This window comes from Caproiciproducens puteiluti (genome assembly GCF_052442865.1).
In the GTDB taxonomy this organism is placed as follows: Bacteria; Bacillota; Clostridia; order Oscillospirales; family Acutalibacteraceae; genus Caproiciproducens.
Genome location: NZ_CP194790.1, coordinates 1,148,995 through 1,206,665, shown reverse-complemented (window position 1 = coordinate 1,206,665; position 57,671 = coordinate 1,148,995). Strand labels below are relative to the sequence as shown.

The 57,671-nt window shown below is 52.3% G+C and carries 51 protein-coding genes and 1 tRNA gene (2 of these 52 only partly in view); 25 read left to right on the top strand and 27 right to left on the bottom strand.

The genetic code is table 11. The annotated features are described in order from the left end of the window. The 7 genes from ACRQU7_RS05695 to ACRQU7_RS05665 all read right to left on the bottom strand — a co-directional run. Positions 1-308, bottom strand: partial view of a hypothetical protein gene (locus ACRQU7_RS05695; protein WP_444644419.1) — the start only. The gene continues 2,473 nt to the left of window position 1, outside the view; the window shows 308 of its 2,781 coding nt (coding positions 1-308); the start codon lies at positions 306-308; its stop codon lies off the left edge, out of view. A gap of 353 nt (positions 309-661) precedes the next feature. Beyond that, entirely contained in the window at positions 662-1,915 is a 1,254-nt protein-coding gene (locus ACRQU7_RS05690) for a hypothetical protein (RefSeq protein ID WP_444644417.1), read from the bottom strand. Positions 1,916-1,953: 38 nt separating this feature from the next. Continuing rightward, the gene (locus ACRQU7_RS05685; protein ID WP_444644415.1) at positions 1,954-3,339 is read right to left on the bottom strand and encodes an MORN repeat-containing protein; all 1,386 of its coding nucleotides are present in this window, start codon (positions 3,337-3,339) and stop codon (positions 1,954-1,956) included. Positions 3,340-3,431: 92 nt separating this feature from the next. Then, entirely contained in the window at positions 3,432-4,787 is a 1,356-nt protein-coding gene (locus ACRQU7_RS05680; RefSeq protein ID WP_444644413.1) for a hypothetical protein, read from the bottom strand. Positions 4,788-4,932: 145 nt separating this feature from the next. After that, positions 4,933-5,448 carry a hypothetical protein gene (locus ACRQU7_RS05675; RefSeq protein ID WP_444644411.1) on the bottom strand — a complete coding sequence of 172 codons (516 nt, stop codon included), beginning with the start codon at positions 5,446-5,448 and terminating at the stop codon, positions 4,933-4,935. Continuing rightward, positions 5,445-5,894: a type IV pilus modification PilV family protein gene (locus ACRQU7_RS05670; protein WP_444644409.1), complete on the bottom strand. Its 450-nt coding sequence runs from the start codon at positions 5,892-5,894 to the stop codon at positions 5,445-5,447. The genes ACRQU7_RS05675 and ACRQU7_RS05670 overlap by 4 nt, the downstream gene beginning before the upstream one ends. Continuing rightward, the gene (locus ACRQU7_RS05665; protein WP_444644407.1) at positions 5,884-7,479 is read right to left on the bottom strand and encodes a hypothetical protein; all 1,596 of its coding nucleotides are present in this window, start codon (positions 7,477-7,479) and stop codon (positions 5,884-5,886) included. Before ACRQU7_RS05665 ends, ACRQU7_RS05670 begins: the two co-directional genes overlap by 11 nt. Positions 7,480-7,730: 251 nt before the next feature. On the opposite strand from ACRQU7_RS05665, the gene ACRQU7_RS05660 reads away from it, so the two are divergent. The 7 genes from ACRQU7_RS05660 to ACRQU7_RS05630 all read left to right on the top strand — a co-directional run bounded on the left by ACRQU7_RS05660 (position 7,731) and on the right by ACRQU7_RS05630 (position 15,241). Then, a complete protein-coding gene (locus tag ACRQU7_RS05660; protein ID WP_444644405.1) occupies positions 7,731-8,159 on the top strand; it encodes a prepilin-type N-terminal cleavage/methylation domain-containing protein in 429 nt (142 codons plus the stop codon). Positions 8,160-8,307: 148 nt separating this feature from the next. Further along, positions 8,308-9,900: a hypothetical protein gene (locus ACRQU7_RS05655; protein WP_444644403.1), complete on the top strand. Its 1,593-nt coding sequence runs from the start codon at positions 8,308-8,310 to the stop codon at positions 9,898-9,900. After that, positions 9,897-10,463 carry a hypothetical protein gene (locus tag ACRQU7_RS05650; protein WP_141827560.1) on the top strand — a complete coding sequence of 189 codons (567 nt, stop codon included), beginning with the start codon at positions 9,897-9,899 and terminating at the stop codon, positions 10,461-10,463. Before ACRQU7_RS05655 ends, ACRQU7_RS05650 begins: the two co-directional genes overlap by 4 nt. After that, entirely contained in the window at positions 10,460-11,236 is a 777-nt protein-coding gene (locus ACRQU7_RS05645; RefSeq protein WP_444644401.1) for a prepilin peptidase, read from the top strand. Before ACRQU7_RS05650 ends, ACRQU7_RS05645 begins: the two co-directional genes overlap by 4 nt. A gap of 11 nt (positions 11,237-11,247) precedes the next feature. Then, complete coding sequence (locus ACRQU7_RS05640; RefSeq protein WP_444644399.1) at positions 11,248-12,924, top strand: GspE/PulE family protein; 1,677 nt, start codon at positions 11,248-11,250, stop codon at positions 12,922-12,924. 11 nt (positions 12,925-12,935) lie between these two features. Further along, positions 12,936-13,979 (top strand): type IV pilus twitching motility protein PilT, encoded by a 1,044-nt coding sequence (locus ACRQU7_RS05635; protein ID WP_444644397.1) that lies wholly within the window; start codon positions 12,936-12,938, stop codon positions 13,977-13,979. A gap of 17 nt (positions 13,980-13,996) precedes the next feature. After that, entirely contained in the window at positions 13,997-15,241 is a 1,245-nt protein-coding gene (locus tag ACRQU7_RS05630; RefSeq protein WP_444644395.1) for a type II secretion system F family protein, read from the top strand. Positions 15,242-15,319: 78 nt separating this feature from the next. Here ACRQU7_RS05630 and ACRQU7_RS05625 read toward each other — a convergent pair whose 3' ends face one another. Then, a complete protein-coding gene (locus ACRQU7_RS05625; protein ID WP_038323089.1) occupies positions 15,320-15,502 on the bottom strand; it encodes a hypothetical protein in 183 nt (60 codons plus the stop codon). A gap of 115 nt (positions 15,503-15,617) precedes the next feature. Between ACRQU7_RS05625 and ACRQU7_RS05620 the strand changes: the two genes are divergently transcribed. The 5 genes from ACRQU7_RS05620 to ACRQU7_RS05600 all read left to right on the top strand — a co-directional run bounded on the left by ACRQU7_RS05620 (position 15,618) and on the right by ACRQU7_RS05600 (position 21,640). Further along, positions 15,618-16,118 (top strand): tRNA (cytidine(34)-2'-O)-methyltransferase, encoded by a 501-nt coding sequence (locus ACRQU7_RS05620; protein ID WP_444644393.1) that lies wholly within the window; start codon positions 15,618-15,620, stop codon positions 16,116-16,118. Positions 16,119-16,248: 130 nt separating this feature from the next. Then, positions 16,249-17,442, top strand: coding sequence for a phosphoglycerate kinase (locus ACRQU7_RS05615; protein WP_038323086.1), 1,194 nt, complete (start codon positions 16,249-16,251; stop codon positions 17,440-17,442). 95 nt (positions 17,443-17,537) lie between these two features. Next, the gene (gene tpiA / locus ACRQU7_RS05610; RefSeq protein WP_444644391.1) at positions 17,538-18,305 is read left to right on the top strand and encodes a triose-phosphate isomerase; all 768 of its coding nucleotides are present in this window, start codon (positions 17,538-17,540) and stop codon (positions 18,303-18,305) included. A 31-nt stretch (positions 18,306-18,336) separates the two neighbouring features. Next, positions 18,337-19,848 (top strand): 2,3-bisphosphoglycerate-independent phosphoglycerate mutase, encoded by a 1,512-nt coding sequence (gpmI, locus tag ACRQU7_RS05605; protein WP_444644389.1) that lies wholly within the window; start codon positions 18,337-18,339, stop codon positions 19,846-19,848. A gap of 172 nt (positions 19,849-20,020) precedes the next feature. Further along, positions 20,021-21,640 carry a peptide ABC transporter substrate-binding protein gene (locus ACRQU7_RS05600; RefSeq protein ID WP_444644387.1) on the top strand — a complete coding sequence of 540 codons (1,620 nt, stop codon included), beginning with the start codon at positions 20,021-20,023 and terminating at the stop codon, positions 21,638-21,640. Between the two features lie 298 nt (positions 21,641-21,938). Here the strand turns inward: ACRQU7_RS05600 and ACRQU7_RS05595 are convergent, their stop codons facing one another. Then, entirely contained in the window at positions 21,939-22,292 is a 354-nt protein-coding gene (locus tag ACRQU7_RS05595; protein WP_444644385.1) for a helix-turn-helix domain-containing protein, read from the bottom strand. A gap of 192 nt (positions 22,293-22,484) precedes the next feature. Here ACRQU7_RS05595 and ACRQU7_RS05590 point away from each other — a divergent pair, with 192 nt between their 5' ends. The 5 genes from ACRQU7_RS05590 (at position 22,485) to ACRQU7_RS05570 (ending at position 27,942) form a co-directional block, all read left to right on the top strand. Continuing rightward, positions 22,485-22,739, top strand: a complete 255-nt coding sequence (locus ACRQU7_RS05590; protein WP_038323082.1) for a hypothetical protein — start codon at positions 22,485-22,487, stop codon at positions 22,737-22,739. A gap of 156 nt (positions 22,740-22,895) precedes the next feature. Further along, complete coding sequence (locus ACRQU7_RS05585) at positions 22,896-24,038, top strand: LCP family protein (protein WP_444644382.1); 1,143 nt, start codon at positions 22,896-22,898, stop codon at positions 24,036-24,038. A gap of 201 nt (positions 24,039-24,239) precedes the next feature. Beyond that, a complete protein-coding gene (gene metG, locus ACRQU7_RS05580) occupies positions 24,240-26,183 on the top strand; it encodes a methionine--tRNA ligase (RefSeq protein ID WP_444644380.1) in 1,944 nt (647 codons plus the stop codon). A 5-nt stretch (positions 26,184-26,188) separates the two neighbouring features. Next, positions 26,189-26,962 carry a TatD family hydrolase gene (locus tag ACRQU7_RS05575; protein WP_444645509.1) on the top strand — a complete coding sequence of 258 codons (774 nt, stop codon included), beginning with the start codon at positions 26,189-26,191 and terminating at the stop codon, positions 26,960-26,962. 212 nt (positions 26,963-27,174) lie between these two features. Next, positions 27,175-27,942: a helix-turn-helix domain-containing protein gene (locus ACRQU7_RS05570; RefSeq protein ID WP_444644378.1), complete on the top strand. Its 768-nt coding sequence runs from the start codon at positions 27,175-27,177 to the stop codon at positions 27,940-27,942. 182 nt (positions 27,943-28,124) lie between these two features. On the opposite strand, the gene ACRQU7_RS05565 is transcribed toward ACRQU7_RS05570, so the two are convergent. Further along, positions 28,125-28,793 carry a YjgB family protein gene (locus ACRQU7_RS05565; RefSeq protein WP_444644377.1) on the bottom strand — a complete coding sequence of 223 codons (669 nt, stop codon included), beginning with the start codon at positions 28,791-28,793 and terminating at the stop codon, positions 28,125-28,127. 305 nt (positions 28,794-29,098) lie between these two features. On the opposite strand from ACRQU7_RS05565, the gene ACRQU7_RS05560 reads away from it, so the two are divergent. After that, positions 29,099-29,302, top strand: coding sequence for a ribbon-helix-helix domain-containing protein (locus ACRQU7_RS05560; RefSeq protein ID WP_038323073.1), 204 nt, complete (start codon positions 29,099-29,101; stop codon positions 29,300-29,302). 47 nt (positions 29,303-29,349) lie between these two features. On the opposite strand, the gene ACRQU7_RS05555 is transcribed toward ACRQU7_RS05560, so the two are convergent. Further along, positions 29,350-31,674 (bottom strand): SpoIIE family protein phosphatase, encoded by a 2,325-nt coding sequence (locus ACRQU7_RS05555; RefSeq protein WP_444644375.1) that lies wholly within the window; start codon positions 31,672-31,674, stop codon positions 29,350-29,352. A 288-nt stretch (positions 31,675-31,962) separates the two neighbouring features. On the opposite strand from ACRQU7_RS05555, the gene ACRQU7_RS05550 reads away from it, so the two are divergent. The 3 genes from ACRQU7_RS05550 (at position 31,963) to ACRQU7_RS05540 (ending at position 35,944) form a co-directional block, all read left to right on the top strand. Beyond that, positions 31,963-33,156, top strand: coding sequence for an aminotransferase-like domain-containing protein (locus ACRQU7_RS05550; protein ID WP_444644373.1), 1,194 nt, complete (start codon positions 31,963-31,965; stop codon positions 33,154-33,156). Positions 33,157-33,174: 18 nt separating this feature from the next. Further along, the gene (gene trpS, locus ACRQU7_RS05545; protein ID WP_141827543.1) at positions 33,175-34,191 is read left to right on the top strand and encodes a tryptophan--tRNA ligase; all 1,017 of its coding nucleotides are present in this window, start codon (positions 33,175-33,177) and stop codon (positions 34,189-34,191) included. A 220-nt stretch (positions 34,192-34,411) separates the two neighbouring features. Beyond that, the gene (locus ACRQU7_RS05540; protein ID WP_444644371.1) at positions 34,412-35,944 is read left to right on the top strand and encodes a lipopolysaccharide biosynthesis protein; all 1,533 of its coding nucleotides are present in this window, start codon (positions 34,412-34,414) and stop codon (positions 35,942-35,944) included. 80 nt (positions 35,945-36,024) lie between these two features. Here the strand turns inward: ACRQU7_RS05540 and alr are convergent, their stop codons facing one another. The 7 genes from alr to ACRQU7_RS05505 all read right to left on the bottom strand — a co-directional run bounded on the left by alr (position 36,025) and on the right by ACRQU7_RS05505 (position 45,926). Next, on the bottom strand, positions 36,025-37,212 hold the full coding sequence (gene alr / locus ACRQU7_RS05535) for an alanine racemase (RefSeq protein WP_444644369.1): 1,188 nt from the start codon (positions 37,210-37,212) through the stop codon (positions 36,025-36,027). Positions 37,213-37,230: 18 nt separating this feature from the next. Further along, positions 37,231-40,995, bottom strand: coding sequence for a phosphoribosylformylglycinamidine synthase (locus ACRQU7_RS05530; RefSeq protein ID WP_444644367.1), 3,765 nt, complete (start codon positions 40,993-40,995; stop codon positions 37,231-37,233). Between the two features lie 173 nt (positions 40,996-41,168). Next, positions 41,169-42,395 carry a DUF1015 domain-containing protein gene (locus ACRQU7_RS05525; protein ID WP_444644365.1) on the bottom strand — a complete coding sequence of 409 codons (1,227 nt, stop codon included), beginning with the start codon at positions 42,393-42,395 and terminating at the stop codon, positions 41,169-41,171. Positions 42,396-42,486: 91 nt separating this feature from the next. Continuing rightward, entirely contained in the window at positions 42,487-43,332 is an 846-nt protein-coding gene (locus ACRQU7_RS05520) for a metal ABC transporter permease (RefSeq protein ID WP_444644363.1), read from the bottom strand. Next, positions 43,329-44,072: a metal ABC transporter ATP-binding protein gene (locus ACRQU7_RS05515; RefSeq protein ID WP_444644361.1), complete on the bottom strand. Its 744-nt coding sequence runs from the start codon at positions 44,070-44,072 to the stop codon at positions 43,329-43,331. Before ACRQU7_RS05515 ends, ACRQU7_RS05520 begins: the two co-directional genes overlap by 4 nt. 11 nt (positions 44,073-44,083) lie before the next feature. Continuing rightward, positions 44,084-44,965 carry a metal ABC transporter substrate-binding protein gene (locus ACRQU7_RS05510; RefSeq protein ID WP_444644359.1) on the bottom strand — a complete coding sequence of 294 codons (882 nt, stop codon included), beginning with the start codon at positions 44,963-44,965 and terminating at the stop codon, positions 44,084-44,086. Between the two features lie 106 nt (positions 44,966-45,071). Then, a complete protein-coding gene (locus tag ACRQU7_RS05505; RefSeq protein WP_141827538.1) occupies positions 45,072-45,926 on the bottom strand; it encodes a patatin-like phospholipase family protein in 855 nt (284 codons plus the stop codon). Positions 45,927-46,075: 149 nt separating this feature from the next. Here ACRQU7_RS05505 and ACRQU7_RS05500 point away from each other — a divergent pair. From ACRQU7_RS05500 to ACRQU7_RS05490, 3 genes are all read left to right on the top strand, one after another. Continuing rightward, positions 46,076-46,151, top strand: a tRNA-Val gene (locus ACRQU7_RS05500). A gap of 217 nt (positions 46,152-46,368) precedes the next feature. Further along, positions 46,369-46,647: a hypothetical protein gene (locus tag ACRQU7_RS05495; RefSeq protein ID WP_444644357.1), complete on the top strand. Its 279-nt coding sequence runs from the start codon at positions 46,369-46,371 to the stop codon at positions 46,645-46,647. Between the two features lie 280 nt (positions 46,648-46,927). Beyond that, positions 46,928-47,794, top strand: coding sequence for a DUF2935 domain-containing protein (locus ACRQU7_RS05490; RefSeq protein ID WP_444644355.1), 867 nt, complete (start codon positions 46,928-46,930; stop codon positions 47,792-47,794). Between the two features lie 174 nt (positions 47,795-47,968). Here ACRQU7_RS05490 and ACRQU7_RS05485 read toward each other — a convergent pair whose 3' ends face one another. From ACRQU7_RS05485 to ACRQU7_RS05465, 5 genes are read right to left on the bottom strand one after another with little or no spacing between them, the layout of a single operon-like run. Next, positions 47,969-48,163, bottom strand: a complete 195-nt coding sequence (locus ACRQU7_RS05485) for a capping complex subunit for YIEGIA (RefSeq protein ID WP_444644353.1) — start codon at positions 48,161-48,163, stop codon at positions 47,969-47,971. After that, complete coding sequence (locus ACRQU7_RS05480; protein WP_444644351.1) at positions 48,156-49,073, bottom strand: YIEGIA domain-containing protein; 918 nt, start codon at positions 49,071-49,073, stop codon at positions 48,156-48,158. Before ACRQU7_RS05480 ends, ACRQU7_RS05485 begins: the two co-directional genes overlap by 8 nt. Next, positions 49,061-49,555, bottom strand: a complete 495-nt coding sequence (locus ACRQU7_RS05475; RefSeq protein ID WP_444644349.1) for a (2Fe-2S)-binding protein — start codon at positions 49,553-49,555, stop codon at positions 49,061-49,063. Before ACRQU7_RS05475 ends, ACRQU7_RS05480 begins: the two co-directional genes overlap by 13 nt. Next, positions 49,542-50,381, bottom strand: coding sequence for an FAD binding domain-containing protein (locus tag ACRQU7_RS05470; protein WP_444644347.1), 840 nt, complete (start codon positions 50,379-50,381; stop codon positions 49,542-49,544). Before ACRQU7_RS05470 ends, ACRQU7_RS05475 begins: the two co-directional genes overlap by 14 nt. Beyond that, positions 50,378-52,708, bottom strand: coding sequence for a xanthine dehydrogenase family protein molybdopterin-binding subunit (locus tag ACRQU7_RS05465; RefSeq protein WP_444644345.1), 2,331 nt, complete (start codon positions 52,706-52,708; stop codon positions 50,378-50,380). The genes ACRQU7_RS05470 and ACRQU7_RS05465 overlap by 4 nt, the downstream gene beginning before the upstream one ends. 136 nt (positions 52,709-52,844) lie before the next feature. Between ACRQU7_RS05465 and ACRQU7_RS05460 the strand changes: the two genes are divergently transcribed. Further along, positions 52,845-54,083, top strand: coding sequence for a hypothetical protein (locus ACRQU7_RS05460; protein ID WP_444644343.1), 1,239 nt, complete (start codon positions 52,845-52,847; stop codon positions 54,081-54,083). A gap of 48 nt (positions 54,084-54,131) precedes the next feature. On the opposite strand, the gene ACRQU7_RS05455 is transcribed toward ACRQU7_RS05460, so the two are convergent. The 4 genes from ACRQU7_RS05455 to ACRQU7_RS05440 all read right to left on the bottom strand — a co-directional run. Beyond that, the gene (locus ACRQU7_RS05455) at positions 54,132-54,839 is read right to left on the bottom strand and encodes a hypothetical protein (protein WP_444644341.1); all 708 of its coding nucleotides are present in this window, start codon (positions 54,837-54,839) and stop codon (positions 54,132-54,134) included. Between the two features lie 400 nt (positions 54,840-55,239). Then, positions 55,240-55,452 (bottom strand): hypothetical protein, encoded by a 213-nt coding sequence (locus ACRQU7_RS05450; protein ID WP_444644339.1) that lies wholly within the window; start codon positions 55,450-55,452, stop codon positions 55,240-55,242. Positions 55,453-55,914: 462 nt separating this feature from the next. Next, the gene (locus ACRQU7_RS05445) at positions 55,915-57,342 is read right to left on the bottom strand and encodes a spore germination protein (RefSeq protein ID WP_444644337.1); all 1,428 of its coding nucleotides are present in this window, start codon (positions 57,340-57,342) and stop codon (positions 55,915-55,917) included. A gap of 16 nt (positions 57,343-57,358) precedes the next feature. Then, on the bottom strand, positions 57,359-57,671 hold the final stretch of the coding sequence (locus ACRQU7_RS05440) for a Ger(x)C family spore germination protein (RefSeq protein ID WP_444644335.1). It continues 788 nt past the right edge of the window; the window shows 313 of its 1,101 coding nt (coding positions 789-1,101); its start codon lies off the right edge, out of view; the stop codon is at positions 57,359-57,361.

The following is a 57,671-nucleotide window of genomic DNA, read 5'->3' as shown; positions in this document are numbered from 1 at the left end:
TCGTCGCCGCTAAGTTTCAGCGAAACGAGCCTGTCTCCCGAAACATGCGAAATAGCGGTAACTTTAGGATCGCTGACTTCTTCATGGTTTTTGGTCTCAAGTTTAAAATCGCCCGTTGCCAAAAAAGCATTCAGGTCAACTTCCTTGCTATCTCCACCATTTGCAAGATAAATATCATCCTGCTGTGTCTTGTGGACTGTTCCGCTTGTCGACTTGTTAGCCGCGAAAGCGAAGTTTGCCGAAAAGCTGGTAACTACAAGTGCTAAAGCAAGCACAAGAGAAACAACTTTTCCTGTGATTTTTTTCATCCTTTTTGTCCTCCTTAAAATAGTTCGTTTTGCGTATTTGCGTGTGCTATGAGAATTTAACATACATGTTCGCCATGGGTGTTAAGATTTTCTCCCCTGACTCGCAGCAATTTTGCGGTACACTCTGCCAATGATGCGTTTGACATAGCCGCAGCCGCAACTACCGCTCATATGTTTAATTGGATTATAAGATATTTGGTAATCAATGTCAAGTAGATAATGGACATATTTTTCAATAAAATTTGCACATTCCCTTAAGATTTTCCAGTATTCAAGCCATCTTTCCCCAAAACGATGGAAAACATTGGAACAACAGGAAAATGATGCACCGGAATTTTCCGGATTGTTCACAATCAGTTAATATTTGCCGGTTTTCCGTCGCATAGACACGAAGGCGCGCGGGTGGGAGAAATCACCAGAATTCCGCAGGGCGCGACAGCTTGCGGGTCCCGGCAGCAGGGGCATTTGATCGTCAGTCCGGGGGGAGACAGCTCGTAGCAGCAGCTCAACCGGTTACAGGAGCACCCGCTGCCCTGCATCCACGGGCAGCCGGTACAGTCCGTACAGTGACGGATGGCGGGCAGATCGATATATTCACTTGCAATGGATTCATTTTCCATAGGATTCCCATGGGTCATTAAAATATGCGAAGCGCTGATTTCCCCGAAAATATGGCTCCACGCGCGGGAAACACCATGCTGGGGCGCTTTTAAGATATAATAACCGTCGTAAAGACGGCCGGACACCGCGTCCATGCTCTCGGGCTCCGCCGCGCCGGTCATCAGAATGTCGTCGGTGCTGGCCTCGCTGCTGCGCCGGTTATGGAAGATCACGCCCGACGCGCGGCATTCAAACCCGTATGCGGTCCGTGTGGTCGGGCGCCCGAGAATTTCCGCGATATCCTGCGCGGCGGGCAGCTCCCGCAGCTGCTCAGCGAGCTTTTCTATCCTGTCGTACAGTTCCGCCATGCGGTCGATGTTTGCCTGTTCCACCGGCGAAGTGCGGCAGCAGGCCGCGTACGCGGCGCAAAACTGCTCCTTCAGGCGCAGAAATTCCTGCGCCGCCGCGGGCAGAAACGGCGAGGACAGACAGACGTTCATACTTTCAACCGCCGATGAAAAAAGGTCTGTAAACGGGAATGCCTGTACAGCAGGCCACAGCACGTCATAGTCCACTTTGTCGAAGCGAAAACTCCGGTCCGCCTGTAAAGGGAAAATACGGTCCGCCCCTGTTTTCGCCGCGAGAACCGGAAAAAGCCTCAGCACGGCGGTGCTCAGGTCAAAAATTTCTTCCTCCTGTTTTTGGAACACATGCGCAAACAGCGCAAATTCCAGCATCAGAGGTTTCCCCTTTTTATCGCAGGGAGAGACCGGCAGATAAATCCTGTGAAAATAGTTCGGATTGACCCGGAGAATCCGGTCCAGCGCCCGCAGCCCGTCGTTATGATAGTGGGTCAGCAGGAAGCTGCGGGACGTCATGCCCGCGTACCGCTTCATAAGGCCGGAAACACCGCCAAAAGCCGTTTCCCCACAGTCCGCCATCAGAATGTTTTTGTCCGCCCCGCGCAGCACTATGCATTCGCCGCGGTTCATTTGATGCAATTCCACACTCCGCATTTCCACACCCTCAGTCCAAGCAATCAATCCTAAATATGCTTATATCCCGAATAATACCGGTCTTCACGGAATTCACCCGTAAAGACGATTTCCCCATCCTGATTGTATTCCGTACCGTGCCCGTGGCGCAGGCCGTCTTTCCATTCCCCGGTGTAGATCAGCCGTCCCTGTGCGTCGAAAGCCGCTCCGCTGCCGGTGGGGGTGTTGTCTTTCCACCGGCCTACGAAAATAGAACCGTCCCTGGAGCTGTAGGATACCCCTACCCCGTCGCGCTTATTGGCTTTCCAGCCGCCCACATAACAGATTTTGCCGGACTTATAATAATACGCGCCGAAGCCGTCGCGCTTATCATTCAGGTAATTCCCCTCATAGGCGGTATAGCCGTCGTGCATCTGGGTACGCCCCCGCCCCTGCCGAAGCCCGTCGATCACCTTGCCGAAATAGGTATAGCTTTCTTCCGCGCTGATGACGATGCGTTTCGTACCGCGCTCCACGCGCAGGGGAAGATCATCGCTGACCTGCGGTCCCCCGTTCAGCCCTTTTCCGGCGACCGTATAGCGGGTCGGCGGCACAGGCGGCTCTGGCGGCGCGGGCAGCGCGGGCAGCTCCTCCGTGCTGTAGAGTTCATGGTCCGCGGCATAATCCGGTTCGACCGGAACCGACTCAGCCGGGACCGACTCAGCCGCAGCAAGCGGTTTTTCCGATAACCGCCCGGGTTGAGGAGCAGCAGGTTGGTCGTTTTCAATATAGACAAAAGGAACCGCTTCTTCTTTCTTATCCTGATCGGGATCGGGCCATTGGGGGGTCGCGCTTTCTTTTCCCGCGCTCAGGTCCTTCATCACCGCCATGCGGCGCTCCGTTTCCTTTAACGGGCAGTAGAAAAAGCCTCCCCTGTCGGTTTCCGCGTAAATCTCCGGTTCTCCGGCTATGGCATTCACCAGGCTTTGCCGGGCGGTTACGCCGCAGCTTTCGCTTGGAAAAAGCTCTACGCGCGCGTATCTTCCCGTCTCCGGAATCAGGCGAAGCAAAACGAGGCCGTCATTTCCCTCCTTCGGCTTTAAAACCGCCTCCGGGCTGGACGTATTTCCCGAGTAATAGGCAGTCTGCAGCCAGGTGTGGCCTCTGTCGAACCGGGCTTTGCTGACGGTTTCCCCCGCGCCGCTGCGCGTCAATATGTAATAGCCGTATTTCTGACGATATGCCTTCTGGAGAACCGTCTTTCCGCTTGTCATCCTCCACGAAAACTTTCCGGAGCTGATTTTATAGCGGACGGTGAACTCCATTCCGGCCAAACAGCCGCCGGTTTTGCCCGATTTGCTTTTGCGGGTCGTCAGATAGCCGCGCCGTACTTCCGTAAGAACCGCACTGTTTTGGGCACTGCCGTCATACCGTCTGTAACAGACCGTATAAAACATCCGAAAGCCTCCCTCTCATGCAGTTGTTTCTATTATATATGATAATGCACGGCGCATGCAATAGGTACCGGGCAATTGGCCATGGTTGTTTTTCACTCCCTGCCGCCGGCATATTTCAGCTCGTAGAGATTGCGGAAATAGCCGGTCCCGGGCATGGCCCAGTCATAAAAAGTAATCCTTTTCAGGTCGCTGGTTCCCCCGCTCTGAACAATGAGTTCGTCCGAGCACTCAGAAGTGCAGGCGCTGGTTGTCATAGGGGTAAAGAGCTTTACCTGAATCCCCCATTTTTTCTTTGTCTTCTCGTCAAGGGCAAATTCATGCTCCAAAAATTTGCAGGGATAAAACAGAGAAAAGCTGTAATTGCAGGAAATATTTTCAATAAACGGCGTAATAAAGCAGTATTCATAAGAAATGTTCACGGTTTCCCCCGCCACGCCCGGATAGAGACGGAACCGAAAATCCATTTCGGTACTGGTGGTCCCGCCGATATGATCGTGCACCTGCCTGACGGTCAAAAACTGTTCCGCGCTCGTATAATGCGCGTTTTCACGCATATTGAGATATTTCACAATCGGAATGTGGTTAATGGTACAGGTAAACTTCCGGAAGGTACTTCTGATGATTTCTTCATCGGGCATATCCACATAATGATTGAGCGACTGGCGCAGGACAATCTCCTGCGGCCTGAGCGTCTGAAGCACGATCTGCTGGCGTCCTTTGATCGTGCGTACCATTTGCGCGGCATCCTCAGAGATGGAAATCACTTCCGAACGGTGAACATAATTGTAAAACGGTTCGCCCGCCTGATTCTGCACAAACCTGTCAACAAGGTCCACCACGGACCTTCTGTCGGCAACGGTATTGATCTGGCGGCGGATATTCGCCGCGTACACCACATTTAAAAGCTGCCTGAGCTTCGCGTCATCGAAGGTGTCGCGGTTAATGACATCGCATATTTTCTGATAAAGGATGTCGGTCTGCGCCGAGCACCGGGAGACCATGCTGCCGGAAAAATCCATTTCCGAATTGGCGTAGGCCTCTTCATAACAGCAGCGGATAAACTGAGGGACCTCAGCCAGGCACAGCTTTTTCGCGGCATCGTCGTCTACAGATACCGCTGCGGCCAGGGTTAACGCCGCGTTTTCCAGCTTTTCGGAAATCAGATAGCTGTCGCAGATCATCCGCGCATACGCCGAAAAGCGCCTGACGGTGCTGCCGGAGGGTGCGAACGACTGTACCACTCCCTGAGCAAAACCGGCGCCGATGACATCGGGGTGCATTGCGGACGGCATCTTGTTCAGCTTTGCATGCCTCAGCTTGGAAACGGTGGATTCCGAAACGTGAAAAATGCGTGCCAGATGCTTATACTTTATTTCAAGCGGTTCCCCTGAAAGAGATGTTAGAAAATCATTAAACAGCAATGCCTTTTTCATGCTTTTCGCGTTCATATTTCTGCTCCCAACCTACGATGATACTATGAATTTCCTTTTAAATCATCATTTTTTGGTATTATTTACCATATTATAGCATATTCACCCTGGGAGGGAAATAGAAATTCTTTGATAATTTACCGAAATTGCGAAAGTTCCGGAATCAGTCCGAGGACGTCGGAGCGGTGAGATCCATAAAAAGGCATTCTTCCCTGTTTCCGGTCAGGTCAGCCGCGTCACCGCCGGTACAATTATTCAGGACCGTTCCGCCCGCCAGCCGATAGGTCCCGTCCTGCGATACAATCGTATAGGAAAGAAGAGTCCCTTCCACCTGAAATTCCACGCGTCCGATTCCGTCAATGGAGGCAAGCTCCCCCGAAGACGCGCCGTCAGCCGCCTGCTTCGTGACGCGCAGCACATTGTCGGAAAGCGTAAACACAACGCCCGCGTCCGAACCCTTTGACGAAGAAATCTCAAAAGCGGTGGACGCGTACCGCTGAATATAGGTTTCCGCGAGGGCCGCCCTCTGCTGGTTGGAGGCGCTTACCGTACCGCTCTTAAAAAAGTCGCCGCCGAGGAACAGCACGGCGCACGCGGCCGCGATTACGATCGCCGTAAAAGCCACCGCGATAATCAGCTCCACCAGCGTCATGCCCTTTCTGCCGCGCAGCTTCCTCATGACGCGCCACCGTCCTTTGCTGAAAACGCGGTCATCTGCACGCATTTTCTGCCGCTGCCGTCCGTAAAATAGACGGCGGCTTTGATTCGATAGCCCTCAATGCCGTCCGCGTCCTTTTCCACGGAAACAAAGGTGAACTGCTTATCGTTTGGAGATGATGGGTCCGGGAAATCCGCGTTTTCCACATATTTCGCCCCGAGAACCTCGGCGGTTTTCAGCGAATCCGCGTCCGCGCCGTGCAGCTTCGTAATGAGCGCATCCGCGATTTCCTGCGCCTGGGCCGCCGCGCCGCTTTCCGTGCTTTTGGAAAGGATCGTCCGCTGGGAAAAGCCGATCGTCGAAAGCACCGCCGTAACAACCAGCGCCAGGATCACGACCGCGGCGAGGACCTCCACCATGGTCGTCCCTTTTCTGCTCCTGAAATTCAAAAACATCCTATTCCCCATCGGTATAAACACCTCCGGTAATTTCCGTTCCTCCTCCGCCAGAGCCGCCGGATTCTCCTACATCGGCAATTTTCTCGAGTTCTAAATTTTTATCGAACAAATCGATCTTAAAAGGATTCACAGTTCCTCCTACCCGATTATCGTCACCGATTCGGTACACCCCGGCATCGATTGTAGTCGTACCCTTTGATGTTTTAATAGTGGTATCGGTAACAAAAATAATAATCGGTGATTCGTCCGCCGTTTTCTGGATATAAATATGCGAATTCGTATTTCTTTGCTCAAAGGACGGGTGTCCATAGCTGTTCTCCAGATTTATCGATATTTGCTGCACCTGAAACGTAATGACCATAGGCACGTTTTGTGATTCCGTCATATTGTTTCTGCTATTCCATTGAAAAACAACATTTGGCGCTTGATACCGCGGACTCTGATTTTGAATAATCCATTCACTCGCGCACATAAATACGGTAGCGTTTTCCGTTGTAATTGGCGTCGGATTGGTATTTTCCATTTTTCCATCGCTCGTCCACCGCACCGAACTGATTACCTCACTTGATAGTACCGTAGAGATGTCGGCATTTGTATACCGTGCAGTCTGATACTGCCGTAATACTTCCTTGACTTCATCCTCTGTTAATTTTGTAGCCTTGCGTTTTATATTTTCCAAATCAAACAGATCCGTACCATTCGGGAAGCGGTAATATCCGGCCTCAAATTCTACAGGAACCGCCCTGGTGTAGTCGGTCAAGAGTTTGTTGCTCGGATCAACAAATTCAATCATAAGCTTTCTGGAAAAACGCACAATGACACTGGATGAATTTGTTTTGGATTTTATATAAAGTTTTGGAGCTTCCGGCAGACTTGTTTTAGGCCAGTCTGATTGCACACGCGCTTTTCCAACAATATCTCCGTCAAAACCAATAAAATCTGCTTTTAATGTTGTTGCCTTACCCCAGTTATTAGAAAAGAGGCAGTTATTGGTATCCATCTCTTTTTTGGTTCCTATAAAATTAATCTCCGGTGCATCCATTGTCTGATCTCCTGGAAAAATCACTGCTTTGGTGGCAACAATGGGAAATGCAGTTGGTCCAAGGTTAGCATATTCACCGTTGTCATTAAATAATTGTATAGTCCCATTTTGGGAACCGTACCGAATTCCCGACACCATAAAGGAATACGGTAAGTCAGTGCCTATACTCCCCCCATTCTCCTCCGTCGTAAACTGGTAGCCCAACTTCCTGACGTGGTCGGAGGAACGGTACTTTGCGCTGGCCTTAATCAGCTTACGGGTGCTGTCGTACTCGGCTACCGCGTTTTCCCCGGAACCGATGGTGAAGCCTGAATTTTCGGAGGTTTTCAGGATGGTGAAGCTGCCGGCGTCGGGATTCTGCAGTACATACGCGCGGCCGTACTCTATGGCGGACTTTGCGTCGAGGTAGGCCTGACGGCCTTCCAGGCTGTTCGTGGCGGAATCCAGATTGAATTTGGCGCTGAAAACCAAAGCGGACGCCAAAATCATCAGCGCCGCCGAAACCACGATGACATATGCCAGGGCAGCGCCCCGTTTGGAACCTGTTTTCATCCGTCCGCACCTCACTTTCAGAATCATCTTGATTATAGCCTGATTGGGGGAAGAGCGCAAGATTTTTCAGCGAATGGCGAATTTTGATATTTTATGAAAAAAATGGCTGCGGAAAAAAACATTTTTTTGTAATTGAACAGAGTTTATTGACAGAAAAAACATTCGGCTTTATAATCAGGATATAAAAGATAGAAGCGGTTCTTATTTTTCCTTTTTCACTGAAAATTAAACAAAAAAGAGGTAGAACGAACATGGTAAAAACCCTGAGAAAAACAAATAAAAAAGGCTTTACCCTTGTGGAGCTCGTCATTGTCATCGCCATTCTCGCTATTTTGGCGGCCATCGCCATCCCTACTGTCAACAATGTGATTTCAACCGCAAATAAAAATGTGGACATCGCAAATGCACAGACTGTCGAGTTGACTTTAAAAACGGCCGATGCGGAGTTGGCATCGGGAACACGAACTGATATTAGTAGCTCCACTAAAATTAACGCAATTCTTACCAAATACGGTGTGACTAACATCGATGTTACAAAAGCTGGTAAATCCGGAGCGGCATACAAGTATGTTGCAACTACTGGCAGAGTGTTCATCGCCGGTGATCCATCTATCCCTACCGGAGCTACATTGAAAGATTTTGACGACAATACTGCTTTAAGTGATGTTATTCCTCATTAACCAATCGCTATAAACATACTTTTCTTACAAGCCCCGGGAAACCGGGGCTTGTTCTGTACACATGAAAAACCGATTGCCGCAAATAATAGGATATTGTATAATAGAAACGTATCGGAAATTGAAATAGTAAAGTGTGGTGTCAGCCGCTTTGAACGTGATTCTGCTGCAAACGACCCGCAGGGCGCTTTACCTGACGTGGGTAAAATATACGAGAAAACCGGTTTTTGGGCTGCCGCAGTGTTTTGAGCTGCCCGAAAGTATGCGCGACGGCAAAACAGGCGACGATCTTTCCGCTTTCGCGAAATATGTGCGGGAGTGCGCGAACTCCGCAAACATGGGAACCAACAAAATTGTTTTCTGTCTGGAAGACGATTCTATCGTCAGCAAAGAGTACCAGCACCTTCCGTGCAAAAAGAAGGACCTGCTTTCCCTGGCCGGGCTGGAAGCCGAAACGGTGCTTCAGGACGGCGTGGACAGCTATATGATCCAGAACTACGAGTACAACCGTGTGAACCCGCTCACCGGCAAGCTGACAAGCTCCCTTTTCGCGGTAAAAACCAGGCTGCTCGGGGACATTCGGAAAGCCTTTTCCAAATACGGCCTTCACGTCATGAAGATCGTTCCGCCCATCAGCGGATTATTACACGCGGGCAAATCGATTCCGGCCGAACGGGATCAAACGATCGCCCTGCTTGATTTTGACTACGCAAAAACACGCCTTGTCCTTTTTCAAAACGGGATGCCCGTTTTTCAGAGAACCTTTGAAACGGTTTTCGACGACATTGTCGAAATCATCATGCGAAACCGCTCGGTGTCCTTTGCCGACGCGGTCAGAAGCGTGACCACCTACGGATTCACCGTGGAAAACGACGAAGCCGCGGCGCGGCATATTTCCGATCTGCTGGACGCCAGCGTCAGCGAGGCCATCCGCAATATCCGCATGGTTCTTTCCAGCGAGCGTCTGGAACTGAACCGGCTGATTCTGTGCGGGGGCCTTTCCATTGTGCCCAAATTTGACGAATTCTGCGCAAGATTGGAACTGGATATTCCGATTGAAAATATCGCTTCCCTTTCCGTTCCCCTGCCCGCCGTCAACGCAGCTGCAAAAAGGGCCGGGTTTCAGCCCGCCGCCTTCTTTACCGCCGCGGGGATTCTGGCCGCCAAAAAGGCCGAAGATATCGATTTCCTGCTTCTGGTGAAATCCATATCGGGCACGCGCGCGGCAAACGTGGCCGTGCTTGCCGTCATCACGCTGCTCGCCGTCGGGATCATGGCGCTGGAACCGATTATTTACCTGTCCGCGCTGAAACAGCAGGCACAGGACAAGCTCTCCCTGAGCGACCTGAAATATCGGCCGGTAAAAGCCCTTTTACAGGAACAGAGCGAACTGGAGCAGCAGCTTTCCAAACTGAAAAGCGACCAGAAGCTGCTTCCCTCCGGCAAAAGCAACGCGAAAGAAATCACGGACCGTCTGATCAGCCAGATCACCTCAAAAGCAAAATCGGTGGACAGCTGTGAGCTGGACAATATGACCGGCACCGTCTCTCTTACCTTTACGACCGCAAATTACAGCGACTATCTGACCGTCAAGCGTCAGGTGGAGTCCGGCGGTTATTTTGCAATTGCCGTTCCGTTCCGGGCCGAAGTCGGCTCCGACGGCCTGTGCACCTGCAGCGTTTCCCTCAGCATAAAGGACTTCACTCCCGTAACATCGGGCAGTAAGGACGGTGGACAGCAATGAAAAGTATAAAAGTATCCGGCGTCCTGCTTTATCTGTTCGGTTTTTCCCTGGTGCTTCTGCTTTATGTAAACTATATCTTTCTCCCCCTGAACCAGAAGGTTTCCGATCTGAACGGAGAGCACCTCGGCAATCTGGAACAGCTGCAGACCTATGAGCTGCAGTCGGCCCGGTTCAGCGATCTGCAGCAGAAAATAGACGGCCTGAAAACGCAGCTGAATGAAGAGAAAGCCGATACGGCGGTAACGGGAAAAAATGTCGCCGAGGATATCGGGAAAATGGTGGGCTCCTCCGGAGTCACGCTGAAAACCATCGATGTCGGCCCGGAACAGGCCGAAAAGGGCAAAACAGCCGCAAGCGGACAACAGCTTTACACGGCGTCCGTTGAATTGAACGTCCTGTGTACCCAGACGCAGCTGCCCGCACTGGTCGGTTATTTTGAAAACGAATCCAAAGGGGTCTACCTCGTCAATCGCGTCAAATACGCGGGGCCGGACAGTACCGGAAAAGTGGACGCGGTGCTCACCATGACCCTGTATTATTTTTCCGGGGGCGCCAAGCAATGATCTCACTGAATTCAGCGGAAGCCGGGCTCGTTTACGACGCCGTTGTGTGTCTGTTCTGCATCCCTGCCGCGGCCGTGCTGGCAAACCTCAGCGTAGGGCTGTTCAACGCGCTGCCCGCGAGATGGTTCTGCGACTACGACGAGCAGCCGGGAGAGGACCTTTCCCGCAAAAGGCTCTTTTTCAAGCCGCACGGCATCTGGATGACGATCGCCCTTTCCCTGTCGTTCATCCTGATTTATTTACAATATAAAGGCGATCTTTTTTTCTTTCTCGCCTTCTGCGCCGCGGCGGTCGTCCTGCCGATGATTGCGGCGGCGGACAGTAAATATTTCATTATTCCCGATCAGTTTACGCTGGTGCTGTTTGTGATCTTTACCGCCGTGTCCGGCTACGATCTTCTGAGCGGGACCCGCCTGTTCCACACGGGCTGGCTTTCCCCCCTTTATGGAGCGGCCGCCGGGCTGATCCTGATGCTTCTGTTTGCCGTCGTGGGGAGAATCGCCTACAGAAAAGAGGCGATGGGCTTCGGCGACGTCAAGCTTTTCGCCGCAGCGGGAATACTGACGGGGTTCCCTTCTTTCTTCCTCGTATTTTTGATGACCGTTTTCCTTGCGTTTTTCTACATTCTTTCTCTGCTGCTGCGCAGGCGGCCGATACGGAACCTCTATCTTCCGCTCGGGCCGTATCTGTGCCTCAGCCTGCTTTTGTTTATGGCGTTTCACCGCCAGATCGAGTCCTTCGCCGTCTGGTACATGTCTTTGCTGAATATGTAAAGGAGCCTATCATGAAAATTACGAATTTGAAGCTTGGACAGATTTTGATCAATTCCGGGGTGCTCACCGAGGAACAGCTCCAGCAGGCTTTGGAGCGGCAGAAGGGCACCAATGTGCGTCTGGGAAGGATTCTGATCGACAACCGCTTTCTGACGGAAATGCAGATCATCCGTTCGCTGGAACAGCAGCTCTCCATTCCCTACCTGGACCTTTCCTCCGTCAGTGTGGACCCTTCTCTTTCGTCGCTGGTGCCGGAGGAGCTGGCGCGCTCCAATCTGATCGTTCCCATCAGCCGTTCGGGCAGCATTCTGACCGTGGCGGTCGCCGACCCGCTGGATTACAACGGGATCAACGATATCGGGATCTATACCAAATTAAAGGTGAATCCCGTCATCGCGGAGCGCGAGAAGCTGGAAACGAAAATCCGCGAGCTGTACACCACCCAGAAAGCGTTTGCCGCCGCGCGGGAGCTTTCCACCGCCCAGCCGGACATCCCGCTGGACCAGCTTGAGGGCCAGACCGGAACGGACCAGCCGATCATCCGCTTTGTCAACAATATGATCGAGCAGGCCGTCCTGCTCAAGGCGAGCGATATCCACATCGAGCCGGAGGAGAAATCCATGCGCATCCGCTTCCGGGTGGACGGGCGGCTCAGCCTTTATATGGAAACCAGCGCCGAGCTGATTCCTTCGGTGGTTTCCCGCATCAAGTTTATCGGCGGCATGAACATTGCCGAAAAACGCATCCCGCAGGACGGCCGTATCAATTACCGGATCGGCGGCAAGGATATTGACATGAGAATTTCCGTCCTGCCCTGTGTATTCGGCGAAAAAGTGGTCATCCGTATCACGACCGCGCTCAGCTTCTCCCTTGTGAAGGAGGAGATCGGCTTTCTGCCGGAGAATCTTGAAAAATTCAACTCCCTGCTGAAAAACAATCACGGCATCCTCCTGCTGACCGGCCCCACCGGAAGCGGGAAATCCACCACCCTTTACACCGCGCTGAAAGAAATCATGCGCGAGGACATCAACATTGTCACCGTCGAAAACCCTGTTGAAATGATTATCCCGAACATCACGCAGGTGGATATCAACGCAAAGGCGGGCCTGACCTTTTCCGCCGTGCTGCGCTCGATTCTGCGCCAGGACCCCGACGTCGTCATGATCGGCGAAATCCGCGACACGGAGACCGCGGAAATCGCCAGCAGTGTCGCCATCACCGGGCATCTGGTTCTCTCCACGCTGCACACCTACGACGCCCCGAGTTCCATTATCCGCCTGATCGACATGGGCGTGGAGCCTTACATGGTGTCGTCCTCCGTACTGGGCGTCATCGCACAGCGGCTGGTGCGCACCCTCTGCCCCCACTGCAAAGAGGAATATCCTGCGGAGGAAAACGAGCTGGAGCTTTTGGGGCTGCCCAAAGATACCCGGCAGAAGCTGTACCGGGCAAAGGGCTGCAGCTTCTGCAGCGGCAAGGGTTACCGGGGCAGAACCGCCATTCATGAGATCATGCCGGTTTCCACCGGAATCAAAGCCTGCATCAACAACGGAAAAAGCACGGACCAGATCCGGGAAACCGCCGTTCATGAGGGCATGATCACGCTCGACGAAAATATCAGGAGAATTGTAATAGAGGGAAAAACCTCCGTACGGGAAATGCTGGAAGTTTACTCCCTGCAAATGTGAGGCTTGCCAGTATGGATTTTTTACAAATCGTTTCGGACGGCGTTGCAAGACACGCCTCGGACATTCACCTGTCCGCCAATAACCGTCCCGCTTACCGCATCAACGGCAGAATGCATTTTCTCGACGTTCCCGCGCTGACGCCCGAAGAGGTGGACGGCATGATCCGCCAGTGCCTTTCCCACGAAAAATACGAAGAATTCCTGAAAACCGGCGATATGGACGCTTCCGTGGAAATCGGCGGGTGCGGGCGGTTCCGTATCAACGCGTTTCATCAGATCCGCGGCGAAACGCTGGTCATGCGCATTATCAACGCCGCGACACCAGAGATTTCCGAGCTGCGCCTTCCGGCCTCCATCAGTCGGATTCTGGAGCTGCAGGACGGCCTGGTGCTGGTGACCGGCCCGACCGGAAGCGGAAAATCGACCACGCTGGCGGCCATCATCAACGAATTCAACAAAAACCGGCACTGCCATATCATTACGATCGAGGACCCGATCGAATATATGCATACTCCGAAAAACAGCATTATCAACCAGAGGGAAATCGGGGCGGACAGCGTCTCGTACGCGCGGGCGCTGAAGGCCGCTCTGCGCGAGGACCCGGATATCATTCTGGTCGGTGAGATGCGCGACCTGGAATCGATCTCGATTGCCGTGACCGCGGCGGAAACCGGACATCTGGTGCTCTCTACGCTGCACACGATCGGGGCCGCCAAGACCATCGACCGTCTGATCGACGTGTTTCCTCCCCAGCAGCAGCAGCAAATCCGCACGCAGCTTTCCCTGGTGCTGAAAAGCGTCATTTCCCAGCGCCTGCTGCCCACCGCCGACGGCAAAGGCCGCGTCGGCGCCTTTGAAATGATGTTTATCAACACCGCGATCAGCAACCTGATCCGCGAGGGCAGAACGGCCAACATCTCCCAGTCCATCCAGACCGGGATCAGCCAGGGAATGATTACGCTGGAACGCAGCGTCGACGACCTGCTGCGGCGGGGAATCATCACGAGCGGCACCGCCGGGGAATTCGGCTTTGATGCCGCCACGCGAAATTCATGACATAAGAGGGGATTTTATTGCGGTATCAATATACGGCGGTTGACCATAGAAATAAAAAATCCCGCGGCTTTCTCAACGCCGACAGCAAGGCCGACGCGATTGCCCGGCTGCAGAGCGAAGGCCTGACCGCGCTTTCTCTGACGGGCGGCGAGGGCAAGACGGAGGCGGAGCCCGCCTCTATCTGGGAGATGGAAATCACCGGTTCCGACATTCATAAGGCGAAAATCAAAAAGAAAAAGCTTCTCACCATCATGAACCAGATGGGGATTATGATGAAGGCCGGCGTATCCCTTTCCATGGCCATGGAGGTGCTGATCAGCGGGGAAAAGGACAAAAAGGTCAAGCGGATTCTGGAGGAAATGAACCGGGACCTGTACACCGGCATCCCGATTTCCGAGGCCATGTCGAAATTCAGGGCCTTCCCGAAAATCATCACCAACATCATCCAGTCCGGCGAAACGGACGGGCGGCTGGACACCGCGTTTGAACGCTGCGCAAAAATTCTGGACAAGGAAATCGTACTGACCGCCAAGCTGAAGGGCGCGACCGGATACCCGATTTTCCTTCTGTGTCTCACCCTGCTGCTGATGATTGTGATGAACGTGTTCGTGCTTCCGAATTTCGCGAATATCTTTCAGGAATTCAATACCGATCTGCCGGCCATTACGAGATTCGTCATGTCCTTTTCCTCGTTTATCATGGCTCGATGGTATCTGATCCTGCTGGTGGTCTTTGTCCTCGTATTTTCCTTTATGATATTGAAAAAGAAATCCGCTCCGTTTTCCACCGCGGTGGACAGGCTGATCCTGCGGATTCCGGCGGTCGGGCCGCTGCTGCGCCAGTCGTATATCGCCCGGCTGTGCCGCATCATGTCTTCCCTGGTGGAATCCGGGGTGGATATCGTAAAGTCGCTTGAAATTTCGCGCGACGTGATTCCGAACCGCTTTATGAAGGAGCAGCTGACACAGATCATTTCCGAGGTAAAATTCGGCTCCGCCATCAACGCCTCCATGGCGAAATTCCCGATTTTCGACGCGCTTCTCGTCTCCATGATCAAGGTAGGCGAGGAATCCGGGATGCTGTTTGAAACGCTGGACAAGATGGCGTCCATGTACGAAGAGGAGACGGACGAAGCCACCAAACGGCTGACCAGCGCTCTGGAACCGGCGATGACGATCATTATCGCCGTCATTGTCGGCACCGTGGTGATTTCCATCGTTATTCCCATGTTCAGTATGTACAGCGTCATCTCCGGCGGATAAAGCCGGTCAAACAACTGTCGGCGGGGTATTCCCCGCCGATGTCTTTGGAAATTTGCTGTTTTGTAAAAATACCGCCGTTTACTGTTTAAACATGCCCTGTACGTCGTCAAACATGCCGTTTACCGCGTGCATGGCTTTATTGGCGTTGCGTCTGAGCTTACGGTTGTTTTTCATCATTTTGCTGCCCATAGAGGCAACTGCGATGCCGGCTACCATACCGGTGCCGACTCCCCTTACAAATCCCATCGTCTCTTTGTACATAACGTAAAACCTCCCGACTGAAAATATAGAACCTGGGCCTTTCAATATCATCCCCTCTTTCTTTCCGTTTATATTTGAAAATTAATGCCAAATTTTTTGAATAAAGGAGTCTCCCATGCCAACACTGAACATTGTTATGGTCGAACCGGAAATCCCGCAAAACACCGGCAACGTTGCCCGCACCTGCGCCGCAACCGGAGCAAGACTGCATCTTGTCGGGCCGATGGGCTTTCAGCTTGACGACAGAAAGCTGAAACGCGCCGGGCTGGATTACTGGCACCTGCTGGATATTACCTGTTACAATAGCCTTTCCGATTTTTTCAGTAAAAATTCGGGTAATTTCTACTTCTTTTCAACAAAGGCCCGGCAAATCCATTCGGACATCCGGTACCCCGACAACAGTTACCTCTTTTTCGGCAAAGAAACGGCAGGGCTGCCCGAAAAGCTGCTGTATGAAAACCCCGGCCGCTGCGTCCGCATCCCGATGATCGACAATGCCGACGCGCGCAGTCTGAACCTGTCCAATTCCGTGGCGGTGGGCGTTTACGAGGTGCTGCGGCAATGGGGGTATCCGGAACTTTTGTGCAAAGGGCAATTAAGGGAATATAAATGGTGATACTTTTTTAACAAAGTTTCCGGAAAAGGCCGATTCGGCCCGCAATATGCTTGAATTTATCGACGGATTATTGTATAATAGCGGAGGTAAATCGTATTTTCTGTTATCATAATATAAAGGAGTGCTATGCATGAATTATCTCGACAAGAAAACCGTGGAGGACATTGATGTTGCCGGAAAACGGGTGCTGGTCCGCTGCGACTTCAATGTCCCGTTCGATGCGGAAGGCAATATCACCGATCCGAAGCGTATTGATGAGGCGCTGAAGACCATTCGGTATTTAATCGGTCACAAGGCAAAGGTAATCCTCTGCTCCCACCTGGGCCGCCCGAAGGGCGAATTCAACATGAAATACTCCCTCGCACCTGTTGCCAAATATCTTTCCAAGGCCCTTGGGCAGGAAGTAAAGATGGCTTCCGACGTCATCGGCGACAGCGCAAAAAGCATAGCCGCCTCCTTGAAAGACGGAGAAGTGGAACTGATCGAAAACGTCCGCTTCCATAAAGAAGAAGAAAAGAACGATCCTGAATTTTCAAAGCAGCTTGCCTCTCTGGCGGAAATCTACGTCAACGACGCGTTCGGCACCGCGCACAGGGCCCACGCTTCCACAGCGGGCGTAGCGGCGTACCTTCCCGCGGTCTGCGGCTACCTGATCCAGAAGGAAATCACCATCATGGGCGGCGCGCTCAGCAACCCGAAGCGTCCGTTCGTCGCCATTCTGGGCGGCGCGAAGGTTTCCGACAAAATCGGCGTAATCACAAACCTGCTTGAAAAGGTCGACACCCTCATCATCGGCGGAGGCATGGCCTACACCTTTATGAACGCGCTGGGCTACGCCATCGGCACTTCCATCTGCGAGAACGACAAGGTCGAACTGGCGAAGGACATGATGGCGAAGGCAAAAGAAAAGGGCGTTAAATTCCTGATTCCGATCGACAACGTGGTCGCCACGGAATACAAACCCGACGCCGAGCATAAGATCGTCGATTCCGACCAGATTCCGGAAGGCTGGATGGGCCTTGACATCGGGCCGAAAACCTCCGCTCTGTTCTCCGAGGCCATTCAGGGCTCCGGCACAGTCGTGTGGAACGGACCGATGGGCGTTTCTGAATGGGACAACTTCGCCGCCGGCACGGTCGCGGTTGCGAAGGCGGTCGCAAACAGCGGTGCGATTTCCATCATCGGCGGCGGCGATTCCGCTGCTGCGGTTGAAAAGCTCGGCTTTGCCGATAAGATGACCCATATTTCCACTGGCGGCGGCGCTTCCCTTGAGTTCCTGGAAGGCCTTGAGCTGCCCGGCATCGCCTGCCTGAACGACAAATAAATAAAAAACAAGCGTTTGCTTGTACGTGAAAATGCGGCAGCCTGTCTGCCGCATTTATAACAAAATAGGAAAGAATTTTAAAGGAGATATGCTTTATGAACAAAAAGCTGAGAAAAGCAGTCATCGCCGGCAACTGGAAAATGAATAAGACTCCTGCCGAGGCAACCGAACTGATCAATGCGATCAAGCCCCTGGTAAAAGACGCGGACTGCGGCGTGATCGCGTGCGTGCCCTATATCGATCTTTCCGCCGCGCTGGAGGCCGCGAAGGGCTCCAACATCGGCATCGGCGCGCAGAACTGCCATTGGGAAAAGAGCGGCGCCTTCACCGGGGAAATTTCCGCGGACATGCTGGTTTCCACGGGAGTGCAGTACGTCATTATCGGCCACAGCGAGCGCAGGACCTATTTCGGTGAAACAGACGTCACCGTAAGCAAGCGTGTCCGCGCGGCGCTGGACAGCGGCCTTTCCGTCATCCTGTGCGTGGGCGAATATCTGGAGCAGCGCGAACAGGGCATCACCGACGAGCTGGTCGCCATGCAGACCAAGATCGCTCTCGGCGGCGTCAGCAAGGACGAGCTGAAAAAGATCATTATCGCGTATGAGCCGATCTGGGCCATCGGCACCGGCAAAACGGCGACCGCAGCGCAGGCCAACGAAGTCTGCGCCGTCATCCGCGCAACCGTCGCGAAGCTGTACGGCACAGCGAGCGCCGACGCGATCACCATTCAGTACGGCGGTTCCATGAACGCCAAAAACGCTGCGGAGCTGCTCGACCAGCCCGATGTGGACGGCGGCCTGATCGGCGGCGCTTCCTTAAAGCCGGCCGACTTTGCGGAGATCGTAAAGGCTGCAAGCAGGTAAAAATACTCCGAAAGGCAGGTTGGTCAAAAACATGAAAAAACCTTTAATACTGATGATACTCGACGGTTTTGGAATTGCCGGAGAGAGCGGCAACGCGATCAAGGCGGCGCACACCCCCAACATAGACCGTCTCTTTGCAAATAACCCAATTACGCAGATCGGTGCCTCCGGCCTTGACGTCGGTCTTCCGGACGGCCAGATGGGAAACTCCGAAGTCGGCCATACCAACATCGGAGCGGGCCGCATTGTTTATCAGGAGCTGACAAGGATTACAAAATCCATTCAGGACGGCGATTTTTTTGAAAATCCCGCCTTTCTTGCCGCAGCGGACAACGCAGCGAAAAACGGCGGCGCCCTGCACCTGATCGGCCTGCTTTCCGCGGGCGGCGTGCACAGCCACAACCGGCACCTTTACGCGCTGGTCGAGCTGGCCAAAAAACGCGGCTGCAAAAAGGTCTACGTTCATGCCCTGCTGGACGGCCGCGACGTTCCCCCGGATTCCGGAAAGGGCTATGTCGCCGAATGTGCTGAAAAGCTGAAGGAAATCGGCGTGGGTGAAATCGCCACCGTGATGGGCCGCTACTACGCGATGGACCGTGACAACCGCTGGGAGCGCGTGGAAAAAGCATACGCCGCCATGGTTTACGGCGAGGGAGTCCAGTGTGACGACCCGGTTCAGGCTGTTGAGGATTCCTATCAGAAAAAAGTAACCGACGAATTCGTCGTTCCCACCGTCTGCGCAAAGGACGCCGCTGTCAAAGCGAACGATTCCGTTATTTTCTTCAATTTCCGGCCCGACCGTGCCCGCGAAATCACGCGCACCTTCGTTGATCCGGACTTTCAGGGCTTTGAGCGCAAAAACGGGTTCTTCCCCCTCACCTACGTCTGCATGACGCAGTATGACGCTACCATGCCCAACGTTCTGGTCGCCTTTAAGCCCCAGTCGCTGAAAAACACCTTCGGAGAATATATTTCCGACAAGGGCATGACCCAGCTGCGGATCGCCGAAACGGAAAAATACGCCCACGTCACCTTCTTTTTCAACGGCGGCGTGGAAAAGCAGTACCCGGGTGAAGACCGTGTCCTGATCCACTCCCCCAAGGTTGCGACCTACGACCTGCAGCCCGAAATGAGCGCGTATGAGGTCACGGACGCTTTGGTGGAACGCATCAAAAGCGGAAAATACGATGTCATTATTCTGAATTTTGCCAACTGCGACATGGTGGGGCACACCGGCATTTTCAGTGCCGCCAAAGCCGCCGTGGAAGCGGTCGATACCTGCGTAGGCAGAGTAGTCCACGCCATTTCCGAAATGGGCGGCGTCGCTCTGATTACGGCCGACCATGGCAACGCCGACAAAATGTACGAAGAAGACGGTTCGCCCTTCACCGCGCATACGACAAATCCTGTCCCGTTCTGTGTGGTCGGCTATCCGTGCAAGCTTCGCTCCGGCGGAAGGCTGGCGGACATTTCCCCGACCATGCTCAAAATTCTAGATCTTCCCCAGCCGCCGGAAATGGACGGCGTCAGCATCATCGAATAATTTTAAAATGACAAAAGCTCTTTCCCTTATGGGAAGGAGCTTTTTTGTGCTTATTCGACCGTAGGAATCCCCTCCGTGCAGAAAAAGATAACAATTATGTTAACCTCGTTGCAATAGCACGGAAAAGATGATAAAATAATGGAATCCCGTAAACCAAGGGGTGACTGAACGATTGCTGAAAAGAATGACGGCAGCTTTGCTCTGCCTGACAATATTATTTTCTTTTTCCGGATGCGGAAAAAACGAACCGAAAAACGCAAATAAAAAAATCAACTATTATCTCGACTCCGAACCGAAAACGCTGGACCCTCAGATCGCATCGGACAGTGCCGCCACAGTGGCGGTCGAAGCACTGTTTGAGGGATTGGTGCGCCTTGGCGCGGACAATCGCCCTTACCCGGGCGTTGCGGAAAAATGGGTCAGCAGCGAGAACGATACGGTATTTACCTTCACCCTGCGCAGCAGCGCCAAATGGTCGGACAAGGAAAAGACACCCGTCACCGCGAACGATTTTGTCTATGCGTTCCGGCGCGCGCTTTCTCCGCAGACCGGATCGCCGACCTGTTCCCGCATGTTCTGCATTCAAAACGCCAGAGAAGTAAACGCCGGAACGGTTCCCGCCGACCAGCTCGGGGTGACCGCCCCGGATGCCCATACGCTGGTGGTGCGCCTCAACTATTCCTATCCGGACTTTCCCTCCATCACCGCGGCGCCTGTCTTTATGCCCTGTAACCAGAAATTTTTTGAAAGCACTTCGGGACGTTACGGCCTGGAAATAAAATATCTGATCGGAAACGGCCCCTTTGAAATAGACGGCAAGTACGGATGGTCCCACGGCCAGTACCTTAACCTTGTCCGTTCCGACACCTATGCCGGAAAGCAAAAGCCGCTGCCGTCCAATCTGAAACTCACCGTACAAAACAAGGATAACGCCATTACCGACCCGGTCGACGCGCTGAAGAGCGGCACAGTGGACGCGATCGCCATTTCCGGCAGTCAGGCCGCCGCCGCGCAGGCGCAGGGCTGCACCATCACTTCCTTTGAGGACACAACCTGGGGCCTCTGCTTTAACACGCAGTCCGAACTGATGAAAAGCAAAAATATCCGGCGGGCTTTCATCCAGGCTTTTGACCGGGCAAAGGTGCTGCAGCACCTGCCGAAAAACATGTCCGCCGCAAACGATATCATTCCCCCGTCCACCGCCCTGCTGGGCAAGCCTTACCGCAGCCTTGCCGGCGGCGGCTCCTACTTTTTAAAGCAGGACAAAAACGCCGCGTCTCTTCTGGCCGCGGGGCTGAGCGAGCTTTCCCTTTCAGAGCTGAAAAGCGTGACCGTCATTTGTCCCGACGACGCCAACGTCAAGCTGATGCTCAACGAAATGATTGCTTCCTGGAACGTTCAGTTCCACAATTACTTCAATATGGAGCCGCTTTCCGAAGACCAGCTCGCTTCCCGTATTCAATCGGGAGACTATCAGGTTGCACTGTGCCCTGTCCAGCCGGCCAGCGACGGCCCGCTTTCCGTTCTGTCCCTGTTTAAAAGCAGCGAAAAGAACAATCCCGCCAAATGGAAGGACTCCTCTTTCGACGCCATGCTGGACAGCGCGGAGAAAAGCGGAGGAGCGGATTCCGCCGCGATTTTCGCAAATGCCGAAAAGTATTTGAATGAACAGGGCGTGTTCTATCCCCTGTACTACGAAAAGCACTACTACGCCTCCTCAAAGGGCGTGACCGGGGTGGTCTTCCACCCTTACGGCGCGGGTGTGGATTTTATCCAGGCCGGAAAAGAATAATATCCCATACAGCAAGAAAGGCTTCCGCCCATGAGCGGAAGCCTTTTTATGAAGCTGTTATCCGAAAGCAGCAAGAAACACGGAGCCAATAATCACCGCCGCACAAAGGATGGCCACCGCGCGAATCAGCAGTTTGCGCATGTCGATACGGTGCCCCGGCGCTTTATGGGTCTGCATTCCGATCTCCTCCTTTTCCTGCCAGCTTATCAATTTATTATAACAAAATCACAAAAAGAGCCGTGAACATTCTGTGAATTTTCATAGCGAGCCTCATATCGTTCATTTCATTTAAGCGGTATCAGATGACCGGCCCGGGAAAGTCTCTCCTTTTGATCCCTCTCTGATACTCCACTTTGGCCATTCCCATGACATTTTCCCGTCCCCGCTGGTCCATGCCCCGGTAATACTCCAGCAGCAGTTTTTCCTCACTCCCGAGCGGCCCGGTCAAATCCGGCCGATCGGACCGCCCAAACAGATAATCCAGTGTCACATGATAATAATCGGCAAGAATACAAAGGGATTCGTAGTTTAATTGTCTTTTCTGATTTTCGTACATACAATATGCTTCTCGTGATATATTTAAAAGGGCTGCTATGTCATTCTGAGTGAGTTTATGTTCCGTGCGAAGCTCCTTTAATCTTCGAGCAACCACTTTATCATCCCCTTACGGAAATTATACAGTTTAGGAAATTTACAAGCAATTTATGTAACAAACAGTTACTAAATTTGCCGAAACTTGTGTAAATATGTTGACTAAGTAACAAAACGTTACTATAATGATATATGGTAATTCTATTACAGGATTTTTGTTACCGGCTTGTAAGTTAGGAAAGGCGGTGAGTGAATGAGTGAGAAGATGGTAGAGTATGTTGCTGAATCATGCAATCTGTATATTTCCAATATCCGGCTGTCGGAAAACAGCGCCGTCATTTTGCCCGTGGTAGAAAACATGGACCCCAGCCTTTTTTCCGCCGAGGATTGGAGCACCAGTCTTTCTTACATTTTCATGAAACCCCTGAGTTTTCAAACACCGGCCGCTGCCAAGGACTATTATTTAAAAGAGCTCCGACAGAAATTCTCCGACGGCGGCCTTACGTAATCTGCCTGCTCTTTGACAACACCCTTTTCCACCTGAAAACAGCGTACTGAAAGCAGAACTTCCGCTTTCTTTTTTTAGTTTACATAACTATTGACATGCAAGCGGAATTGCAATAGAATAAGACTGCTTTGTGTATTACGTTTTTTGAGGTGAAATATGAACAGACAAAACCGCGACAGCCGGTCGCAGCGCAACGGTGTTGGTTCCGGGCCGCGAAACGCGGGTAGAAGAACAAATTTTGACACCGGTGAAATCGACCGGTACCATTATGTCGACCGCGATATTTACAGCAGCAGCCAGCCCGCACGGCGGGGGGGCAAAAAACACGGCAGGAAAAAAAGCGGCCTGAAGAAATTTCTCACGGGCCTCCTTTGCCTGATTCTGATTGTATGCGCAGGCGTCTTCGTATATGGAAAATATTTGATGTCCAAGCTGGACCGATCGGAAGAAATCAACACTTCCAAATATATTGAACAGCCCAGCGCCGCACCCGCATGGGGAGTTATTTCGGACAACCAGATCACCAACATTCTGCTGATTGGCGCCGACAAGGGAGACGACGGAAACAGCAGCCGAAGCGATACCACCATGCTGATTTCCATCGACACAAAAAACAAGACGCTTCGTCTGGTTTCCTTTCTGCGGGATTTGTATGTTGAAATTCCCACAATGAAAAAGCAGAAGCTGAACGCGGCCTACACAAAAGGCGGCGCGGCGCTTACCATGCAGACCCTGGAGAACAATTTCAGAATTAATATAGACAAGTATATTTCCGTTGACTTTGAGAATTTTGCCACCATTATCGATAAAATGGGCGGCCTTGACATTCAGATGGATCAAAAGCTCTGCGACGCGGAAAACCGGAATATGGGCAGCAACCTGAAGCCGGGGGTCAATCATCTGGACGGCCGGCTGGCCGTGTATTACGCCCGGATCCGCGAGACGGACAGCGACTTTGGCCGTACCGGCAGGCAGCGCGAGGTCATGGAGCTGATGATCAAAAAGCTGGAGGGCATGAGCCCGATCAAAATCAACAGCATGATGAACGAATTTCTGCCGCTGGTCAAGACGAACCTCACCGATTCGGAGCTGATGTATCTTGCTTCCATCGGAGGCTCCGTCTCCAACTATCCCATGAAAACCATGCATATTCCAAACCTGAACACCTATACCGAGCCCACCATTAAGGGAATCGGCGAAGTGCTTGACCCCGATCTGCCGGAGAACTGTAAGCTTCTCAGGACTTTTCTCTACGGTGAAGACGCCGGAACCGGCGAATCCGGCACTGCTCCAAATTAATCATATCATAATTCTGTCGTCTCATTGTACCGCTTCGGGATTGATTTCAATTCCGGAGCGGTATTTTTCGACAAAAATTATAATTCCGGCGGGTAAGTCCGCCATGTTTCTTTATTTTATATTCACTATTGATGAAAATAATGGTATAATATTAGAATTAATCACTTTATTTGAGAATACTATTCTCTTGGAGGCTGAAAAATGGACAAAAAAACTTTTTACATCACAACGCCTATCTATTATCCCTCGGGTAAGGCGCACATCGGGCACAGCTACTGTACCGTTGCCAGCGACGCAATCGCGCGCTACAAGCGAATGCAGGGCTACGACGTGATGTTTCTGACCGGTACGGACGAGCACGGCCAGAAAATTGAGATCAACGCCGAAAAAGAGGGTGTAACCCCCAAGGAATATGTCGATAAAATTGTCGCGGGCTTTCAGGATTTGTGGAAGCTTCTGAATATTTCCAACGACCGGTTCATCCGCACCACCGACGATTATCATGTCAGGGCGGTACAGAAAATCTTCAAAGTTCTCCATGACAAAGGGGAAATTTACAAAGGAAAATACGAGGGCTGGTACTGCACCCCGTGTGAATCCTTCTGGACGGAAACCCAACTGAAGGACGGCAAATGCCCCGACTGCGGCAGAGAAGTAAAAAGGGCCAATGAGGAAGCCTATTTTTTCCGTCTGTCCAAATACGCGGACAGGCTGTTAAAGCTCTATGAGGACCAGCCGAATTTCATTCAGCCGGAGAGCCGCAAAAACGAAATGATCAATTTTATCAAGCAGGGACTGGAGGACCTCTGTGTCTCCCGCACCAGCTTTACGTGGGGAATCCCCGTCGATTTCGACCCGAAGCATGTTGTATATGTGTGGCTGGACGCGCTGACCAACTATATCACCGCGATGGGCTACGGTTCGGACGATGATTCCGATTACCGAAAATACTGGCCCGCCGACGTGCATTTCGTCGGCAAGGAGATCGTACGTTTCCACACCATCATCTGGCCCGCCATGCTGATGGCGCTCGACCTTCCCCTGCCCAAGCAGGTCTACGGCCACGGCTGGCTTCTGTTCGGCGACGGCAGCAAGATGAGCAAATCGAAGGGCAACGTGGTCGACCCTGTCGTCCTGTGCGACCGCTACGGCGTGGACGCCATCCGTTACTTCCTCCTGCGGGAAATCCCGTTCGGCGCGGACGGCGTATTTACCAACGAAGCGCTGATCGGCCGCATCAATTCCGACCTTGCGAACGATCTGGGCAACCTTCTCTCCCGCTCTACCGCCATGGCGGAGAAATACTTCGGCGGCAAAATCCCCGCTGAACGGGAAAGCGCCCCCATTGACGACGAGCTGATTCAAATGGCGCTCGGCCTGCGCAAGAGATGCGACGACGCGATTGCCGGCTACCAGTTCAGCAACGCGCTGACCGAAATCTGGAAGCTGATCGCCCGCACCAACAAATATATCGATGAAACCATGCCCTGGGCTTTGGGAAGGGACGAAACAAAACGTGCGCGTCTGGCCGCGGTTATTTACAATCTCTGCGAGAGCCTGCGTATCGTATCGATTCTGATTACGCCCTTCATTCCGGAAACGGCGCCGAAAATCCAGGCGCAGCTCGGCGCGAAAGCGGACGTGCTGACCTATGACGCGGCGGCGAAGTGGGGGCTTCTGCCCTCCGATACCGTGATCTCCAAAGGGGAAACCTTGTTCCCGCGCATCGACGTGGACAAGGAAATCGAGGAGCTGAACAAGCTGATCCCGAACCCCGGCGAGGAAAAGAAGGAAGCCCCCGCGGAAAAGAAAATCGAGGGCATTGCCCAGATCGGCATTGACGACTTCGGAAAGGTCGAGCTGCGCGTCGGCAAAATCATCGCGTGCGAGCCGATCAAGCGCGCAAAGAAGCTGCTGAAGCTGACGATCGACGACGGAGAAGGCCAGAGGACGGTCGCTTCGGGCATTGCAAAATGGTATCAGCCGGAGGACCTGACGGGACACAGCATCATTCTGGTCGCAAACCTGAAGCCCGCCGTGCTGTGCGGCGTGGAAAGCCAGGGCATGATTCTGGCGGCGGATGCCGGAGAAGATGTAAAAGTAATTTTTGTGGACGGAATTCCCGCCGGGAGCAAAGTCCGCTGATGGATATGCTGAAGCCTATTTTCGATTCCCATGCGCATTACGACGACGCGGCTTTTGACGACGACCGCAGCGCGGTTCTGGCCGGGCTGCCCGGCCGCGGAATCTGCAACGTGATCAACTGCGGGGCGGATCTGGACTCTTCCCGCACTTCCATCCAACTGGCGGCGGACTATCCGTATATTTACGCCGCGGTGGGCATCCACCCGGAGTGTGTCAAGGATGCGCCGGGAAACTATCCGGAGCAGCTGGAAGAGCTGCTCCATCGGGACAAGGTCGTCGCGGTCGGAGAAATCGGGCTGGACTATCATTTTGAGGACAACGCGCCGAGAGACGTACAGAAGGCGGCATTTGAAACCCAGATTCTGCTGGCGAAAAAACACCGTCTGCCAATCATCGTGCATGACCGCGACGCGCACGGCGACACGATGGAGATTCTTCGCAAGCACAAGCCGTCCGGTGTGGTGCACTGCTTTTCCGGCAGTGTGGAAATGGCGATGGAGTGCGTCCGGCTCGGCATGTATATCGGTCTGGGCGGCGCGGTCACATTCAAGAATGCGCGCGTACCCGTGGAGGTGGCGGCCGCCGTTCCGCTGGAACGGATGCTGATGGAAACGGACTGCCCGTATATGGCTCCGGTCCCTTTCCGCGGAAAGCGCAACGACTCCACCCTGATCGCCTATACCGCCGCGCGGATCGCTGAAATCCGGGGAATCACCGCAGAAGAGCTTCTAACGGTTACACGCGGAAACGCGGAAAACCTCTTTTCCATTCAGAAATAGGAGTTCTCCCGACGAAAGCAGGCAGGAAATAAAAACGGATACTCTTCGGGGTATCCGTTTTTGTCTTTTCCCCCGGAGTTCATGAACCCTCTTATCAACGCCCGGATTCTTAATAAAACATGCAAAAAATGCCGATAAAGTCTTCATTCTACCGTCAGTCGGTTGCCTGAAATCCCGGCAGAGAGTACAATGCTGTCAAGGAGGCTTCGGATATGTACGAAATTGACAATCAAAAATTTGGAGTTTTTTTAACGCAGTTAAGGAAAGAAAAGAATCTTACACAAAAGGAACTGGCGCAAAAACTGTTTGTTTCCGATAAAGCCGTCAGTAAATGGGAACGCGGGCTGAGCATGCCGGATATCGCTCTGCTTTTTCCATTGTCCGACCTGTTGGGAGTAACCGTAACAGAGCTGCTCAGCGGACAGTTTATCCGGGAGCCGGAGCATCTGAACGTACGGGAAGTGGAAAAGCTGGTGACCGGAACCATCGGACTTTCCACAAAAGAGCGGCGCGAGCGCAAGGAACGGCGGAAGCGGCACATTGCCTGTTACCTCGCCTGCCTGGCGGTCGTGGCGGTGGAAACCATCATCCTGCTGGCGCTGGGATTTACCTACAGGGAACTGCTGGAAGACCTTGCGGTTACCGAACTCCTCTGTCTGCTGTTCGGAGCATGGTTCTGCCTGTTTGTTAAGGAAACGCTGCCCACGTATTACGACGAAAATAAAATCAGCAGCTACAGCGACGGCATCTTTCGGATGAATCTGGCGGGAGTCCGTTTTAACAACAGCAACTGGCCGCATATCCTCCGGGCGGGCCGTGTGTGGACCCTTTCAGTCGCCGTACTGTTCCCCCTGCTGTATTTTCTGATCGCGCAGCTTTTCCCTGTCTATGTCTGGGAATCAGGCAGGCTGTATTTCAGCCTGACCGCCTGTCTCGGTCTCTTTGTTCCGATCATCGTCGCGGGAAAGCGTTACGAATAGCCTGACGGGGTATCCGCAGAGCCATCGCGCAAAATCCGTATTCTCGCACGTCACAGGCAGCGCACACCGAAAGCTTTGTTAAGAAAACACCTTCTCCTCAAAAACTGGGGAGAAGGTGTTTTGATCTGTATTCAGTTCATCCCACAAGGGCGAAGAGCCGTCAGGATGCTTTGCACCCTTTATTACCACTGGCGACCGGGATCGTCGGCCATCATGTTGACCGTACCGGCAGGATAAAACACAGAGTAATGATCGAGCACGGCGTTCGCGCCGTTCGCCTTGGAATCCGGGAACACCATCAGCATTTTATAGTCCTTGCTGACAACGTATCCGATGATCCTGTCGCTGCCCGAGGTCACATCGTAATCCGGCTTGCCGAAAACCTCTTCCGTTTTGGAAAGGGTGATTTCTTTCAGCTGGCTGTCAAACGACCTGACTTCAAAAAGCTGAGAGCCCTTGTTGAAGCCGAACACGAAGCCCTTCTTGGAATAGGTCGCGTAGGTTCCCTTGGCGGCGGCAATGTATTCGGATTTGTCTTCCTTGCCCCACTTTTCCTCTACATCCTCAATTACATTGGATTGAACCGCAAAGTCGCAGTTCATCACTTTTCCTTTTACCGCTGTCTCTTTCATCAGCTTGAGAAGATCCGCCTGAGCATCAACCGGCTGGGAAGATTCCTGCGCCGAGCTTACCTCGGAGGCGACGGAGGAGGAAACAGCTTCCGAAGAGACCGGTGCGGAAGAGGCGATCTGTGAGCTGCCGGAGTTGAAATTGGAGCAGCCTGTCATTACCGCGAGCGTACACGCCGCACAGACGCAGGCCGCCAGTGTTCTTTTTACATTCAATGTCATAATCGTACTCCTTAATTTTCATAGTATGGTTACGCTGTGCCGACGGACTTTTACAAGCTCCGCCATGAACAACATACTACATCTCCACAGAAAAAATATCAAGTACTATGTGGAAGTATGTAGAAGGCTATTTTGTAAATTTTTTCTAAAATTACTTGTCACCTTTATTTTTTACCCCGATTTGCATTTTACAAATGTTTCGTGCAAAGGAACCGCCCCACTATAGAATTTATTTTATAACATAAATTATAACATATATTCAATGAAATTTAAAACATATAATATGTTTGAAAGCAGGTGAACGCATGGAAAACCGGAAAATAATTATAAAGGCCAAGGCGCCGAAGGGCGAGGACGGGTACAAAACCTTTTCCATACGCATCAGGGAGGAAACGGCTGCGGCCATTGACGAACTCTCTTCAAAAAGCGGAAGAAGCCGGAATGAACTGATCGGCATTTTTCTGGAATATGCTGTTGAGAACTGCGAAATTGTACCGGAAGAGAAGTAAAATCAGGGCGGGAGGCAATGCCTCCCGCCCTCTTCCGGTCACCGTCCTTATTCGTTTTCTCTTACTTTTATTACCAAAGCAGTGATATCGTCGTCGTGGCCGTCGGTGCGGCGGGCAATCGCCTGTGTTACGATTTCCTCCGCAAGCTCCTGCGGGATCTGGCCGTTCCATTTCTCCACCGCTTCACAGATCCAGTCGTCCCCCGCGGCGAGCGCCCCGTCGGAAAGCATAATCAGCAGATCGTCTTTTCCCAGGCTGTCCGAGGACTTGGCAAAATTGATTTCGTTCAGGATGCCGATCGGCAGGCTGGGGGCGTCGATCACCACGGCCCGCCCCGATTTGCGCAGCAAGCTGACGGGCGCGCCGGCCTTCATAAATTCAAGGCTCCCGTTGAAAAGGTCGATCGCGGCCAAATCAACGGTCGCGAGCGATTCGTCGCCCGATTTCACCATCAGTGCCGAATTCACGATCTTGAGCGAGGCGTCGAACCCGATACCGGCTTTGACCAGACGGGACAGAATCCCGCAGGCCATCGCGCCGTCCACCGCCGCGCGGCCGCCCGTCCCCATTCCGTCGCTGATGATTGTGATCTGGCGGCCGTTGCCGTCGGGGAAGGTGTCCCAGCTGTCGCCGCAGAGCTGCCTGTTTCCGCAGGAGTGCTGGGCGCATCCGGTCTGCACGCGGTAAAGGGGACGCTCCGAAATCTGAAGCCTGCACTTCCCTTTTACCATGCTGATGCAGGGCTGCTGGAAGCTCCGGCCGCACGCGCGCGAAATTTCGTCCGTAAGCTCGGCTTTGTTCAGGCGGACGCCGTCCAGCTGGGCGGTGATGATTTCGATCGACATGCGGTCGAAACGGTCCGTACGGCAGCTGATGTCAATGGGCAGGATGCCCGCCCCGCGCAGGACTTCCCCGACCTTCTGCGCCGCGGCGAAATCAAACTGCTCGTAAAGCTCAAGCTCCGCCGCCATATCCTCCAGCATGTTGCTGGTGGTGGTAAACTGGTCGGAAACCATGCTCCGCACCTGCTGCGCGCGGCTGTCCGCCGCGTCCCGGATCATGAATTCATTATAATTAGTGTTGACGCTGTCCATAACCACCGGCAGCCTGCTGCAGTGTGTGGCAAACTGCGTGTTAAAGTCGGCGCGTTCGATCTTCCCTTTCGCCCTGAGCTTGTCCGTCAGGTCGTTGAACGCGTTCATGCTTTCGCTGTAGTTGCGCTCCCAGCAGTAGACCTTTAACCCGCAGCTGCAGCAAACGTCGTCCATCGTTTTCTTGTACACGCCGTTGATGTCCGGGGCACACGCGGTATAAAGCTTTTTGGAAACTTCCTCCACCGACTCGGAGACGCTGCCGAGGGCCTTCGCGGCGTAATCAAGCTTCATGATAACGGAACGGCGAAGGCCGTCGGAACGGGAGGTATCGTCGGCGTGGGAAAACATGCCGATCAGCGGCGCTCCGACCTTCTGCGGCAGCAGCATATAAAAGACAGTCGCCGTCATCACTTCGTAAAGCCCCCCGATGACGGCTTCCTGATTGCCCACCTGAAGCGAGGCAACCGCGTTGGAAAAAATAAAGGCGACTACGGACGCGAGCTGCCCGACCGGGGAAAACACGCCCGCCATCATGCCGCCGAGCGCGTAGGCGCCGGAAAGATAGTTCAGGCCCGAGGTGGAAAGGCTGAACACAATGCCAGCCGAAATGCCCGCCACGCTGCCGCCGGCAACACCGCCGTAGCGCGCGGCAAACAGGATCGCCACCACCGCCAGCACGCGCCCGAGCGAGACCGGGCCGATGCTCAGGTTGGAAAGCGACAGCAGAACTACGCCCGCCGACAGCGCCGCACAGGCGATTTCCTGCGGGTTCATGGTGCCGATGCTCCTGCCGGAAGCGATCACCTTGGACGTGCGCGCAAAGAAGTATGCCATCCCGCCGGCAAGGAGCGCTTCCGCCACATACATTGCCACGGTCGTCGAAGCGGAGCCGTTGACAAAGACGATGGCCATGCCCGTACAGAACACCGGAAGAAACGCCGTCGCGGGAGCAAAGCCCGGATGCATTTTTAGCTTGATCAGGTCATTCAGCGTCCAGCGGATTGCCGCGGCAGCCAGAACCGCCGCTATATAATGTACCGGCACAGCCGCCGGAGAAGGCAGCAGATACCCCGCTGTGCTCCCCAGCACAACGCTCCAGATTCCCGCGTACGGGAATGCCGCGACCGCCGCAACGCCGAACGGCGCGTATTTGCCGAATACCAGTCCCCGTGAACAGAGCAGCGCCACCGTGAAATAAACTACCTGCTTTGCAACAGCCTTTGTAGGGTCCAAAGCAGCCGTCGTAAAGCTGACGCGCCCCGCCTTCGCTTTTAACATTCCTATCACCGCCATACATTATTTGGTAACTTGTCCATTTTTTGCTAAAAATAATTATACTATATGTATATGGTTGCTATTGTCATAACGCGCCGTAAAAATTTGGCGTTTCCAATCGCATTATAAGTATTTTTATAAATTGCACGGTTTTTTATAGTCTTTCCCCGGTTTCTGTGGTAAAATAATCGCAAGCGATGATTTTACCCGCTTCGCCAATTTGTAAATATACCACAACGCGCGGTGCGCCTGTGGTATCATAAAAATCAATCGTAATGAGAGGGTGACAATATGGAATACCAATTTTCCGACCGCGTTTTATCGCTGAAGCCGTCGGCAATCAGGGAGATCTTTAAGTATGCCTCCGATCCAAGCGTGATATCACTCTCTGCGGGCAATCCCGCACCCGAGGCCTTCCCGGTAAAGGAAGTAAGTGAAATCTCCGCGCGGATTCTGTCGGAGCGGCCCATTGACGCGCTGCAGTACAGCATCACCGAAGGCTACGCGCCCCTGCGCGACTACCTCTCCTCCTATATGAAAAGCATACACGGTGTAGGCCGTGATTTTGACAATATTCTGATTACCAGCGGAGCCCAGCAGGTCATGGATCTGGCGACGAAGTCGCTCTGCAACGAGGGCGACGTGGTGATCTGCGAAGCGCCCAGCTTTATCGGCTCGCTGAACACCTTCCGTTCCTACAACTGCCGCCTGCGCGGAATCCCGATGGAAAGCGACGGCATGGACCTGGCCGAGCTGGAGAAGGCATTGCAGGAAGAAACAAACGTCAGGTTCATTTACACCATCCCCAATTTCCAGAATCCGTCCGGCATTACCATGAGCTGGGAAAAGCGGCGGCGCCTGTACGCCCTGGCCAAAAAATACGGCGTCCTGATTCTGGAGGACAACCCTTACGGCGACCTGCGTTTCTACGGGGAACATATCGAAGCGGTCAAGTCGCTGGACGAAGAGGGGCTCGTCATTTACGCCGGTACCTTTTCAAAGGTGATTTCCCCCGGCATGCGCGTGGGCTATGCGATCGCGCCGCGGGAAATTTTACAGAAAATGATCGTCTGCAAGCAGGGCGAGGACGTACACACCAACATCTGGTCCCAGATCGTCTGCCATGAGCTGATGACGAAATACGACTTTGACGCACAGCTGAAAAGGCTGCGCGAGGTTTACCTGAAAAAATCCGCCATCGCGACGGCCGCGCTCGACAAATACCTCGCGCCGGAAGTGACCTACAATCCGATCGAGGGCGGTTTGTTCCTGTGGTGTACGCTGCCGGACGGCATCGATATGATCGACTTCTGCAGCCAGGCGGTCGGGCGCAAGGTCTGCGTCGTGCCGGGCAACGCGTTTCTGACGAATGAAAACGAACCCTGCCAGTCTTTCCGCATCAATTTTTCCACTCCCACCGACATTCAGCTGTTGAAGGGAATTCAAATTCTGGGCGGGCTTGCCCGCGATATCATCAGGAATTAATTTTGGAGGCATTCAAAAATGGAAACAGCCAATACCGAGCGCAAAAAGGTCATCTTCAGCGCAATTCAGCCGAGCGGCACGATTACCCTCGGCAACTACCTGGGCGCGCTCAAAAACTGGATCAGCCTGCAGGATGAATACAGCTGTATTTTTGCTCTGGCCGATCTGCACACCATCACCGTCCGCCAGGAGCCGGCGAAATTCCGCCGCAATGTGCTGGAAGCGTACGCTCTGCTGCTGGCCTGCGGTATCGATCCGAAAAAAAGCCCGTTCTTCATTCAAAGCCACGTCTGCACCCATTCCGAGCTTGCTTGGGTCCTTAACTGCTACACGCAGTTCGGTGAGCTGCAGCGGATGACGCAGTTCAAGGACAAATCGGCAAAACATGCCGACAATGTCAACGCGGGCCTGTTCACATATCCCAGCCTGATGGCGGCGGACATCCTGCTGTATCAGGCGGACCTTGTCCCCGTGGGAGCCGACCAGAAACAGCATCTGGAGCTCACCCGCAATATTGCGGAGCGCTTTAACGGTATTTACGGCCAGACCTTCACCGTACCGGATGCCTATATTCCCAAGCAGGGCGCGCGCATCATGTCCCTGCAGGAGCCGACCAGAAAAATGAGCAAGTCCGATGAAAACGCCAACGCCTATGTCGCCGTTCTGGATAAGCCGGAGGACATCATGCGCAAATGCAAGCGTGCGATTACGGACAGCGAAGCCTGCGTCCGCTTCGGGGAAGGCAAGGACGGCATCAACAACCTGATGGGGATTTACTCCTGCGTGACCGGGCTTTCCAACGAGCAGATCGAAAAAGAGTTCGAGAATAAAGGCTACGGCGATTTCAAGACTGCCGTGGGCGAAGCCGTGGTGGAGCATCTGCGCCCCATTCAGGAACGGTATGCCGACCTGATCAAAAATAAGGATTATCTGGAACAGTGCTATACCGAAAGCGCGCAGAAAGCGCTTTCCCTTTCCGTACGCACCCTGAACAAGGTCATGAAAAAGGTCGGTTTTATTCCAAGAGCCTTCTGAGACTGACACGGTAATCAAGCAAAACAGGGACAGTCCCTTTCAGCGGGGCGTCCCTGTTTTATTGCGCTGTTTTCTTTTTTGGCAGGAATATAAAAATTTCTTTGCTGCTGCGGAATTTGTCTGACATATACTGTTAACGTCACGTCAAAAATAAATTCATAAATAAATGATAGGATAGAATATCCGGCGGAATTCATTTTGAACAGAAAGGCTGTGAACCATGCGCAGTAAGAACTCGATCAAGAATATTATTGTCAATGTCGGCAGCCAGCTGTTCAGCATTCTGCTGAGTTTCCTGTGCAGGACCATTTTCATCAGGACCCTCGGGGAAGCCTATCTGGGGATCAGCGGGCTGTTCAGCAATATCCTGACGCTGCTTTCCCTGGCCGAGCTGGGCGTGGGCACCGCGATCATTTTCAGCATGTACAAGCCGCTGGCGCAGAACGACCGCAAAAAAATCGGGGCGCTGATGGCCCTGTACAAAAAGGCCTATCACACCATCGGCTTGATCGTTGGCGTCGTGGGCCTTGCCTTCACCCCGTTTTATCCGCTGTTTATAAAAGAAGACCCCGGAATTCCGAATCTGACCGTCATTTATCTGCTGTATATTTTCAATACGGTCATCACTTATTTTTTCGCCTACAAGCAGTCCATTATTGTGGCTGACCAGAAAAATTATGTCTGCACTTTATATCAGTACGGCTTCTGCATTTTGCAGAATATCCTTCAGATTGTCATTCTGTTTCAGACCCACAACTTTATTCTGTACCTCTGCGTTCAGATTCTGTTCAGCTTTTTCACGAACTTCTTCCTTGCTCGCAAGGCGGATCAGATGTACCCATACCTCAGACAGTACGAAAAAGAAAAACTCAGTAAAAGCGACCGGTCTTCCATCCTCAAAAACATTCGCGCAATGTTTATGCACCGAATCGGAAGCACCGTGGTCAACGGAACCGACATTCTGCTGATTTCCCGCTTTGTGGGCATCGTCAGCGTAGGCATCTATTCCAACTACTTCCTGATTACCAGCACCCTGCGCCAGCTGACCGCGCAGATTTTCAGCGGAATCACGGCCAGCGTAGGGAATCTGGGCGCGCTGGAGGACGGAAAGAAGTCGTACGATATTTACCTTTCCATCAATTTTGCGTGCTTCTGGATTTTCAGCTTCTGCTCGATCAGCCTTCTCTGTCTTTTCAATCCATTTATCACCCTGTGGACAAGGCGGCAGGACCTTCTGTTTGCCCTTCCCATTGTCTTCGTCATTGCCCTCAATTTCTTCGTCACCGGCATGCGGCAGGCAACGCTGACCTTCCGCGACGCGTTCGGCCTGTTCTGGTATGACCGGTACAAGGCGGTTCTGGAAGCCGCGGTAAACCTGATCTTTTCCATTATCCTGGTACAGCGGTACGGAATCATCGGCGTTTTTGCCGGGACCTTCATCAGCACTATGACGATCGATTTCTGGGTGGAGCCGCTGGTCCTGTTCCGGCACGGCTTCCACCGCCCGGTCAGAACTTATTTTGCGCGGTACGTTTATTACGCCGTGCTGACAGGCCTGACGGGGTATTTCACCTATCTGTGCTGTTCCTTCCTGCCCGGCGCCGGGTTCTGGGCTTTTGCCGTGAAATGCGTGATCTGCCTTCTTGTGCCCAACACGGTTTATCTGGTTCTGTTCTGGAACACCCGCGAATTTCAGTATTTGAAGGGCTTTGTAAAATGGCCCGGATTCCGCAAAAGTGAACGGAAAGCGTAAAAATACCGTAAGCCTGAATTGGGCTTACGGTATTTCTTTTATATCATCAAACTGTAAAAGCTTATAGGGCGGAAGATGCCTTATTTACAGATATAATTCAGCTCGCCGACTTCTTTTCCGTCCTTGTAGTAGATGCGCGGCACGCGCTTTGAGATCATGCAGACAAGCTCATAGTTGATGGTGCTGTTGTACCCGGCAAGCTCCTCCAGCGTAACACAGGCGTCCCCGTCGCGGCCGAACACGGTCACAACGTCCCCCTCTTTTACGTCGGGAATAGAGGTGACGTTCAGCATCAGCTGATCCATGCACACCCGGCCGATGATCTTTGCCTTATGCCCGCGCACAAGCATGCTTGCCTTGATATAGAGATGCCGGGGATAGCCGTCCGCATAGCCGATCGGGACGGTCGCGATTTTCACCTGTTTCTTTGCAATATATTTTCTGCCGTAGCTGACGCTGGTCTGCGGTTCAACGGTTTTCACCAGCGACACAACGCTTTTCAGCTCCATCGCGGGCATCAGCTCCACGGCATTTTTCATCATATCCGACGGCATCAGGCCGTACAGAATCACGCCGGGACGCACCATGTCAAGCTGCATATCCGGGTAATCGAAGATCGCGGCGGAATTTGCGCAGTGGCGGATTTTGAAGGTGATGCCGCGCTGTCCCAGCAGGGCAATCGCTTTCATCAGGTTGTCAAACTGCATGATGGTATAAGCGCGGCCGCCGTTGCCCTCGTCGGCGACGGCGAAATGAGTAAAAATGCCTTCCGGGTCAAGCGACGGCAGCTTGCAGACTGTTTCGATCTCATCGATCACGTCCCCGTCCCTGACGGGGTACTGGTACATAAACCCGATGCGGCTCATGCCCGTATCCAGCTTGATATGAACGCGCACCGTAACGCCCGCTTTGACCGCTTCGGCGGAAAGCGCCTCGCCGTACCCGGCGGAGAACACGGTCTGCGCAATGTTCAGTTCGCACAGCTGCGCGGCCATACAGGGCGGTGTGTAGCCCAAAATCAGAATTGGCAGGCGGATTCCGGCGCTGCGGATCTGCATTGCCTCTTCCAGATTGGAAACGGCGAACCAGTCCGCGCCCAGTTTTTCATATTCCTTCGCAAGGGCCTCCGCCCCGTGACCGTAAGCGTCCGCCTTGATGACACAGCAGACCAGTGTTTCCGGCCTGAGCTGTTCACGGATCGTTTTAAAATTATGGTCAATTGCGTCAAGGCTGACCTCGGCCCAGGTTCTTCTGAAAAATTCACTCATTCTATTCTTTCACCCGTATTACTTGAAGTATTTGACACCTGATTCAAAAATCATCTGGTCCTTCGCTCCGGGAACATTTGCGTACAGGTCTTTTCCTTTGCGCTCGGAATGGGCCATCTTGCCGAGAATGCGTCCGTCCGGGCTGGTGATGCCCTCCACCGCGCAGACCGAGCCGTTCGGGTTCCATTCGATACTGCCGCTGGGGACCCCGTCCGGGGTCACGTACTGGGTCGCGATCTGGCCCCCGGCAATCAGGCGGTCCATGACCGCGCCGCTTGCGACAAAGCGCCCTTCCCCGTGCGAAACCGGCACCGCGAACACATCGCCCGCGCTTACGCCCGCGAACCACGGGGATTTGACGGAGGTCACGCGGGTATACACCATGCGGGAAACGTGGCGGCCAAGGGTGTTGAACGTCAATGTAGGAGCATCCTCACTCGGCTTCGTAATCTCGCCGTACGGCACAAGGCCCAGCTTAATCAGCGCCTGGAACCCGTTGCAGATACCCAGCATCAGACCGTCGCGGTTTTTCAGCAGGTCGCCCACCGCTTCGGCAATCTTTGGATTGCGGAAGGTGGTGGCGATAAACTTTCCGGAGCCGTCCGGCTCGTCGCCGCCGGAAAATCCGCCCGGAAGCATGATGATCTGAGACTGACGGATCGCTTTTTCCATCCGTTCAATTGTAGCTTCAATATCGGAAGAAGTCAAATTCCGCACTACCAGAATTTCCGGTTGCGCTCCCGCGCGCTCAAAAGCGCGGGCGGTGTCGTACTCGCAGTTGGTTCCCGGGAACACCGGGATAAAGACCCGGGGCTTCGCGGCCCTGATCGCAGGCGCCTTTGCAAAGCGCTCCGTAAAGAGCGGAACCTCCTTCGTAAGCGGCTGCTCCTGCGCTTCATTCGGAAAAATCTTTTCCAGCGTGCCGCACCATGCGGCAACGAGCGCTTCGATTGCAAGCGTTTCGCCGCCCAGAACAATCCGCGGCTCTTCGCTGACGGTTCCCAGAAGAACCGGATGGAATTTCTCGTCGACACAGCAATCTTTTGCAAGCTCCACAACCAGTGCGCCGGAAACGGGAGCAAACAGCGTTTTTTCATCGACCGCCTCTTCGCGGAACACAAAGCCCAGCCGATTGCCGAAGCACATTTTCGCTACCGCCGCGGCTGTGCCGCCTTCCTTGACAACGGAAGCGGATACCACGGCACCGTGATGAATCATACTGTAAATTTCCGCGTAGTATTCCTTCAGCTTTTCCCAGTCGGGAAGCAAAGTATTCTGATTTTCGGGAACCGGAAGCAGGACAGCGGACGCGCCCGGGTTTTGAAACGCGGCGGAAACGGTTCCGCTCGCCTTAGTCATGGCGACGGCAAAGCTGACCAGCGTGGGCGGAACGTCCAGCTGCTCAAAGCTGCCGCTCATGCTGTCCTTGCCGCCGATCGCGGGCAGTCCCATGCCGAGCTGCGCGCTCAGCGCGCCGAGCAGCGCGGCTGCCGGTTTTCCCCAGCGCTTCGGGTCGGTGTTCAGCCTTTCAAAATATTCCTGAAAGGTCAGCCGGGCTTTCAGCGGATCCGCGCCGACGGCGGCAAGCTTCGACAGGCTCTCCGTGACCGCCCAGGCCGCGCCGTGGAACGGGCTGAACCGCGCGATGCCTGGAAGGTACCCGTAGGACATCGCGGTGGCGTCATCCGTTTCTCCGTGCATGACCGGGATTTTCGCCAGCATTGCTTCTTCCGGGGTCAGCTGATATTTCCCGGCAAAAGGCATCAGAACAGTCGCCGCGCCGATGCTCGCGTCGAAGCGCTCGGCAAGGCCCTTCTGGCTGCAGACCTCAAGCCGGGAAAGGTTCTCTTCGAACGCTTCGGCAAGCGGCTTGTTTTTCAGGCATTCCGGCACCAGGCTTCTGTAATACCGCGCCGGGTCTACCGCTTCAATGGTCACGCCGTTTTTCTGGGTCACGCCGTTGGTGTCCAGGAACGCGCGGCTGATGTCCACGATCGTGTCGCCGCGCCACGTCATGCGCAGACGGGGCTCCTTCGTAACAACGGCGACCACCTGCGCGTTGAGGTTTTCTTCGTTTGCCGCCGCTATAAACGCTTCCACGTCCTGCGGGGCGAGCACGACCGCCATTCTTTCCTGCGATTCGGAAATAGCCAGTTCGGTCCCGTCAAGGCCCTCGTATTTTTTAGGAACCTTATTCAAATCGATTCTGAGGCCGTCCGCAAGCTCACCGATGGCGACGCAAACACCGCCCGCGCCGAAGTCGTTGCAGCGTTTGATTTTCTGCGCGACCTCCGCATTGCGGAAAAGACGCTGGATTTTACGCTCGGTCGGCGGATTGCCCTTCTGCACCTCCGCGCCGCAGACCTCAATGGACTGTTCGGTGTGCGCCTTGCTGGAACCAGTGGCGCCGCCGCAGCCATCGCGCCCCGTACTGCCGCCCAGCAGCACAATGATATCGCCCTCGTCCGGCACGAACCGCACCACGTTCTCTTTCGGCGACGCGCCGATGACCGCGCCGATTTCCATCCGCTTCGCGACATAGCCGGCGTCGTACAGCTCGGTGACCTGACCGGTCGCAAGGCCGATCTGGTTGCCGTAGGAGCTGTAGCCCTGCGCCGCGCCCGTCGTAATTTTCCGGGTCGGCAGCTTGCCTGCCAGCGTGTCCTCAAAGGGGATGCGCGGGTCGCCGGAGCCGGTCACGCGCATCGCCTGATAGACATACGCCCTGCCGGAAAGCGGGTCGCGGATCGCGCCGCCGAGGCAGGTGGCCGCCCCGCCGAACGGCTCGATTTCGGTAGGATGGTTATGGGTTTCATTTTTAAACTGCACCAGCCATTTTTCTTCTTTCCCGTCAATGGTGACCGGCACCTCAATGGAGCAGGCATTGATTTCCTCGCTCAGGTCAAGGTCGGGAATCTGCCCCCGCTTGCGCAGAAGCTTCATGCCGATGACCGCCATATCCATCAGGGAAACGGGGCGGTCCGTTTCACCGTACACCTCGGAACGCGCCTCGTAATACGCTTTCAGCGCATCCTCAATCGCGCCGCTGACCGCCGACTGCTCAATCGTGATATTTTCCAGCCTTGTGGAAAAAGTGGTGTGGCGGCAGTGGTCGCTCCAGTAGGTATCGATGACGCGCAGCTCGGTCACGCTGGGGTCGCGGTTTTCCTTCCGGAAGTAATCGCGGCAGAACGCCAGGTCTTCAAAGCTCATGGCGAAGCCCATGGATTCATAATAGGCCTTCAGTTCGTTTTCATTCCAACTGATAAAGCCCGTCACACGAGCGACGTCCGGCGGAACATCCGCTTTCACGTCGAGGGTTTCGGGCTTTGCTAACGAGGCAAGACGGCTTTCCACCGGGTTTACCAGATAGCTCTTGATTTGATTCAGTTCCTCTTCGCTTAAATTGCCCTTTACGGCAATCACGCGGGCGGTAGCCACCTGCGGGCGCTCCCCCTGCGTCAGAAGCTGGATACACTGCGCGGCGGAATCGGCGCGCTGGTCGTATTGCCCGGGAAGATATTCCATGGCGAACACAGTAAAATCCTCCGGAACCGGAACCGTCTCGTCATAAACGTCGTCCACATTGGGTTCGGAAAAAATAGTCCCCCTTGCGGCGGCAAATTCTTCTTTGGTAAGTCCGGATACGTCGTACCGGTTCATCAGCCTGAGTTTCTCAATGGAAGTCATGCCGAGATTGTCTACAAGGTCGGTTTTGATGTGCTGTGCTTCAACATCGAAGCCGGGTTTCTTTTCCACAAATACTCTGATTACGCCAGACATATTTCCCCCGTTCCGCCGCCTGAAAGCGGCCGATTCAACATACTTTATCCTCAATAGTATCACATTTGTTTTCCATTATAAAGAGAAGATGAAAACATTGACATTTTCCATAAAAAATCATGTTCTGAAAGCAAAAAAACCGGCGGAGAATCGTCCCCGCCGGCACTTTCAATTCACTTGATTCTGCGGCACTCCATATAGAAGCGCTTGTCGCAGGCATGCCCCATGGAAAAGGTTTTCCGCGGAAGGGCCCCGTCGACGGCGACCGTTTCAAACAGGCTGCTTTTCTCCATATTGGGCAAAAAGAAAGCCATTGCACTGCTGTCCCCGGCACAGAGCTTTTCCGCTACTTCTACGCCGTGTATGTAGTCCATTTTTCCGCCCACGTGCGCAAGGCGTGCGTCCAGAAATTTCTGCAGTGTACCGACTTCCAGATTGGACGGCGGATTCTTTACCCAGATATCCTTTTTCCGTCCGTCCACCAGGCAGGTGATCCGGTGCCCCTCGCAGGGAACGTCGGAAACGTCATAGAAACGGTACAGCTCCCGCATCAGCTCCGCGGGATTTGTCTGGAACACCACCCGCTGGATCGGTTCAAACTGCAGGGAATCGTCGTACAGGTTCACGACCTCCACAAGCGCCCAGCGCGCGGGATGAACTGCCGCTTCCTGCGGGGACAGCGTCTTTTTCAGTTCCTCGTAACAGGCCTTTGCGGTCGCGAGGGAATGGTTGCCGTCGCCCACGGCAAACAGCAGATTATCGCGGACCGGCAGACGGTCCAGCGCGTCTTCCAGCTGTTTGGCGGCCGCGGAATTCAGGCTGAAGCCTCGGATGCTCCCGCTTCTTTGCATCAGCTTTCCCTCGTACTCCGGAGTCAGCCCGGAAGGATCGATTTTCTCAATCACGCTGCACTCGGGATCGTCGATTAAAATCATGATATGCGGCAGCTCCAGCGGCGCGCCGCGGCGGATTTTCACGCGGGGCGGAATCCGTTCCAGCACCGTTCCCTCCGTCGCGCGGATAGGCGTCTTGCTGCCCGCCTCGTACCGGTACTGTTCCAGGTCGAGCGCCATCATGACCCCGCGGCGGAGCTTTCCGTCCGCCAGGGTGCGCTCCACGTAGAGGTAGCTGTTCTTTATTTCACGAAAAACACCGTCCGAGAGGTAGCGTTCCATGGCGGCGTTGATTCCAGCGGCGTACTGCTCCGCGTCGGTCGTTTCCAGATAACATTCGGGGTACACCATATGATAAGTGGAGGGATAATCCCCCGCCGCCTTTTTCGCTTCCTGCCAGTACTCCGGCTGAGAAGTATATTGGTCACAGGCAACCACACACCAGTTTTCTGTCGGTACGTCCTTCGGCAGCAGGATATCCGCGGGTTTAAAATAAGGGTGCAACATTCAGAAATCTCCTGTTCTCTTACGAAATTCGGGACATCGCCCATTCAGTAATCAAATAGTAACACATTTCCGACAGTGTTCGCAACCTGTTTCAGGCTTTCTCCCGTGTCCGATTGAGAAAATAGCTGAAAAAGAAGATCGCCGCCGCGATCAGCACGATGGTGCCGCCCGCCGCCGTACCCGTATAGTAGGAGACGATCAGCCCGCTCACGCCGGAAAACAGCGAGATAAAGACGGCGATCAGGTGGTAGGAACGCATCCCCTTCGCAAGATTGCGGGCCGAGGCAGCCGGAAGCACCAGCAGGGAATTGATAATCAGCACGCCCACCCATTTGATCGACACGGTTACGATGGCGGCCACAATGATTACAAACAGCTTTTCAACAAAGTGCGTATTGATACCCTTGCTCGCGGCCAGATCGGCATTGATGCTGGTCAGCAGCAGTTTATTGAAGAACAGGTCCCATATCACAAGCACCGCCAGCAGAATAAAAGCCAGCATGACGATTTCTGCGGGCTGCACCGTTAAAATATCGCCGATGAGATACCCGGAATATTTCGCGAAGCCGCCGGAAGCCGACAGCAGCACGATGCCGAGCGCCAGCCCGGTAGAGGAAAACACCCCGATAATGGTATCCGCGGAGGAAGTGCCGGAATCCATCACGGCCGAGATGCACAGCGCGAACAAAAGCGCGAAGCCCATCATGGAAATCAGATAATTGTCAATGCCCATCAGCACGCCGATGGCGATTCCGGTCAGTGCGGAGTGCCCCAGCGCATCTGAAAAAAAGGACATCTTGTTGTTTACGATCATCGTCCCGACCAGCCCGAACAGCGGGGTAATCAGCAAAACGGCGAGCAGCGCGTTTTTCATGTAGTTGAATTCCGTCCACTCAAACGGCAGAAGCAGATCGATCAAGGAATATACCGCGTTCATGATTTCACACCTCCGGTCAGCTTCAGGCCAAAGGCTTCCTGCACCTCGGGCGTTCTCATCACTTCCCGGACGCTGCCGCTGACCAAGACGGTGCGGTCCAGCAGTACGGCGCGCGTCGCGTATTTCTCCACATGGGAAAGATCGTGGGACACCAGAATGATCGGCATCTGGTGTTCCGCGCGCATCGAGGTGACCAGGTCGTAAAAGACCTCTATCCCCTTGCGGTCCACCGCGGATACCGGTTCATCCAAAAGCAGAAGGTCCGGCTTCGGGTCCAGGGCAAACGCGAGCAGCACACGCTGCATTTCCCCGCCGGAAAGGCTGCCGATCCGTTTGTTTAAGAGCGCGGGGCTGCCCCCGACCGCGGCAAGCGTCTGCCGGACCTGGTTCAGCCTTTCTTTGTTATGGCCCAGCCAGACCGGGAACCCGCTCATGTTGGCACAGAGCATGTCGCCGACCGTAACGGGCATGGAGCGGTCAAATACCAGATTCTGCGGAACATAGCCGATGCGGGGGTTGGAAATCTTTTCCCCCTTGGAATTGTGGAACACAACGGTCCCCGTATAGGGAATACGCCCCAGCAGCGCTTTGAGCAGCGTGGTTTTGCCCGCGCCGTTGCGTCCGATCAGCGCCAGAATTTCTCCATGATGCACATCGAAGGAGACGTCGTGAAGAATCACCCCGTCGTGCTTTCTCACCGTAAGACTGCGTATCTGTATGCTGCATTTGCAAGTATCCATGTCATTCCCCTTTATTTCAGCGCCTCTTCGAGTGTTTTCAGGTTGCCTTCCATCGCGTCAAGATAGGCGTCTTTGCTGTTTTCCCCGGTCACCGCCGGGTCAAGCGAATATACCTTCACGCCGCTTTCGTTCGCTACAATGTTGGCGGCGGATTTCGGATACTGAGGCTCCGCAAAAACGGCCTTCACACCGCTGCCCCGTATCATCCGGATGGTTTCCGCCAATTCACGCGCGCTCGGCTGGCTGTCGGGCTCACGGTTGACCACGCTCACGATATTCAGGTCGAATTCTTCGGCGAAATACGGAAAAGCTTCATGGAAGGTAATGATATCCCTGTTCGTGATATGACTCAATTCGGTGTGCATTTTATCGCGCAGTACGCTCAGCTTCGCCGTGTAAGCCTGCGCATTTGTCCGGTAAGCTTCGGCGTTCTGCGGGTCGGCCTGTGCCAAGCCTTTTTCGATGTTGGAAACCTGCCGGATACAGTTGGAAATAGAAACCCAGATGTGCGGGTTTTCCTCCCCGCTCTCATCCGCCAAAAGGGAAATCCCCTCGCTCGAATCGACCACCCGCAGATCGGGAAGCTGAGAAGTCACTTTATTCATAAAGCTTTCCATTCCCGCGCCGTTCATCACGAACACATTCGCCTGCTCTATATTTTTCATGTCCTTCGACTGCAGCTGATAATCGTGCAGGCAGCCCGCCCGCTGTCCCGCCATATTGTCCACCTGTACGCCGGGCACCCCGTCGGTGATGTTCAGGGCCATAATATATAAAGGATAAAAGGATGTCACTACCCGAAAACGGACATTCTGCGTTGTCCTTCTGGCACACCCCGCGGAAAAAAGCAGAATCACAGCCGCCAAAATAACGGCGGCAGCTCGTTTCAGCATTTTGTACGGCCTCCTTAAATGCAAATCATTAGCAATGTATAATATAGACCGATCGCCGCTTATTGTCAAGTAAAGGGACGGATAACATCCGTCCCTTCATCTTTATTTATGCGCGCGCCATCATAGCACGGATTTCCGGAAGTTTTCTTTCGCAGTCGCTCATTCCCATTTCGTAAATCCCTTTCAGCACCTCCGGGTTCTTCTCATACCGGCCTGTTACGATCGGCCTGCTGGGACGGACGATGACTGCTTTTTCCTCCGCCTCCTGTCTGCGGCAGACCTCAAGCTCATTGTTGTAAACCTCCGCGCGGACCTGCATGGAATTTACAAAATTCGGATACTCCCCATATTTTACACGAAGCACCGAACGCGGGAATTCCGGGCGCGGGCTTTTCCGGTAGGTGCTGTCACGGGTAAGCACGACCACATTCAGATTGTTTCCGTCAAAAATAGAGCGTTCGATCGGAATCGGAGTCGCGCAGCCGCCGTCCAGCAGTTCACGTCCCCGGTAGGAAACGGTGTTGGAAATGAAGGGCAGCGAGCTGGAGGCTTTGACAGCGGTGAAATCCTCATCCAGATTCGCCTTGTCGAAAAAGACCGTCTGACCGGTTTTCAGGTCGGTAGCGCCGACCTTGAGGTCAGCCGGAGAGTTGAAAAAGGATTCGTAGTCGAACGGAAGAAGCGTATGGAAAAGTTCTCCGAAAATAAAGTCAAAGCCAAACAAAGAACCCGTTCGGTTTAAATTTTCCACGCTGATATATCGCTTATCCCCGATATACTGATAAAAAATATCGTAATTTCTGTTCTTCTGTCCGGAAATATAGCTGAGCGCGTTGCAGGCGCCGGCCGAAATGCCGTAGACATTCGGGAACTCGATCCCATGATTCAAGAAAACTTCCAGCACACCGCTCGTGTATGCCCCACGCATACCGCCGCCCTCCAGTACAAGGCCTATCGGCATAGCAAACACCTCACATCACAAATATTATGTTCTATTATAGGCTAATCCCCGGTCGAAAACAAGCGAAGGAAATAAAAATGAGGTTTTTTGAAAATTTATATTGATTTTTAGAGCTATTTAAGTTATAATAATCGAGCACTCAAAAAAATGGACGTTTAGCTCAGCTGGTAGAGCATTCGCTTGACGTGCGAAAGGTCATAGATTCGAGTTCTATAACGTCCACCATAACCATAAAAGGCAAGCAGTTTTTCTGCTTGCCTTTTTTATTTCCTCATTGCATTCTGTTTATGTTTCTCCCTCCCCGGACTCTTCTGATTCGGTTTCTTCCTCCACTGTTTCATCTCATCCTCCAATTCAAAATAAACCTCAGTTGTCATCTACTCAGTCTTATTATAAAAAAGAGGTTGATGAAAATATCACAGAATGTATGACTGAGGCCGAGATGATTAAGGCTTGGACTGAAAGTGTTGTTAGGATTTCACTTGTAAGAGCCGAAAAAGCGCAATTTTATAAAGATGGTTCAAAGCGGAAAATATCTAAGAATAAAGATTTTTATGAGATAAGTTCTGATGTCTTATTTGCAGAAGATTCCGGAAATAAAACTTTTTGCCCTTTTACTTTGCAAGCAGTTAAAAGTGGCCCGGATATAAATATTCTATATTATAAATTAGGTGACAAAGTAGTTGAAGATAATCGAGAGAAAAAGCGACAGCCGCTATAGACATAATAATGGCAATTGTATTTGGCATAAGTTTTCCTCCTTAAGAAGGATATAAGAAAAGCACCTCCGAAGAGGTGCTTAACAAATCTTAATTGCGAGACGATCAATTGCCCACGCGCCTTGAGGAGCAGGCAGTGGAACAGGGCTTCGCCCGCATTTGAAGGACTCCCGGCTATGCTGGGAGATGACTATTTTATCTAATTACGCTTTGGAATATTGAATAAATAGAAATCATACATTATAATTGTTTATGAATCTCTTTATAAGGAGTGTACCCTCTATGCTTTCTAGGGAAAATTACATAACGATGTCGATAAGCAGTAATTTGTTCTGGCTCAGGATCATGAAGGAGCATGCCATTTTTATTGAGAGCTCCATTCCACCGATTCACAGCGACCTGGCCAAACAGGCTGATGGCTTTAAACAGGAATACGGCCGTCTTTTGCTGCAAACGATCCGGATGGCCAATGGAGTCCTGACAAAAGAAACGCTGCAGACGGGACAGTATTTTACCCAATTCACCGAGGTGTCGGAGCAGGCCGTCCAAAAATTTACCGGCATTCCAACAGAAAGCAGCTTAACACAGTCAGAGTATCAAATAGAACCATATTTAACAGGAATCGGTTCAACGAATGAACAAGAGATTTCGAGTTTAAACGAAAGTATTTTAAAGCAGACCGCCTCTTTTGCCAAATTCAAATCGGAGTTGCTTAACAATCAAGTGTCTTGTAAGCTTTTCACATTTTTGTATTCAGCAGATATTGATCATATACTGCGGGAGGCGCTGCGGTACATCGATACCCTGAACCGACTGCAAAACAGAAATGACGATATTCATTCGGACTTCCGACAGTTCTGGAACAATAATATGTCTGATCATGCTAAATCTATGCGCGGATTATTTGATCCAACAGAAACTTCTTTTTTCAATACAGCCAATCAATTTGTTTATTTATATGAAGGTCTTATTCGCCATGATCGCTTACATCATGAAGAAGACCTAATTGATGCAAAACAAATAAGAGATTTTAAATCGGGAACAACACAAGGATTAATTGAATGTAAAGTCAAGGCTATTATGTCACCGCTTTATACAGATCACTTGCTGCGTGAAGCCAACCATTATATTTACCTTTTACAATCTTAAACAATTCAATAAAAAATTTAAATGCCATTGTATGGGAAACTCGATTGTACGATCTTCTTCGGAATAGAACTAAAGCAAATCAAGAACTCCACCCTTAATAGGATGGAGTTTTTTCTTCTTAAAAATGATATAAGAAAAGCACCTTCATGGAGGTGCTTTAAGAACGTATTTAATTTATCTGTCCTTGCTGATAACGATATAATCGCCGGTACTTAGCTGAACCACATTTGCTCTCAAAGCGCGCGCCAATTCAAGGATCAGCTTTTTTTGCTCGCCGACGTCCTTTATCAGCAGTGTCAGCGGGTCCCCGCCCAGAACTCTTTTTTCATCCGCGGTGATATAAACTAATATTTCAACTGAGTTACTCATGATGAGAGCCTCCCGTGTTTTTCATGATCCGGCCGATTTTTCTGCTGTTTTCCAAAATCGGGGTATTGCTGACGGCCTTCACCAGCCTGTCCATGTCCTTCATAATCGGGACAAACGCAATGATGATTTTCCCGGAAGCGTAGTCTTTTCTGGAAAACTGATATTTCCGCATACCCAATATCCTGACTGCCTCAAATAAAACAGCCTGTTTCTGACCGGAGTTCTCCAGAACAATACTGCTTCGTTCGCCTTTTGGAGTCAGAACGATTGCGATTCCATCCCTTTGAACGATTTCCCTGCTGCGGTCGGTGCCAAGGTAATTGGTGACATACATGCCGTCAACGTACAGTTCGGATCCTCTGACTTCGATTTTCCCGGGGGCGATCTCGCAGATATCACCGATTGTTTTCCCTTTGGTAAACCGGTAGATCAGCAGCATGGCAATCGTGCCCGCGGCGGCACCGCACAGGATTTGCAGGAAGATGTTGTTCCTTTTCAAAATCTCCATTACAAGAACCGTGATCATGGACGTGATTAGGGAGATATAATTCCTGGACTCAAACGTTTTTGCAATCCCGTCTATATACGCTTCGCCCCTTTGTGCAAATTCCGTGTGCTCCAGTTTTCCAAGGCTTTCCCGCTCCGCCGCCCGTACTTCGCGGAATTCCTGAACCGCGATTGTCAAAAAGGTGACGGCGACAAAGTCCTGTGTCAAAAGCGCCGGTATCGCTACCGAGCCGAGCGTAGCCGCTACAAACCCCAAAAAGATATTGTTGAAATAGGCGGTCGGATAGGACGGGACTTGTCTGAAATCAACCTTAAGGGTAACAAGCCGTGCGATTGTCCCCATAATGATTCCGGTGGCGAGGATATACATGTCCTCGCTGCTTAAGGCTTTTATAGTCTCCAAGGAGGCACCTCCATCATATCATACATCTTGCGTACCGCTTTTCGGATTTCCTGATAGCTGGTGCATCGGCAAAGGTTGGACTGAAGCCATTCCTCCACCACATATTCTTCCGGTAAAACCGGATGCTGCATTTTCAGAGCATGGCATACCATTAAAAACCCGGAGGTGCAGTAACCGCATTGAAAGGCGTTCGCTTCCACAAAAGCTCTTTGAACCAAAGCCGTCCCGTTCAGGCCCTCCACCGTCCAAATCAGATGCCCTTCCGCTTCCACAGCAAGCACCAGGCAGGATTTTACGGGCCACCCGTCCATGATCACCGTGCAGGCGCCGCAGTCCCCGTTTTTGCATCCGGGCTTCGCGCCGGTCAGCCCGAGCTGTTCCCTCAGCACGTCTAGCAGCAGGTCGGAAGGACGGACGGCCACTTCCTGATTTTCGCCATTTACGTTTAATGAGATTGGCGTTTTTCCTTCATATCTGATCATTTTCCCAATCCTCCAGAAGCTTGCGCAAGGTATTCTTCAGTACGAAAATCCTGTACGCGCCGGTGCCTTCCACGTCGCCGTATGCCGGTTCGGGCAACAGCTTCACCGCTTTGTCCGCGCGTACCTCATAGGGCAGTGACCGGTCATTTAAAACGGCTTCCATTTCTTTACTGCGGAAGGGATGGGAGCAGACCCCGCTGAATGCCGTGCGCAGAAAATTATCCTTCCGGATTGCCGCCACATCAACCAGGGGATAGTCGATTTTTTCATTCGCCGTTATTTTCACATGCGCGTGGTGTGCCTGAAGCGCCCAGCCGGGAATACGCACCTGTACCGCCAATTCGCCGGAATCGAGCTGCATCCGGCCCCGAAAAACGCTGTGAAACAGGACGGTGCGTTTGCCTTTTTCCCCGTAAAGGACAAGATCCGCATCCGAAAGCAGCAGCGGAAGGCTGGTTTCCCGGTAGATGATCGTCCCGCACAGGTTTCCTCCCAGCGTGATCCGGCATTGGTTCGTATGGTCGGCGATCCGTCCGCAGGCAAGCCCGAGCAGCGGAAACAGCTTTGATTCTTTAATCTGGTTGAGGGTGCAGGCCGTCCCGATGGTAAGGACCTGTCCGTCCATAGCAAGAGCCGTGCATTCGGGGATGTTTTTGATGTCGATGACGGCGTCCGGACGGATGCTGCCGGAGCGGCACATGGTAATGATCTCGCTGCCGCCGGCGTAATAGACGGGAGCTTTGCCTTCCGTGCGCAGCTGCCGATAGATGTCCGCGGCTTCTTTCAGTGAGTCCGGGCGGCAGTAGATAAATGAAAATGGAATCATGAACCAGCCTCCCCCGACATTTGCCAAATCCTCTCCGGAGTCAGCGGCAGAGATAAAAATTCCTTTCCAAAGGCTGTGGACAGCGCGTTTCCAAGTGCAGCCGGAATACCGATAATCCCGTGTTCGGAGTAGCTGCGCACGCCATAGGGCGACTCGGTTTCCGGTGTTTCCACGAAACCGACCCGGTAATCCGGCTCCTGACCGATATGCAGCAGCTTGTAGGTGCGGAGATTGGGTGCCCGCGGAATTCCCACCGCGTCATAGGAAAAAGCCTCCCGGCTGGCCAGGCTGATTCCCATAGCCATGCCCCCGGCTATCATAGAGCGCATGGCTTCCGGATTGATGACTTTGCCGACATCGATGACGGTAGAAGCGGCGATGATGCGATAGGTGCAGGACGCGGTATCCGCCTCCACCTCGACTACCTGGGCGCCGAGCGTCCACGCGGGGCCGGTCTTGCCCCGCCCGTTCTGCGGGTCCAGCTGGCTGAGCCCCTTGAGCATGAACCCGCCCCTGCCGATTACCGGTTCCCCGATGGATGACCCGTCCTTGGCCTGATATCCCTGTACGATGTCCTTGAAAGGGATAAAATTTCCGGGATTTTTCCGGGAATATACCCGTCCGTGGGAAACCTCGATCTCGGCGGGGGAACATCCCAAAGCCTGCGCACCATTGCCGCGCAGCTGTTCCAGCAAATCGTCGGCAGCGCACACGACCGCGTGTCCCGCCATATACTCCGTAAGGCTGGCCACCGTTTTCCAGTGCTCAGGCGCGGTGCGCGTGTCTACATCCATGACGACATGCACCTGATCGTCATCTATCTGCAGCTTTTCGGCCAAAATCTGTGCAAGATGGGTTTGCCCGCCGGACCCCATCTCAACCACTCCGGTGTTCAGATTGACGCTGCCGTCGGGATTAAAGGTGATGACGGCGCCAGAGATGGCGTCTGTGGGAGGATTTTCGGTTTTCCAAAAGCATGCCGCTCCCTTGGCGCGTACGATCCCCCGCTTGATGAGAACGGCTTTTCCGCCGTCCCATTCCGATAACGGCTTGATCTTGTCCAGACACTGTGTCAGGTCTCCCATCAGGCTGCGGGAGTCCATTACCTGGGAAGGGGTCAGATTGCCCGGAAGGATCGCGTTGTGCAGCCGGAATTCCAGCGGGTCCAGCGAACACTTGCGCGCCAGAATATCCATTGAGCGCTCCACACAGAAGGTATAGGAATCATGAGCAAAGCCCCGGAAAGACGTGGTGTAGGTATGATTGGTGTAAACACACAGGACATCGCAGCTCAGGTTTTCTATCTGATACGGGCCGGTACAGTCGACGGCGATCGCTTTGGCCATGTAGGGTGAAATGTCGGTGTAAGCGCCGCAGTCCACCCAATACGTCATTTCCGCCGCCTGAATACTTCCGTCCTTTTTCGCGCCGATTTTTATTTCCGCTTCCAGACCGATGCGGCACGGGGCGGAGGCCATATCCTGCTCCCGCGGAATGGTGAGCCGAACAGCTTTGCCGCCCACTTTACGCGACGCCAGAAACGCCAATATTTCAAGCATAACCGGTGCCTTCCCGCCAAATCCTCCGCCCACAAACGGAACCCGTACCTGAATTTTTCCGGCGGGAATCGTAAACGCCTCGGAAAGCTGCTTGCGGACAGTATAAGGGGATTGGGACGAAGTGGTGATACTGACCATGCCGTCCGATGAAATTTCCGCACGGGCGGTACGCACTTCCATGGCAAGATGATCCGATGGCGGTAAAAAAAAGCGACGCTTCACGATCACGTCACAGCCGTTAAAGGCTTTGTCCGGGTTCCCTTTCCACATACGGTAGCGGCTGGCAATATTGGTGCCCGCTTCGGGGTAAATATCCGTCGTGACCTTTTTGTACCCGTTTGTTTGGCTGTGTATCAGGGGCGCGTCTTTGGCTATTGCCTCAGAAGGGGTCAGGACGACGGGAAGCTGCCCGTACGAAACGCCGATCATCCGTACCGCCGCTTCGGCGGAAGGCTCGTCCTGTGCCACCACCATGGCCACAGGCTCTCCCGCGTAACGCACGACATCCTTTGCGAGCGCCGGCCGGTCCAGAACCAGAGGACCGAACAGTTCCGGGCAATCCGCGCCGGTCAGAACCGCCTTTACACCGGGAATCCGCAGGGCTTCAGAGGTATCGATTTTTAAAATACGCGCATGCGCGTAGGTGCTGGTAAGCAATCGGACGGAGAGAACCCCCGTTATGGGGAAGTCATCCGTGTACCGCGCTTTTCCCGTTACCTTGTCCCAGGCTTCCTTACGCTGGACGCTTTTCCCAATCGCCGTGCTCACTCCGTATTCACTCCCTTTCTTCTTTGAAAGCTTTTCCAATTGATATCCAATTATTCGATTTATTTGTTTGAAAGGAATTTGGAATTAAATTCGGGCGCAGAGATAACAATAGGAGGTGAAAGAAGGGGAGAATATCATGAATCCATTTGAACAAAAGGCGGCCAAAGTAGAAGAAGGGATTATAGACTGGGATACCGTTTATCCTACTCCATATAACAAACAGACCGTGAACCCGTACACGAGGATCAGGATCATCCTCATGAACGGAATTGAGGTGGAATCCGCGCTGTTCAAGCATCAATTTCACCGCAACTGCCAGAACAACGACCTTCGCAGGGAGCTGGCTTTGTCCCGCCGGATTGAACAGCAGCAGCAAAAACACATCAATTGGCTGAAGCCGATTGATGAAACACAATTGGAGACCACCATCGGATACGAACACGTCGCGGTGGACCTCACCGCCTGGCTTGCACAAAATGAGCCGAACGACTATGTGAAGCAGGCGCTGGATTTCGCCCTGCTGGAAGACTTCGACCATCTTTACCGGTATTCCAACCTTATGGACCTGGACGCGCAAATTCCGGCGCAGCAGATGGTGAAAAGCTACGTGGACATTACGCCGGGGCGCCCCACCATTGCGGAGCACCGCTTTCCGTTTGAGTCCGTAAAAAATCCCGTGGATTTCAAGACGGCGGATATCCGGACAAAACTGAACACGCTGATCATCACCTCCGGTGAGCAGCAGACCATGAATTTTTATATGAATCTGGGCAACACGTATTACAATGATCTGGGGCGCCGCTTGTATCTGGAGATCGCCATGATCGAGGAACAGCATGTCAGCCATTACGGCTCCCTGCTGGACCCCAGCGCCACATGGCTTGAAAATCTGCTGCTGCATGAATATATGGAGTGCTATCTTTATTATTCTTTCTATCAGGACGAGTTGGACGCGAATGTGAAATCGATCTGGGAGATGCATCTTGAGCAGGAGATTTCCCATCTTCACAAGGCTGTGGAATTGCTCCGGCAATATGAGGGCAAGGACTGGCAGCAGGTGATTCCCGGCGGGGAATTCCCGAAGCTGCTTCAATTCCACGATACCCGAGATTATGTCCGCCAGGTTCTTGCGCAGCAGATACAGCTTACGGCCAACCGGGAACAGTATACGCCCGTTTCCGAGCTTCCAAAGGATCATGAATTTTTTGCTTATCAGCAAAAGGTGAATCACGATGTGAATTCCGTTGCCAGCCACAATGTGATCGTTCAGCATCAGCAGAAGTTCAATATTGATTACCGTGCGGAAGCGGTGCCGAATCCTGTACAGGGTTTATCCGACAGGACTACGGACAATACGCAGATTGCCCGCACTTAACAAAAACTCCACCCGTGATATGGGTGGAGTTTTTCACGACATCGCCTGCTATAATGAAAACTGTAAAGCAATATTGATGCAGATCAGGATCGCCTCGGTAGCTGCTTTCAGCGCCGGAACGGAATGAGTCGGTATTTTTGAACCAGTCTTTCCCATTTTTCGTTCCACGGCTTCGATCGGCCTAAAGATATCATGCTTAAACTGATAGCCGATAAACAAAATCAGGCTGGTGATCAGATTTTGGGCAACAAAAAAGGAAATGAACTTATCCATGCTGCTTATGACTGATACTTCCCGTATCCAGTCGGGTACAAGGAAAAGCAAATAAAAAATATACAGCAGGCGCCAGCCGGTATTCATGGTCAAAGCAGCAAGCGCTTTTACAAATGGATTCCGGTGCTTTTCCTCTGACAATTTGTTCACTGTGAAGAGGACTGCCGCCATGGCCATAGCCTCAAAAACAATGGAAACCGCCGGATTCAAAACCTTGTCGATCCTTCCAGGCAAGAAAAGATTCAGCATCTTGATAGACGCGCAGAGGGCCCCAACCATCAAAATAGCGGACACACTGCCGGTTTTTCGGTAAACATTTCCCATAAAGAAACAGGCGACCGGATACCAGAGTAACCAGCTGATATTGACCGGCAGCATATGCAAAAGGTATCCGACGGTAGCTTCAAAGATTCCCCATGTAGTACCCCATACGATCACATTGAATAAAACTGAAAACCCTTTCGTTTTTTCTTGACCGTTCATTGTTCATCCCTCCCTTAATTAAAATATGTCTCTGAAAAGACAAGTATGCCCAAACTGAGAATTATTAAATGCCAGCATTTTTATGTTAATTACTTGTTCTTAAACCATCATTCCAATCCTTTCGGACAGACTTCAAAATATTCACTTCATAAGGCCGCCGCAGCTGCTCCCGTATCAGGATACTGATGCCTTCTCATTATTATCAAATCATCCTGGGCAATTGCTTGCTGAAACGCTTCCACATATCCCAATACTCCAATAATGGAACAAGCTTGTTTGGGGAAAGGATGTCTTGCAGCTTCATAAGGCTCTTATATGAAGAATTATTCAAGTGAACTTGTAGGGTTTCTTCCGCTTTTGTCCGAATCAGATCAGCCTGAGCCATATAGTTGTTATCCGATTACGGAGGAACCGGCAATGCATATTCTTCACAGAGCTTTTGAATATCAATCTTGTATGAAATGATATGATTCCTCGTCAAATTCATTCCGCTCCCATCAGGCCAAAATAGATCCTGTCCTCCAATCTGATAAAGGTGGTCCCAATGCCCAGGTTCCTTTTTGATACACTGTGCATATTCAGCTATCTGAGATTCAGGCGTTTGTTTTTTCAAGTTAAATCCCCCTTTCAATTATTATCCCCAACGTTAATTTTGTATAATTAGCCACCGCTCTGATCATCTATAAAAGTCAACCCCGAAAAACGGCCAATTTTTCAAATTAGCTGATTTTCGGGGTCTAAAAAGGTGGTTGATAAACCACAATATGTAGTGCTTCTACTGAGAAAGTACAATCTCCTGAATTCTAACGTTTTCATCTGTTTTCAATAGGGGAAATTAACACAACATTGACATGATGTTCATGTTGTATTAATAGAAGATAGATACAATAAAACCATCAAAAAAACACTGTCATACTTATGGGTATGGACGGAATACCGAACCATAGAAAAGGTGGCAGACAAAATATTACGCCTCTTCCGAGGCTTGATTTATATCTTCTTACCCTCCTCTCATCAGCCGCTCCATTTGGAGCGGCTGTTTGATTTACTGAACAATGGCATCTAAAACCGACTCTTATTGACCTTTTGTCTTACGGGAAAGAGATTTCTGGGGAGAATATCCTTTTTCGTGGAAAAAGCCTTGTTTAAAATCCGAAAAATTAAAAGGCGCTACAGGAGCGGAAAATGCAACACCAAAGCTGTTTGTAGAAATGATATTCGTTAAAATCAGGCATAATCCCATCGTAAAGCCGATCAGGCCAAAAATGGAAGAGAGCAGCATCATAATGAACTTTAAAATCCGGAAGGGAGTCATAATCGTATAGTCAGGGGCGATAAAAGATTCAAGCAATGAAGTGGATGCGATAATTAATAAAAGCGGGCTGAATATGCCAGAAGCGATAGCTGCCTGCCCAATGATGATAGTGCCGGCAATACCGATTGCAGGCCCGATCTGTTTAGGAATCCGCAGTAAAGCTTCCCGCAATATTTCCAAAATTATTTCAAGAATAAACACTCCTGTAATTGGATTGAAAGGAACATTTGACCTCAGCATGGCGAGCTTCAGTACATATTCCGACGGAAGCGTATCGTTGTGAAAAGAAACAATCGCAATGTAGAGCGACCCCAGTGTGAAAGAACTAAAGAAGGCAATGTTTCTGATAATTTTCAGGAATGCTGCAAGATATTTGTTATCATATAAATCATCGCTGGAAGTAAAAAACTCAGAAAAAGTTTTAGGTGCGACTAAAGCCAGGCAGCTTCCCTCGGCGATTATGAGAATTTTACCACGAAGCATCGCGCTGCAGGCCATATCGGACCGCTCCACCAGACCCATCTGGGGAAAAAGACTATGCTTATTATTTAAAATCAGGGCTTGCAGCTCTCCTGAATCTATTAACCCTTCAATCTCCAAATTACCAATTCTTCTAAGGATCTCATCCACTATTTTTTCATCAGCAAGATCTTTGATATACGAAACAGAAATTCTTGCTTTTGTGCGAAGGCCTATTTCAAGCATTTTTATCTTTAGATTTGGATCCTTTATTCTGTACCTGATCAGCGATAAATTGGTGTCCAGATTCTCCGTAAAGGAATCTCTCGGGCCACGCAGGGTATATGTTAATTCAGGGTCTTCAACGCTTTTTGATTCTACCTTTTTAATATTAGCGACCAAATACGATTCGTCCCATGACAGCAGGATCACAGTGAGTCCATTCAGCAGATATTCCGTTACTTTACAGGAGTCCTCTTCTGTTTTACAATCATCAATATAAATAACCTGGTCCGAGAGCTCTTCTGCCGACAGAGTGTGTCTCGATGACGAATATTCGATAAGTGGTTTGATTATAAACTCCGACAGCATCATTCTGTCCGTCAATTGTTTAATAAATAAAATACAAACTTTTCCATGTCTGCTTGCAATCGTTCTTTTTGAAATATCGCTGAGATGTTTCATAATCATTTCTACCGTCTGATCTAACTTTTCTGTATTATTAAGCATAATGCACCCTTCATTTTTAGTTTTGAGGGAGGTTACTGTTTGTAATTTCAACTTCTGTTTGCACAATATTGTCGGCCTGGGTATATATTTGTTCCCAATTCAGCATCTTAAAGTCACTGTTGTAATTTCCCCTGAAGTACCGGTAAATTCCTAAATAATCAGATTTAAACCGATTTTGAGAGACTTCCAACGCTTGAACAATATCTTTTTTTATCGTTTCTGAAAGAGTAATCTGTATCCGGCTGATCTCATTGTTGTCAGGAATATAGGCCTTATCCGCGTAGTTTAATTCCGCTGTAAAATTCATATTTATATTAAGGCTCAGTTGG

Coding starts and splice junctions, on each gene's coding strand:
- ACRQU7_RS05685 (WP_444644415.1), bottom strand. CDS start 3,339: ATGTTTTATACGGTCTGTTACAGACGGTATGACGGCAGTGCCCAAAAC.
- ACRQU7_RS05680 (WP_444644413.1), bottom strand. CDS start 4,787: ATGAACGCGAAAAGCATGAAAAAGGCATTGCTGTTTAATGATTTTCTA.
- ACRQU7_RS05675 (WP_444644411.1), bottom strand. CDS start 5,448: ATGAGGAAGCTGCGCGGCAGAAAGGGCATGACGCTGGTGGAGCTGATT.
- ACRQU7_RS05670 (WP_444644409.1), bottom strand. CDS start 5,894: ATGGGGAATAGGATGTTTTTGAATTTCAGGAGCAGAAAAGGGACGACC.
- ACRQU7_RS05665 (WP_444644407.1), bottom strand. CDS start 7,479: ATGAAAACAGGTTCCAAACGGGGCGCTGCCCTGGCATATGTCATCGTG.
- ACRQU7_RS05660 (WP_444644405.1), top strand. CDS start 7,731: ATGGTAAAAACCCTGAGAAAAACAAATAAAAAAGGCTTTACCCTTGTG.
- ACRQU7_RS05650 (WP_141827560.1), top strand. CDS start 9,897: ATGAAAAGTATAAAAGTATCCGGCGTCCTGCTTTATCTGTTCGGTTTT.
- ACRQU7_RS05645 (WP_444644401.1), top strand. CDS start 10,460: ATGATCTCACTGAATTCAGCGGAAGCCGGGCTCGTTTACGACGCCGTT.
- ACRQU7_RS05640 (WP_444644399.1), top strand. CDS start 11,248: ATGAAAATTACGAATTTGAAGCTTGGACAGATTTTGATCAATTCCGGG.
- ACRQU7_RS05635 (WP_444644397.1), top strand. CDS start 12,936: ATGGATTTTTTACAAATCGTTTCGGACGGCGTTGCAAGACACGCCTCG.
- ACRQU7_RS05625 (WP_038323089.1), bottom strand. CDS start 15,502: ATGTACAAAGAGACGATGGGATTTGTAAGGGGAGTCGGCACCGGTATG.
- ACRQU7_RS05620 (WP_444644393.1), top strand. CDS start 15,618: ATGCCAACACTGAACATTGTTATGGTCGAACCGGAAATCCCGCAAAAC.
- ACRQU7_RS05615 (WP_038323086.1), top strand. CDS start 16,249: ATGAATTATCTCGACAAGAAAACCGTGGAGGACATTGATGTTGCCGGA.
- tpiA (WP_444644391.1), top strand. CDS start 17,538: ATGAACAAAAAGCTGAGAAAAGCAGTCATCGCCGGCAACTGGAAAATG.
- gpmI (WP_444644389.1), top strand. CDS start 18,337: ATGAAAAAACCTTTAATACTGATGATACTCGACGGTTTTGGAATTGCC.
- ACRQU7_RS05590 (WP_038323082.1), top strand. CDS start 22,485: ATGAGTGAGAAGATGGTAGAGTATGTTGCTGAATCATGCAATCTGTAT.
- ACRQU7_RS05585 (WP_444644382.1), top strand. CDS start 22,896: ATGAACAGACAAAACCGCGACAGCCGGTCGCAGCGCAACGGTGTTGGT.
- metG (WP_444644380.1), top strand. CDS start 24,240: ATGGACAAAAAAACTTTTTACATCACAACGCCTATCTATTATCCCTCG.
- ACRQU7_RS05575 (WP_444645509.1), top strand. CDS start 26,189: ATGCTGAAGCCTATTTTCGATTCCCATGCGCATTACGACGACGCGGCT.
- ACRQU7_RS05570 (WP_444644378.1), top strand. CDS start 27,175: ATGTACGAAATTGACAATCAAAAATTTGGAGTTTTTTTAACGCAGTTA.
- ACRQU7_RS05565 (WP_444644377.1), bottom strand. CDS start 28,793: ATGACATTGAATGTAAAAAGAACACTGGCGGCCTGCGTCTGTGCGGCG.
- ACRQU7_RS05560 (WP_038323073.1), top strand. CDS start 29,099: ATGGAAAACCGGAAAATAATTATAAAGGCCAAGGCGCCGAAGGGCGAG.
- ACRQU7_RS05555 (WP_444644375.1), bottom strand. CDS start 31,674: ATGTTAAAAGCGAAGGCGGGGCGCGTCAGCTTTACGACGGCTGCTTTG.
- ACRQU7_RS05550 (WP_444644373.1), top strand. CDS start 31,963: ATGGAATACCAATTTTCCGACCGCGTTTTATCGCTGAAGCCGTCGGCA.
- trpS (WP_141827543.1), top strand. CDS start 33,175: ATGGAAACAGCCAATACCGAGCGCAAAAAGGTCATCTTCAGCGCAATT.
- ACRQU7_RS05540 (WP_444644371.1), top strand. CDS start 34,412: ATGCGCAGTAAGAACTCGATCAAGAATATTATTGTCAATGTCGGCAGC.
- alr (WP_444644369.1), bottom strand. CDS start 37,212: ATGAGTGAATTTTTCAGAAGAACCTGGGCCGAGGTCAGCCTTGACGCA.
- ACRQU7_RS05530 (WP_444644367.1), bottom strand. CDS start 40,995: ATGTCTGGCGTAATCAGAGTATTTGTGGAAAAGAAACCCGGCTTCGAT.
- ACRQU7_RS05525 (WP_444644365.1), bottom strand. CDS start 42,395: ATGTTGCACCCTTATTTTAAACCCGCGGATATCCTGCTGCCGAAGGAC.
- ACRQU7_RS05520 (WP_444644363.1), bottom strand. CDS start 43,332: ATGAACGCGGTATATTCCTTGATCGATCTGCTTCTGCCGTTTGAGTGG.
- ACRQU7_RS05515 (WP_444644361.1), bottom strand. CDS start 44,072: ATGGATACTTGCAAATGCAGCATACAGATACGCAGTCTTACGGTGAGA.
- ACRQU7_RS05510 (WP_444644359.1), bottom strand. CDS start 44,965: ATGCTGAAACGAGCTGCCGCCGTTATTTTGGCGGCTGTGATTCTGCTT.
- ACRQU7_RS05505 (WP_141827538.1), bottom strand. CDS start 45,926: ATGCCGATAGGCCTTGTACTGGAGGGCGGCGGTATGCGTGGGGCATAC.
- ACRQU7_RS05495 (WP_444644357.1), top strand. CDS start 46,369: ATGATTAAGGCTTGGACTGAAAGTGTTGTTAGGATTTCACTTGTAAGA.
- ACRQU7_RS05490 (WP_444644355.1), top strand. CDS start 46,928: ATGCTTTCTAGGGAAAATTACATAACGATGTCGATAAGCAGTAATTTG.
- ACRQU7_RS05485 (WP_444644353.1), bottom strand. CDS start 48,163: ATGAGTAACTCAGTTGAAATATTAGTTTATATCACCGCGGATGAAAAA.
- ACRQU7_RS05475 (WP_444644349.1), bottom strand. CDS start 49,555: ATGATCAGATATGAAGGAAAAACGCCAATCTCATTAAACGTAAATGGC.
- ACRQU7_RS05470 (WP_444644347.1), bottom strand. CDS start 50,381: ATGATTCCATTTTCATTTATCTACTGCCGCCCGGACTCACTGAAAGAA.
- ACRQU7_RS05460 (WP_444644343.1), top strand. CDS start 52,845: ATGAATCCATTTGAACAAAAGGCGGCCAAAGTAGAAGAAGGGATTATA.
- ACRQU7_RS05455 (WP_444644341.1), bottom strand. CDS start 54,839: ATGAACGGTCAAGAAAAAACGAAAGGGTTTTCAGTTTTATTCAATGTG.
- ACRQU7_RS05445 (WP_444644337.1), bottom strand. CDS start 57,342: ATGCTTAATAATACAGAAAAGTTAGATCAGACGGTAGAAATGATTATG.